The 57,671-nt window shown below is 41.6% G+C and carries 44 protein-coding genes and 1 tRNA gene; 30 read left to right on the top strand and 15 right to left on the bottom strand.

Translation table 11 applies throughout. The annotated features are described in order from the left end of the window. Positions 1–19: 19 nt before the first annotated feature. Positions 20–604 (bottom strand): porin family protein, encoded by a 585-nt coding sequence (locus tag WKT12_RS03915; RefSeq protein WP_340318846.1) that lies wholly within the window; start codon positions 602–604, stop codon positions 20–22. Positions 605–913: 309 nt separating this feature from the next. On the opposite strand from WKT12_RS03915, the gene WKT12_RS03910 reads away from it, so the two are divergent. Beyond that, on the top strand, positions 914–1,342 hold the full coding sequence (locus WKT12_RS03910) for an Hsp20/alpha crystallin family protein (RefSeq protein ID WP_021969917.1): 429 nt from the start codon (positions 914–916) through the stop codon (positions 1,340–1,342). 66 nt (positions 1,343–1,408) lie between these two features. Beyond that, positions 1,409–2,176, top strand: coding sequence for an arginase family protein (locus WKT12_RS03905; RefSeq protein WP_340318845.1), 768 nt, complete (start codon positions 1,409–1,411; stop codon positions 2,174–2,176). Positions 2,177–2,180: 4 nt separating this feature from the next. On the opposite strand, the gene WKT12_RS03900 is transcribed toward WKT12_RS03905, so the two are convergent. Continuing rightward, entirely contained in the window at positions 2,181–4,901 is a 2,721-nt protein-coding gene (locus tag WKT12_RS03900; RefSeq protein WP_340318844.1) for a TonB-dependent receptor plug domain-containing protein, read from the bottom strand. Between the two features lie 190 nt (positions 4,902–5,091). Here WKT12_RS03900 and WKT12_RS03895 point away from each other — a divergent pair, with 190 nt between their 5' ends. From WKT12_RS03895 to WKT12_RS03870, 6 genes are all read left to right on the top strand, one after another. Beyond that, on the top strand, positions 5,092–5,667 hold the full coding sequence (locus WKT12_RS03895) for an RNA polymerase sigma factor (protein WP_340318843.1): 576 nt from the start codon (positions 5,092–5,094) through the stop codon (positions 5,665–5,667). Positions 5,668–5,747: 80 nt separating this feature from the next. Next, a complete protein-coding gene (locus tag WKT12_RS03890; RefSeq protein ID WP_340318842.1) occupies positions 5,748–6,740 on the top strand; it encodes a FecR family protein in 993 nt (330 codons plus the stop codon). A 158-nt stretch (positions 6,741–6,898) separates the two neighbouring features. Next, positions 6,899–10,234 carry a TonB-dependent receptor gene (locus WKT12_RS03885; RefSeq protein ID WP_445323116.1) on the top strand — a complete coding sequence of 1,112 codons (3,336 nt, stop codon included), beginning with the start codon at positions 6,899–6,901 and terminating at the stop codon, positions 10,232–10,234. A 17-nt stretch (positions 10,235–10,251) separates the two neighbouring features. Beyond that, entirely contained in the window at positions 10,252–11,874 is a 1,623-nt protein-coding gene (locus tag WKT12_RS03880) for a RagB/SusD family nutrient uptake outer membrane protein (RefSeq protein ID WP_340318840.1), read from the top strand. Between the two features lie 30 nt (positions 11,875–11,904). Further along, on the top strand, positions 11,905–13,002 hold the full coding sequence (locus tag WKT12_RS03875; RefSeq protein WP_340318839.1) for an endo-beta-N-acetylglucosaminidase family protein: 1,098 nt from the start codon (positions 11,905–11,907) through the stop codon (positions 13,000–13,002). Between the two features lie 24 nt (positions 13,003–13,026). Further along, complete coding sequence (locus WKT12_RS03870) at positions 13,027–14,190, top strand: DUF1735 and LamG domain-containing protein (RefSeq protein WP_340318838.1); 1,164 nt, start codon at positions 13,027–13,029, stop codon at positions 14,188–14,190. 382 nt (positions 14,191–14,572) lie between these two features. Here the strand turns inward: WKT12_RS03870 and WKT12_RS03865 are convergent. After that, positions 14,573–14,646 (bottom strand) — tRNA-Ile (locus WKT12_RS03865). A 158-nt stretch (positions 14,647–14,804) separates the two neighbouring features. On the opposite strand from WKT12_RS03865, the gene WKT12_RS03860 reads away from it, so the two are divergent. Genes WKT12_RS03860 through WKT12_RS03850 form a run of 3 tightly spaced genes read left to right on the top strand, consistent with a single transcriptional unit; the run spans position 14,805 to position 19,021 of the window. Beyond that, complete coding sequence (locus WKT12_RS03860) at positions 14,805–17,432, top strand: calcium-translocating P-type ATPase, PMCA-type (protein ID WP_340318837.1); 2,628 nt, start codon at positions 14,805–14,807, stop codon at positions 17,430–17,432. Positions 17,433–17,459: 27 nt separating this feature from the next. Next, positions 17,460–18,074, top strand: coding sequence for an HAD family hydrolase (locus tag WKT12_RS03855; protein ID WP_340318836.1), 615 nt, complete (start codon positions 17,460–17,462; stop codon positions 18,072–18,074). Between the two features lie 8 nt (positions 18,075–18,082). Continuing rightward, positions 18,083–19,021 carry a bifunctional riboflavin kinase/FAD synthetase gene (locus WKT12_RS03850; RefSeq protein WP_340318835.1) on the top strand — a complete coding sequence of 313 codons (939 nt, stop codon included), beginning with the start codon at positions 18,083–18,085 and terminating at the stop codon, positions 19,019–19,021. Between the two features lie 69 nt (positions 19,022–19,090). On the opposite strand, the gene WKT12_RS03845 is transcribed toward WKT12_RS03850, so the two are convergent. Beyond that, a complete protein-coding gene (locus WKT12_RS03845) occupies positions 19,091–21,199 on the bottom strand; it encodes a glycoside hydrolase family 97 protein (RefSeq protein ID WP_340318834.1) in 2,109 nt (702 codons plus the stop codon). Between the two features lie 282 nt (positions 21,200–21,481). Here WKT12_RS03845 and WKT12_RS03840 point away from each other — a divergent pair, with 282 nt between their 5' ends. The 6 genes from WKT12_RS03840 (at position 21,482) to WKT12_RS03815 (ending at position 25,882) form a co-directional block, all read left to right on the top strand. Then, on the top strand, positions 21,482–21,922 hold the full coding sequence (locus tag WKT12_RS03840; protein ID WP_340318832.1) for a DUF3836 domain-containing protein: 441 nt from the start codon (positions 21,482–21,484) through the stop codon (positions 21,920–21,922). 16 nt (positions 21,923–21,938) lie between these two features. Then, positions 21,939–22,754 carry a CPBP family intramembrane glutamic endopeptidase gene (locus WKT12_RS03835; protein WP_340318831.1) on the top strand — a complete coding sequence of 272 codons (816 nt, stop codon included), beginning with the start codon at positions 21,939–21,941 and terminating at the stop codon, positions 22,752–22,754. Positions 22,755–22,763: 9 nt separating this feature from the next. Then, positions 22,764–23,402, top strand: coding sequence for a DUF2975 domain-containing protein (locus WKT12_RS03830; RefSeq protein WP_340318830.1), 639 nt, complete (start codon positions 22,764–22,766; stop codon positions 23,400–23,402). Positions 23,403–23,415: 13 nt separating this feature from the next. Then, positions 23,416–23,649, top strand: a complete 234-nt coding sequence (locus WKT12_RS03825; RefSeq protein ID WP_294597762.1) for a hypothetical protein — start codon at positions 23,416–23,418, stop codon at positions 23,647–23,649. A gap of 5 nt (positions 23,650–23,654) precedes the next feature. After that, positions 23,655–23,864, top strand: a complete 210-nt coding sequence (locus WKT12_RS03820; protein WP_340318829.1) for a helix-turn-helix domain-containing protein — start codon at positions 23,655–23,657, stop codon at positions 23,862–23,864. A gap of 107 nt (positions 23,865–23,971) precedes the next feature. Continuing rightward, entirely contained in the window at positions 23,972–25,882 is a 1,911-nt protein-coding gene (locus tag WKT12_RS03815) for a DEAD/DEAH box helicase (RefSeq protein ID WP_340318828.1), read from the top strand. A 293-nt stretch (positions 25,883–26,175) separates the two neighbouring features. On the opposite strand, the gene WKT12_RS03810 is transcribed toward WKT12_RS03815, so the two are convergent. Both WKT12_RS03810 and WKT12_RS03805 read right to left on the bottom strand, forming a co-directional pair. Next, positions 26,176–26,886, bottom strand: a complete 711-nt coding sequence (locus tag WKT12_RS03810) for a LytR/AlgR family response regulator transcription factor (protein WP_340318827.1) — start codon at positions 26,884–26,886, stop codon at positions 26,176–26,178. Between the two features lie 19 nt (positions 26,887–26,905). After that, positions 26,906–27,919, bottom strand: coding sequence for a sensor histidine kinase (locus WKT12_RS03805; RefSeq protein ID WP_340318826.1), 1,014 nt, complete (start codon positions 27,917–27,919; stop codon positions 26,906–26,908). A gap of 200 nt (positions 27,920–28,119) precedes the next feature. Here WKT12_RS03805 and WKT12_RS03800 point away from each other — a divergent pair, with 200 nt between their 5' ends. The 3 genes from WKT12_RS03800 to WKT12_RS03790 are packed head-to-tail and all read left to right on the top strand — an operon-like array spanning position 28,120 to position 33,772. Further along, on the top strand, positions 28,120–29,235 hold the full coding sequence (locus tag WKT12_RS03800; RefSeq protein ID WP_340318825.1) for an efflux RND transporter periplasmic adaptor subunit: 1,116 nt from the start codon (positions 28,120–28,122) through the stop codon (positions 29,233–29,235). Positions 29,236–29,244: 9 nt separating this feature from the next. Then, positions 29,245–32,388 (top strand): efflux RND transporter permease subunit, encoded by a 3,144-nt coding sequence (locus tag WKT12_RS03795; RefSeq protein ID WP_340318824.1) that lies wholly within the window; start codon positions 29,245–29,247, stop codon positions 32,386–32,388. Between the two features lie 13 nt (positions 32,389–32,401). Then, entirely contained in the window at positions 32,402–33,772 is a 1,371-nt protein-coding gene (locus WKT12_RS03790) for an efflux transporter outer membrane subunit (protein ID WP_418587253.1), read from the top strand. Positions 33,773–33,878: 106 nt separating this feature from the next. Here the strand turns inward: WKT12_RS03790 and WKT12_RS03785 are convergent, their stop codons facing one another. Genes WKT12_RS03785 through ruvB form a run of 3 tightly spaced genes read right to left on the bottom strand, consistent with a single transcriptional unit; the run spans position 33,879 to position 37,821 of the window. Further along, positions 33,879–35,231 (bottom strand): TIGR00341 family protein, encoded by a 1,353-nt coding sequence (locus WKT12_RS03785; protein WP_340318823.1) that lies wholly within the window; start codon positions 35,229–35,231, stop codon positions 33,879–33,881. 19 nt (positions 35,232–35,250) lie between these two features. After that, positions 35,251–36,741, bottom strand: a complete 1,491-nt coding sequence (locus WKT12_RS03780) for an oligosaccharide flippase family protein (RefSeq protein ID WP_340318822.1) — start codon at positions 36,739–36,741, stop codon at positions 35,251–35,253. Between the two features lie 51 nt (positions 36,742–36,792). Then, on the bottom strand, positions 36,793–37,821 hold the full coding sequence (gene ruvB, locus WKT12_RS03775; RefSeq protein ID WP_340318821.1) for a Holliday junction branch migration DNA helicase RuvB: 1,029 nt from the start codon (positions 37,819–37,821) through the stop codon (positions 36,793–36,795). A gap of 91 nt (positions 37,822–37,912) precedes the next feature. On the opposite strand from ruvB, the gene WKT12_RS03770 reads away from it, so the two are divergent. Then, a complete protein-coding gene (locus WKT12_RS03770) occupies positions 37,913–38,779 on the top strand; it encodes a 4Fe-4S binding protein (protein ID WP_340318820.1) in 867 nt (288 codons plus the stop codon). Positions 38,780–38,788: 9 nt separating this feature from the next. Further along, a complete protein-coding gene (mnmA, locus tag WKT12_RS03765; protein WP_340318899.1) occupies positions 38,789–39,916 on the top strand; it encodes a tRNA 2-thiouridine(34) synthase MnmA in 1,128 nt (375 codons plus the stop codon). A gap of 177 nt (positions 39,917–40,093) precedes the next feature. Here mnmA and WKT12_RS03760 read toward each other — a convergent pair whose 3' ends face one another. Genes WKT12_RS03760 through WKT12_RS03750 form a run of 3 tightly spaced genes read right to left on the bottom strand, consistent with a single transcriptional unit; the run spans position 40,094 to position 42,189 of the window. Further along, positions 40,094–41,014 (bottom strand): carbohydrate kinase family protein, encoded by a 921-nt coding sequence (locus tag WKT12_RS03760; RefSeq protein WP_340318819.1) that lies wholly within the window; start codon positions 41,012–41,014, stop codon positions 40,094–40,096. 15 nt (positions 41,015–41,029) lie between these two features. After that, positions 41,030–41,632, bottom strand: a complete 603-nt coding sequence (locus WKT12_RS03755; RefSeq protein ID WP_340318818.1) for an SIS domain-containing protein — start codon at positions 41,630–41,632, stop codon at positions 41,030–41,032. A gap of 20 nt (positions 41,633–41,652) precedes the next feature. Then, complete coding sequence (locus WKT12_RS03750) at positions 41,653–42,189, bottom strand: LOG family protein (protein WP_340318817.1); 537 nt, start codon at positions 42,187–42,189, stop codon at positions 41,653–41,655. Between the two features lie 209 nt (positions 42,190–42,398). Between WKT12_RS03750 and WKT12_RS03745 the strand changes: the two genes are divergently transcribed. From WKT12_RS03745 to WKT12_RS03715, 7 genes are all read left to right on the top strand, one after another. Next, positions 42,399–43,622: a M16 family metallopeptidase gene (locus tag WKT12_RS03745; protein ID WP_340318816.1), complete on the top strand. Its 1,224-nt coding sequence runs from the start codon at positions 42,399–42,401 to the stop codon at positions 43,620–43,622. 158 nt (positions 43,623–43,780) lie between these two features. Then, positions 43,781–44,887, top strand: coding sequence for a helix-turn-helix domain-containing protein (locus WKT12_RS03740; protein ID WP_340318815.1), 1,107 nt, complete (start codon positions 43,781–43,783; stop codon positions 44,885–44,887). Positions 44,888–45,037: 150 nt separating this feature from the next. Then, positions 45,038–48,079 (top strand): PL29 family lyase N-terminal domain-containing protein, encoded by a 3,042-nt coding sequence (locus WKT12_RS03735; protein ID WP_340318814.1) that lies wholly within the window; start codon positions 45,038–45,040, stop codon positions 48,077–48,079. 79 nt (positions 48,080–48,158) lie between these two features. After that, positions 48,159–48,629 (top strand): hypothetical protein, encoded by a 471-nt coding sequence (locus tag WKT12_RS03730; RefSeq protein ID WP_340318813.1) that lies wholly within the window; start codon positions 48,159–48,161, stop codon positions 48,627–48,629. A gap of 84 nt (positions 48,630–48,713) precedes the next feature. Further along, a complete protein-coding gene (locus WKT12_RS03725) occupies positions 48,714–49,805 on the top strand; it encodes an OmpA family protein (protein WP_340318812.1) in 1,092 nt (363 codons plus the stop codon). A gap of 238 nt (positions 49,806–50,043) precedes the next feature. Continuing rightward, on the top strand, positions 50,044–51,837 hold the full coding sequence (gene argS / locus WKT12_RS03720) for an arginine--tRNA ligase (RefSeq protein ID WP_340318811.1): 1,794 nt from the start codon (positions 50,044–50,046) through the stop codon (positions 51,835–51,837). 126 nt (positions 51,838–51,963) lie between these two features. Further along, positions 51,964–52,593 (top strand): ribonuclease H family protein, encoded by a 630-nt coding sequence (locus tag WKT12_RS03715; protein WP_340318810.1) that lies wholly within the window; start codon positions 51,964–51,966, stop codon positions 52,591–52,593. A 46-nt stretch (positions 52,594–52,639) separates the two neighbouring features. Here the strand turns inward: WKT12_RS03715 and WKT12_RS03710 are convergent, their stop codons facing one another. The 3 genes from WKT12_RS03710 to WKT12_RS03700 are packed head-to-tail and all read right to left on the bottom strand — an operon-like array spanning position 52,640 to position 56,587. Then, the gene (locus tag WKT12_RS03710; protein ID WP_340318809.1) at positions 52,640–54,202 is read right to left on the bottom strand and encodes a hypothetical protein; all 1,563 of its coding nucleotides are present in this window, start codon (positions 54,200–54,202) and stop codon (positions 52,640–52,642) included. Positions 54,203–54,212: 10 nt separating this feature from the next. After that, positions 54,213–55,250: an HlyD family secretion protein gene (locus WKT12_RS03705; RefSeq protein ID WP_021970696.1), complete on the bottom strand. Its 1,038-nt coding sequence runs from the start codon at positions 55,248–55,250 to the stop codon at positions 54,213–54,215. 29 nt (positions 55,251–55,279) lie between these two features. Continuing rightward, positions 55,280–56,587, bottom strand: coding sequence for a TolC family protein (locus WKT12_RS03700; RefSeq protein ID WP_021970695.1), 1,308 nt, complete (start codon positions 56,585–56,587; stop codon positions 55,280–55,282). A 198-nt stretch (positions 56,588–56,785) separates the two neighbouring features. On the opposite strand from WKT12_RS03700, the gene WKT12_RS03695 reads away from it, so the two are divergent. After that, positions 56,786–57,589, top strand: a complete 804-nt coding sequence (locus tag WKT12_RS03695) for an AraC family transcriptional regulator (protein WP_340318808.1) — start codon at positions 56,786–56,788, stop codon at positions 57,587–57,589. Positions 57,590–57,671 lie beyond the last annotated feature (82 nt).

Genomic DNA, 57,671 nt, shown 5'->3' with positions numbered 1-57,671 from the left:
AATAAACACCTCTCTATCATCAGAACATATATGCCAGTGAAATCTGCCAAGTGTTACGTTTCATCTCGATACTCATCGTATCATCAATCGACTTAGCCATCTTACTTAGTCCAAAGTTATAGTTTACTCCTGCCTGCAGATGTCCCAATAATTTAAGACCAACTCCAACGTTGAACGAAGTATTGCAGGACTTCATATCAAAACTCTCGGTAAAATGTCCGCTTCCTACATTAAAGCCAAACTGAGGCCCTGCTGCAACATAGGCTCCTAATGTGCTTCCCAGCCCAAGTGTCCATTTTAAGTTTACAGGAACTTCAATTGTTTTAAGTGTCTGATCGACTTCTTCTCCTCCACTTACAGCCTTAGCACCTGACTGATTATATAAGGCAGCAACGTCTACGCCTAATCCTACAACTGGAATGGTAAACTCAGCCATCGGACCAATAAAGAATCCTGTACGATTATCACTTTTTACAATATCTTTCGAGAAAGTCAATTTCGAAATGTTTAGTCCCCCTTTCAGTCCAAACTGTAATTGGGCTTGTGCAGGCACTGCCATAAACAAACAGGCCAAAATCATTAAGGTTGATAAAATCTTCTTCATAAATACACAATATTAAATGTTTACAAAAACAAAAATAAGGAATAAATAATAAGAATGCAAACATCCGTATGAAAAGATAGAAATGACAATCTGTCTATTTTCAGGTCGTATTGACATAGCTCAATGTTTATCAAAGTTTAAATTACTCTGGCGTTCGTTCAACGAAAGTTAACGACATCGACCATTATGTCAGTTGAAACAATTGGCACAGACTTTGCAAGTATATGGGTGAATCGCGAAAGCGAAAGGAGAAGCGGTTCAAGATAACAAGATTGAAAATAAAAAACTAAAATATAGGAGATTACAACTATGATGCCGACTAGAAGAAATTATAATCAGAATTGGTTACCAAGTATTTTTAATGATTTCTTTGATAACGATTGGATGGAAAGAGCTAATGCTACTGCCCCTGCAATCAATGTAATCGAAAACGAAAACAATTACAAGATAGAAGTTGCAGCTCCGGGCATGACAAAAGACGATTTCAATATTCATCTTACCGAAGATAATCAGTTGGTTATTTCGATGGAGAAGAAAAACGAGGTAAAAGATGAGAAAAAGAAATATTTGCGTCGTGAATTTTCTTACTCTAAATTCGAACAATGCATGATTTTACCTGAAGATGTTGATAAGGAAAAAATCAGCGCATCAGTCGATAACGGTGTCCTTAACATAGAGTTGCCTAAGATGACACAAGAAGAAAAGAAACAGGCCAACAAAGTGATTGAAATTAAATAAACAATTCTAACTGCAAAATCCCCGCTCCGGTCCATTCCGGGGTGGGGATTTTTTTTATTTATAGCCATGAACAAGCCCATTATTATCATGAATTTTACAGGAGTATACGATTATGAACCTTTCTCCCGTAATAGAAAATTTACATGGATAGACTGTACGCACTTGCAAGGTGTAGAATGTTACTGTGATAAAGAGGGAGCACTCGCTCTTAAAAAAGCTATAGAGAACTATCCGGCAGAAGGGATTCACTTTATCGACTCCGGTAATTATCATTACCTGACAAAGTTCTGGACGGATAAAATACAACAACCTTTCTCATTAATTGTATTCGATCATCATCCGGACATGCAACCTCCTTTGTTCGAAGAAATGATTTCGTGCGGAAGCTGGGTAGAGGATATTATTAAAACCAATTCTTATTTAAAAAAGGTGGTTATCATCGGAGCTTCTGAACAGTTAATAAACAGTGTTGCTCCCCAATATCAGACACGAGTTGAATTCTATAGCGAACAAAGTCTTCAACAGGAATCGACGTGGAAAAGATTCTCCGCCGAAGTAATCAATACTCCGGTATACATTTCAGTAGACAAAGACGTACTCAACCCTCAGGCGGCTATTACAAACTGGGATCAGGGGTCTTTTACACTGAATGAACTGGAACATTTGCTTTCTATTATTCTGAAACATGAACAGACAATAGGCATAGATATCTGCGGCGAATGTCCTGCCACGCTCAATATCTTTGAAGAAGAAAAAGAAGCGCAGCTGGACAGTACAGCCAACAAAGAGTTGCTCAAACTTTTTCTAAGTTTTCAATCTCACACTTTTCAATAAACATTTAGAAAGTAAGCCGTATGGAAAAGCCCATATTGCGCAAGCTGGGTAAACGGAAGTAATCAATTCCCCGCATATCATTTTCCATGCTTGCAGAACTCATCGGATCGAAAGGAGCTTTATTGTATAACATAACCAAATTTCGCCCGACAAAAGATAGTTTTATATTTTGCATCCAGTTTACCCAACGGTACATCGGAATTGTATAACCCAATGACAATTCTGCCAAACGAATATTGGTCATATCGTACATGTAAAGTTCACCAATACCCGACAACCCCGAAGTTGCTGAATAGTATTGAGGTGCAGAGATTTTCTTTCCTTCTATCCAAACTCCTCCCTTGTCACGTGCATCTGCTGTAGACTTTGAAACGCCGTACTGGTCAAGCATAGATTGTGTCATTGATAACCCTTCACCTCCGAAACTTCCCTGCAGTACGAATCCTAGTTCCAATCCTTTCCAGTTAAAATCATTCGTCCACCCTATTATATAGTCAGGAGAAGAATTTCCTGCGTATGCATATTCACTACTACGTTTCGGCAAACCAGTTTGAGTATTAAATATCACATTGCCTGCTGCATCTTTCTGAAAGGTACTGACATAAATATCACCGATTGAACCTCCGGGCACCAGCCTTTCTTCTGCAAGCTGACCATATGAAGCAAGCTTTAAATAGTCAATATCAACAAGGTCGCCTGTTACAGGATTTACGATTTCAACAAAATCCTTAATTTCATTTTTATTTAAAGTATAAGTAAGGTTGGAATTCCATAAAACAGAACCTAAGGACTGATTCAGACCTAATGATATTTCCAACCCTTTATTCTGTATCTTTGTTTTTCCTAAATAAGTTTCCACTGGTATCTCGTTATCCGTAGAAGTCGTATACATGGTAAAGGATAGATTCAACTTATTATTAAACAGTCCCAGATCAACCCCTGCTTCATACGACTTTGTCTTGTCACTGAAGAAACTCCCTTGCACCAATGCCGTCATATCTCTGTTATCGTTAGGCAAACAATACTGATGGGAATTACCACTCTCTGCATAAGCCAGACGCAACTTCAAGAAGGACAATACATCCGAATGCGAAATGATGGAAGTAGGAATAAATGAGAGTCCTGCCGATGGATAAAAGACATCATCGTAACTTTCTCTTGTCCCTTCCTTCCATAAATACTGCCATTCTTTGCGTCCTCCCATATTTATATAAAGGAAATCTTTGTAACCTATTTGCAAAGACGCAAACAACACATCACTACGGTCGTGTAAATCGGCATCCCAATCTCTTCTTTTCGTACCATCCAAATTGTCAAGAGAAAATATATTTGGTTGTACCAAACTGCCCCCATGCAAACTGTATTCGTATTTTCGATCGCGGAATGCCATTCCCAGCAAAGCATCAAAAGAAAAGTCACCTGCCGTTTTTTGAAGATGAAAAGCAAAATCAGCATAAACCTGACTTAAATCAGCATTTATCTTTCCATATTCACCCAAAGAAGAATAGCCGTACTGAGTCAGTAAATAACTAGTCGAAGCGTATAATTCTTGAGTTTGTACCTGTTTGTCTTTATCATAGTTGACATGTGCTGTAACATCCAACCAGTCAGTTAATGCATACCGGAATCCCAGTCCTGCTCGTATGCGATCTTTAGTATTCACAAACAAATTACGTTTTTCCGTCCAATACGGATTCTGCCAGTTAGCATAAGGCCAATACTGAACTACATAGCCTTTATCCGGATCATACCGCTCGAAACAACTATATTCATCTTTCTCACGTAAGATTTCCGGCAGCAGATAAACCGGTACAATTGGATTGAAGTAATCACCTTGTGCCAGCATATTACGTTCTTTAGTACGGATATACATCAAGCTGGCATCAATATTCAGCTTTCCATCCAGCAAGTTTGTCGTATTACGGAACGTCAGATTATAATGATTACTACTATTGTTATCAAGCAATCCGACTGCATTTTGAGTCATCGCAGAAAAATAACTTTGATTTACTTCCGTACCACCCGATACCGTTACAGCATTGTTTATGGTATGCCCCGTACGATAAAAGTCGGAAGGATTCCAATCGAATGAAGTTCTCGTGTCCGATTTCCAACTTTCATAGACATGTTGAAACTCCGGCATTACAAAAGGTTTGGCAAAAGTTGTTGTATTCGATACCGTAATTGAAGGTTTACGTGCTTTCTGTCCTTTTTTTGTCGTGATTAGAATTACTCCGTTGGCAGCATCACTACCATAAAGAACAGACGCCTCCGTCCCCGACAAGACAGACAGACTTTCTATATCTTCCGCATTAAATGAAGTAATGGCATCTGCCGACAACCCATACCCTTTATAAATAGAATAAAATTCTTCAGCAGAAAGCTGGGGAAACGGAATTCCATCAATCACAAAAAGCACATTATTATTACCTCGTAAACTTCTTGCTCCTCTCATTTCAATCTTCACTCCTCCCCCGGTTCCAACAGAACTTGGTTGAATAGTTGCCCCTGCTATTCGACCGACTAACGAATTAAGGAAGTTTGCATCTTTTACCTTTGTAAACGTTGCCCCATCCAACTCTTGCAATAGTCCTGACCTTACCGAGATTTTTGTATCCGATGTGACTTTTATCGTATCGGCTATTTCTACTCCTTCAGCCCATGCATTGGCTACAGAAGCAATCAGAAGCCCCCCTAAAAGCCCTATAAAACTGTATTTCTTCATAATAATATTAGGTAACCTTTAATATTATCAAAGATACAAAAACTTTTATGCCAAATAGAATTAACGCTAAAAAAGATTTATTCAAACCAGATAGGTCTTCTATTTTATATTGGTTAAGAAAAAAATATTAAATTTGCATATTTATAATGTAAGGTAGTCCATTTTTTCGTTTACCTGATAAGGAAAAAATATGATAGAAGAAAGAGCATTATTATTATTGGTAAAAGCTGGTTCTGAAAAAGCCTATTACACCCTTTACAAAATGTGGGTTTCAAGATTATACAGATTCGTATATCAATATTTAAAATCAGAAGATGCTACTGATGATATAGTGCAGGAAACATTTTGCCGTATATGGACTAATCGTGAAAAATTAGACCCCGATTCATCTTTTAAAGCATATCTATTTACTATTGCCTATCATTTTCTCATAAAAGAATTGCGCCGACAATTAAATAACGCCTCAATGGAGGAATATGTAGAGTACAATGAAAATGCCAGAATCTCTGAAGAAGATGCCGAAAAAGATATTGATTTTGACCAATTCTGCAAAGCACTACAAAGAGCAAAAGCTAATCTTTCTCCACGTCAACGTGAAATCTTTGAATTGAACAAAGAATATAATCTCTCTGTTGCTGAAATAGCAGAACATCTATCTATAAAAGAACAAGTTGTACGTAATCAACTATCAATAGCACTAAAAATAATCAGAACTGAACTCCAACAATATTCGTTTATACTCTTACTCTTTTTGTATAAATTTTAATATTATGTTTTCTAACATATAATTTTATATGTTATATTTTCCTTGTCTGCGGATATTACACATAAACAAGGAAATATTATATGGACACAAATATAGAAAACGAGATAAAAAACTTACTAAATAGATTTCGATCCGAAGCCATTCCATCGGAAGATTTTAAGAAACTGAAATCGGGGATAAATCAATTATCCGATTCTGATTTAAAAAATTCATTCGAGGAAGAATGGGAAATATTCGATGATTACAAGCCATTACCACAAGACAAAATACAAGCCTTATACCAAAAGCTGGACAAGAAAGCACATATTTCACCTATAATAAAGGTAAAAAAATACTGGCTACAAATTGCAGCCTCTATACTTTTAATAATGGCATGCGGACTTACTACTTTATATTATATACAAAATAAAGATATGAAAGAACTTGCCGAGCAAAATATTGTAATAAACTCGGGAGAATATGGTAATTCACTGGTTACATTACCCGATGGAAGTTTAGTACATCTGAATGCGAAATCATCCCTTACATACAGACAAGATTTTGGTCATAAAGACCGTAAGGTCAGCTTGTCGGGAGAAGGATATTTTGAAGTTAAAAAGAATACAGAAAAACATTTTATAGTAGCTACTGATGTAATGGATATAACTGTTACTGGTACCAAATTTAATGTCTACGCATACGAAAATAAAGATTTTGTAGAAATGGCACTTGTTGAAGGAAGTGTTAATGTTACGACAAAAGGCTCTACACATAATACATTAAGTGTTAAACCTAATCAAAAAGTAACATACAATAAACTAACAGGACAACTTAGCCTTGAGGAAACTTCAAACAAGGTAGAAACAGCCTGGCTAACCAAAGAACTCTCTTTCCGTCATGAAAAGATGAAAGACGTTTTCCGATGCCTGGAACGTAAATTTGGAGTTGTATTTGAGATAAGCAATCAGAATATATTGCAAGATGCATATACAGGGACATTCAATGATGAGAACATAGAAAGTATACTAAGAATATTGAAAATGCATTACGGATTTGAATATTCCATTAACGAAGAAATTATAACTATAGAATAAAGTACAATATTAACCTTAAAAACAATGAAGAACAAATGAAAACATGAAAGAATCCCCGGACAATCGGCACATCATCCGGGGAAATGGCTCAGTCCAGAAGTAACACTATGTTGGCGCATAGTTAAACCGAACTTAAAACCTAAATTTATTACGTACTTATGAAAATCAAACAACAATTCATTGATTTGCACAAAGATAGTAAAAAGCACAGTAAAATCTGCCTTTTATGTGCATCTTTGTGTATGTTTACATTTACTGGTGGTTATGCACAGACTGGTAAAGTCAGCCTTGACCTGAATAATGCATCGGTAAAAGAATTATTTAGTGCTATCGAAAAACAAACTTCCTATCGTTTTTCATATCGTGACGTGGAAGTAAATGGAAAAACAGGTATCTCCGTTTCAGTAAAAAATGAAGAGCTGAAAAGTGTATTAACAAACGAACTTAAAAAACAAAATCTATCTTATAAAGTTTCAGGTAATAAAATCATTATTACTCCTATAAAAAAGAAATCCGACAAAAAGCAACAAAGCAATATCTCAGGTAAGGTTGTCGATGCTAATGGTGAACCTATTATTGGTGCAACAATCAAAGAAGAAGGTACCAGTAATGGTGCTATCACCGACCTTGATGGTAACTATTCTCTTACCGTATCAAGTTCAGATGCCGTATTGCAGTTTTCTTATGTAGGTTATAAATCCGTAGAATTTCTCGCAGACAAAGGTGTCATCAATGTCACAATGAGAGAAGATACAGAACGTTTGGACGAGGTTGTTGTAACAGCGTTAGGTATCAAACGTGCGGAAAAAGCACTGTCATATAATGTCCAGCAAGTAAAGTCTGAAGAACTTGTAAGAGTTAAAGATGCAAACTTCGTCAATTCACTGAACGGTAAGATAGCTGGTGTCAGCATCAATAAGAGTGCCAGTGGCGTCGGTGGTGCAACCCGTGTCGTAATGCGTGGTGCAAAATCCATCGAAGGTGACAACAACGCACTCTATGTAGTAGACGGTATTCCTTTGTTCAATACCAATATGGGAAATACTGATAGTGGTATTATGGGAGAAGGTAAAGCCGGTACTGAAGGTATTGCCGATTTCAATCCTGAAGATATTGAAAGCATCTCCGTCCTGAGTGGTCCGTCGGCTGCTGCATTGTACGGTAGTAGCGCAGCAAATGGTGTTATTCTTATCACTACTAAAAAAGGTAAGGAAGGGAAACTGCAACTTTCATTCTCTTCTTCTACAGAATTCAGCAAAGCATACATGACTCCTGAATTTCAAAACACTTATGGAAACAAAAAGGATATGTATGAAAGTTGGGGAGAAAAATTAGCGACTCCATCTGATTATGATCCTAAAAAAGACTTTTTTAATACAGGAACCAACTTTATCAATTCTGTAACATTGACTACTGGTACGAAACAGAATCAAACATTTGCTTCTATTTCATCTACCAACTCTGACGGTATTGTGCCCAATAACTCATATAACCGTTTGAACTTTACCATCCGCAATACGTCTACATTTCTGAATGATAAATTACAACTTGATTTAGGAGCATCGTATGTGAAACAAGATGATAAGAATATGGTTTCACAAGGTCAATACTGGAACCCAGTTATGGCAGCATACCTGTTTCCGCGGGGAGAAAACTTTGAAGAAATCAAGACATTCGAACGTTTCGATGACAGCCGCAAAATACCTGTTCAGTACTGGCCAATTGCAGAATCAACTTACGCTTCTCAAAACCCATATTGGACAGCGTTCCGTAATGTTTCAACCAACAATAAGAGCCGTTACATGTTCAATGTAGGATTAACTTATAAAATAACCGACTGGATCAATGTTGCTGCTCGTTACAGAATGGATGATACTTACGTAAAATTCGAACGTAAAATCTATGCATCTTCCGATCAGGTTTTTGCTGAAGGAACCAAAGGACATTATGAATATAGCAACTATAATGATCGTCAGGAGTATGCAGACTTCATGGTAAATATCAACAAACAGATCAAAGACTTCAACATTTCTGCCAACCTTGGATGGAGTTATTCCAACTACTGGGCAATAGAAAGAGGTTATAAAGGAACGTTATTGAAAGTACCTAACAAATTCGCAGTTTCCAATATTGATCCATCTAATGGCCGTACATCAGAAAAAGGTGGTGACAGCCGCATTCGTAATCATGCAGTATTCGGCAATGTTGAATTAGGATGGAAAAGTATGCTTTACTTAACTTTAACGGGACGTAATGACTGGAACTCACGTCTGGTAAATACCAATGAAGAATCATTCTTCTATCCGTCAATTGGTTTGTCTGGCATCATTTCTGAAATGGTACAATTACCTGAATTTATTTCTTATCTGAAAGTACGCGGTTCTTATACTGAAGTTGGTGCTCCGGTTTCACGTTCAGGATTAACTCCTGGCACTGTTACAACCCCAATCGTTGGAGGTATCCCATCACCGACATATATCTATCCGTTTACAGACTTTAAAGCAGAACGTACCAAATCATACGAAGTAGGAGTCAGCTTACGCTTGTGGAACAAATTCAGCGCTGAAGTTACTTATTATAAATCGAATACCTACAACCAGACTTTCTTGGGAGATTTGCCCGAATTTACAGGTTACCAAAAGATTTATCTGCAAGCTGGTAACGTAGAAAACAGAGGTTGGGAAGCATCTTTCGGTTATAATGATAAGTTCAAAAACGGTCTGGCCGTTTCTTCTACCTTTACATTCTCTAAGAATATAAATGAAATTAAAGAAATGGTAAAAGACTATCATACAGATTTGATGGAAACTCCTATCAATATCCCGGAAGTATTAAAAGACAACGGTCGTGTTATCTTGAAAGAAGGTGGAAGCATTCATGATATCTATGCAAATACATTCTTCAAAAAAGATAGTCAGGGATATGTAGAAGTTAAAAGCGACGGTACATTTGGACTGGAAAGAGGTGAACCTGTATATCTTGGAAAGACTTCTCCTGACTTTAATATGGGATGGAACAATGCCTTGTCATACAAAGGATTCGGATTTAGTTTCTTAATCAACGGACGATTTGGTGGAGTCGTTACTTCATCTACAGAAGCTATTCTTGACCGCTTTGGCGTATCTAAACGTTCAGCAGAAGCTCGTGACGCAGGAGGTGCATTATTGCCAGGACAAGGTAGAGTAGATGCTAAAACTTATTATCAGATGATTGGTACTGGAAACTATGAAACTTCCGGATACTATTTGTATAGTGCAACCAACATTCGTTTACAGGAAATGACATTCAGCTATACCATGCCGAATAAATGGTTTGCAAATGTATTGAAAGACGTAACCGTTTCTTTCATCGCTAATAACCCATGGATGTTATATTGCAAAGCTCCATTTGACCCAGAATTGACGCCATCAACCAGTACTTACGGACAAGGTAATGATTACTTCATGCAACCAAGTGTACGCAGCTTTGGTTTTGGCATTAAATTTAAACTATAAAAACAATTCTTCTAATTATGAAAAAGATAAACCAATATAAATTTATAGCAGGTGTATTTGCCGTATCACTGCTGGCATCATGCAATTACGAGGAAATTAACACCAATCCGTTCGAACTGACTGATGAAGAAGGTATCATGGACGGAGTTGCTGTAGGTGGTCTGATTACGACTATCGAACGTACAGTCTTTCCAGTTGGTACACAAGCCGACGATACAGATATAATCAACCAATATCAAACAGATTATCATTTGTCAGCAGACTGCTGGAGCGGCTTCTTCGGACAGAACAACACATGGGGAGGTGGAAACAGCAATGTAACTTATTATTTGAACGACAGTTGGATTTCTGGTACTTATAAACGTGCATATACCAATGCACTCGATCCGTGGAAAAAGCTGAAGGCGGCAGCCGAAAAAAATAATACTCCGGAAGTTTTTGCCTTAGCACAAATCTTAAAGATTTCAGCATGGCACAAAGCACTGGAATGTTTTGGTCCAATGCCTTACTCACATGCAGCCGATGCAACAATGAATATTCCATTCGATTCTGAAAAGGATATCTATACAGCCATTTTCAAAGATTTGACAGATGCCATCGCAATTCTGACAGAAAAAGCCGAAAATGGTGTAGAAGTAATGAAAGAATACGACGTTGTATATGCAGGAAACTCTACCAAATGGGTGAAATATGCCAATTCTCTATTACTCCGTTTGGCAATGCGTGTCCGCTATGCTGACGCAGCATTGTCAAAACAATACGTTTCACAGGCATTAAGTCATTCCATTGGTGTCATGACTGCCAAAGACGATGAAGCACAAATGAGTACAGGAGCTGGATATACTTTCCGAAACAATATTTACTGGCTCTCCGAACAGTACGATGAATCACGTATGGGTTCATCTATGTTCTCTTACTTAATGGGATACGAAGACCCACGATTAAGTGCCTATTTCTTACCTGTAGACTCAAAGAGCACAAAAGGACAAGAAGCCTTCGATGGTAAATTATATCAAGCAGTTCCCGCAGGTCACTTATATGGAAAGAATGATGAATATAAGATGTTCTCTAAACCTAATATACAAGCTTCCACTCCTACTTACTGGATGCGTGCTTCTGAGGTCTACTTCTTGCGAGCTGAAGCAGCTTTAGTGTGGGGAGGTGAATTTGGAAATGCCGAAGATTTATATAAACAAGGCATTGAGATGTCTTTCCAGGAAAATGGCGTAAGCTCATCAGTAGATACCTATATGAACTCTGGCAAAACTCCGATAAAACATGAAGTTACGGGAAATTACTCTTGCAGTTTTGCAGCTCCTTGTACAACAACTGCAAAATTTGAAGGAAGCACTGAGCAGAAACTGGAAAAAATCATGATTCAGAAATGGATTGCTCTCTTCCCTAACGGACAAGAAGCTTGGACAGAATGGAGAAGAACCGGATATCCCAAACTGAACCCTGTCATGGCAAACAGAGGAAGCAGCCAAGGAGTAACAACCGAAGGAGGTATACGTCGTATGGTATATCCAATCAGCTTCTATCAAACAGCAGATGGACAGGTTATTTACAACGATGCTGTGAAGATGCTGAGCAATGGACAAGATTTACCTAGCACTCATTTATGGTGGGATTGCAAATAAAAACCGAAACTATAGTTAATACAATAAGACATGAAAACACTTAAAAAATTATTATACATCATACCTCTATTAGGAGCGATGATGACTTCTTGTACCGATGTTGAAAATATAGAAGTAGAACACATCGGCGGATACAACACATTAGGTGATAGTGAATATTACGCTAATCTGCGGGCCTATAAAGAAACCGCCAAAAACTACGGTCGTCCGGTCGCTTTCGGCTGGTTCTCAAACTGGGCTCCGTCAGGCGTCATGAGAAAAGGTTACTTATCTTCCGTCCCCGACAGTATGGATATCATTTCCATGTGGAGTGGCGCTCCGGGAAGATATGAGATTACCGAAGCTCAGAAACGAGACAAGGAGTTCGTACAGAAAGTTAAAGGAATCAAACTGCTGGAAGTAAGTTTGCTGTCATATTTAGGAAAAGGGAGAACTCCCGATTACATCTATGATGATATTGAAAAACAAGCTGAAGAAGAAGAATGGTCCGAATCAGAACTCAATGCAGCCAAGAAATATGCACGCTGGGACTTTTGGGGATTCAAGTCGCACAACTTCAGCAATACAGATGAACTGAACCAAGCTATAGCAAACTACGCCAAAGCACTTTGCGACTCGTTGTTCGTAAGCGACTGGGATGGTTTTGATATTGACTGGGAACCAGGAAGTGGTTTTAATGATTCAGACGGTACTCTGAATAACACAACTATTCTGGTGTTGGTAAAAGAAATGGGAAAATACATCGGTCCCAAAAGTGATCCGGAAGGTAAAGGTCACAAACTACTCTGTATCGATGGTCTTCTCAACTATTTTCCAGAAGAAATGGAAGAATATGTAGATTACTGGATTACTCAATCATACGGTAGTTCCTCACCACATTATTACAGTCCCGGCAACATTCCGGAAAAACTGATTATAACTGAAAACTTTGAATCCTATGCAACCTCTGGTGGCGCATTATTACGACAAGCAGCCTGGATGCCGGCAGAAGGATACAAGGGTGGAGTCGGTGCCTACCGTTTCGACAATGACTATGACAATACCCCTGATTATAAATGGATGCGTCAGGCAATCCAAATCAACCAACAGGTATTCAATGAATGGAAAGCCAATCAGGGAAAAGAATAATATGAATCATGAAATTCTAAAGATATGAAACAACTATTGAAATATTTGGCATTTTGCGCTATAGCTGTCTTGCTGAACAGCTGTAACGACAGTGAAAGCGATTTGCTGGAAGCAAAAGTTTACTTCGAAAGCAAAGAACACACAATAGAAGCTCTGAATGAACAACCTATCACATACGAATTGCAGTCCAGAGTTTCTTCAGCATGTTCTTCCCCTGTAGAAGTATGTTATGAAATTGCAGGACAAAATGCAGTAAATGAATACAATCAGAAATATGGTACCAATTATGAAACATTCAATACAGCCAATGTCAAATTAAGTAGTAATACTACTAGCATACCTGGCGGAAGCATTTATTCAGATAAGGTTTCCATAGAGTTTTCTAATTTAGAGAACATTGAAGAAGGTAAATCTTATCTGCTGCCAGTGCATATTCAGTCGGCTTCACTACCAGCTATTGCCGGAAGTGACATCCTTTATTTTATCATCACCAAACCCGTGCAGATTAAGAAAGTCGCTCAGTTCCAGAGTAACTATATCCGGATTCCATTGGCAAGCGGTACAATGTTCACATCTGTTACTTACGAGGCTCTGATTTATATTAACCAGCTCGGTAGCAATAACACCATCATGGGTAATGAAGGTATCTTGATTCTCCGAATCGGTGATACTGCTCTACCAGGAGGTCATAACGACTGGATTCAGATTGCGGGAAGCAAACAATTCCACTCTACTCAAGCATTCGAGAAAGGAAAATGGTATCACGTAGCCTTTACATACGATCAACCGTCAGGAAAGACTGCTATTTACATTAATGGTAGTAAAGCCGCCGAATCTACATGGGATACTCCAAGCTTCGATCTGGCATCAACAGGTAGTGGAGGATTCTTTATCGGTAAGGTTGCAAACTTCATGTGGGGCGAACGTCCGTTCTATGGCTACATGAGTGAAGTCAGACTTTGGACCGTGGCACGTACAGAAAACCAAATCAAGCAAAACATGCTGAGTGTCGATCCAAACTCAGATGGTCTGGCAGCTTACTATAAACTCAATGGAACCGACCAGTTCGAATCCGAAGGCAAGAGTTATGTAAAAGACGCCTCTCCTAAAGGAATGGATGGTTTGGCTAATGGAGGTTCAAGCCAATTAATTATCAAAGAGCTGGAAAATCCTATAGCTATAAAATAAAAATGACTCTTTTTGCCCTTCACGCCCTTCACAGCCATTAAAGAAGGCAACAGGTGTTGAGGGGTAAAAAGAAAAAGACTTGCTTTTATTAAAATATTTATCAAGAGTTTTTTGAAAATTTGTACAAAAGCTCCGAAACTTTCGTACAAAAGTTTCGAGAATTTGTACAAAAAGATCCGTCTGTGTCTGCAGAGATTGCACATACAGACGGCTTCTTTTTTCATCATTAATCTGAGATTAACCCGTTCATTGATTAAAATTCAAGCATATTGCTTCATCTCGAAACTCAAAATAAAGTAGAAATTCAGGAAAAGAAGTTTTAATAGGGTATAATATAAAGAAAGAGGTTGTAAACTAAATGTTTACAACCTCTTTCCCTTCGTGGACCAGCCAGGGCTTGAACCTGGGACCTCCAGATTATGAGTCTGTTGCTCTAACCAACTGAGCTACAAGTCCAATTTAAGAGTTTCCCTTAAATCCGTGTGCAAAAGTAATAGATTAGCCTGAAACTTGCAACATTTACGAGGATTTTTTTATAAAAAAAACTAATCTGTACAGGTATATCAATATATATTGTATTTTTGTGCTACTTAATCATTTAATAACTAGGCATTATGTCACAAAGCACAAATGAACCTCATCTGACTGGATTGACCGACCAAGAAGTCATTGTAAGTCGTGAGAAAAATGGAATCAACTTATTGACTCCTCCCAAACGTCCTTCCATTTGGAAATTATATCTGGAAAAATTTCAAGATCCTGTAATCCGCGTACTATTGGTAGCAGCGGTATTCTCCCTCATTATTTCAATCATTGAAAGTGAATATGCTGAAACAATCGGTATTTTCTTTGCAATCTTCCTTGCAACAGGAATCGGATTTTATTTTGAATATGATGCCAATAAAAAATTCGATTTGCTGAATGCAGTAGGTGAAGAAACACCTGTAACCGTTATCCGTAACGGAAAAATCAAGGAAATACCTCGTAAAGACATCGTAGTAGGTGATATCGTCGTACTAAATACTGGAGAAGAAGTTCCTGCCGACGGTACATTGGCAGAAGCCGTTTCACTGCAAGTCAACGAATCGACTCTTACCGGTGAATTAATGGTAAATAAAACTACCGATGAAGCGCATTTCGATGACGAGGCAACCTATCCGTCGAACGCCGTCATGCGAGGAACCACTATTACCGACGGACATGGTATTATGCGTGTAGAACGCGTGGGTGACGCTACAGAAATCGGTAAGGTTGCACGGCAATCTACCGAACAAAGTCAGGAACAGACGCCGCTGAATATCCAGCTTACCAAACTGGCAAACCTGATTGGTAAAGCAGGTTTCACTATTGCAGCACTGACTTTTATCGTTTTTACCACTAAAGATTTATACCAGTATCTTACTGTAACAGAAGTAACCGACTGGCATCAGTGGCTGGAGATAGCACGTATCGTATTGAAATACTTCATGATGGCCGTCACCTTAATTGTTGTAGCAGTACCTGAAGGATTGCCGATGAGTGTAACCCTCAGCCTTGCTCTGAACATGCGACGTATGCTGAAAACCAACAATCTGGTTAGAAAGATGCATGCTTGCGAAACAATGGGTGCCATCACAGTTATCTGTACCGATAAAACAGGAACACTTACTCAGAACCTGATGCAGGTATACGAAGCTCAGGTAGATGAAAGCCAACCTGACCTAGTAGCAGAAGGTATAGCAGCTAACTCAACTGCATTCCTTGAAGAAAAGGCTGAAGGTGAAAAACCATCGGGCGTAGGAAATCCTACCGAAATAGCTCTTTTGCTTTGGTTGAACGGTAAAGGACAGAATTACATGAAACTGCGTGAAGAGGCTAAAGTGGTCAACCAACTGACTTTCTCTACCGAACGTAAATACATGGCTACGCTGGTCGACTCACCGATTCAGAAAAAACGGATACTCTATATCAAGGGAGCTCCCGAAATTGTCATGAGTAAATGTAATCTGGATAAAGCACAAATTAACAAATACAACGAACAATTGCTTGCCTACCAGAATAAAGCTATGCGTACACTGGGTATAGCCTACAAAGTTGTCCCGGAAAACGCTTCCGACGACTGCGCTGAGTTGGTTGGTGAAGGAGGTATGACTTTCTTAGGCATCTTTGCCATCAGCGACCCGATTCGTCCAGATGTACCCGATGCCGTAAAGAAATGTCAGTCGGCAGGTATCGGAGTCAAGATTGTAACAGGTGATACTCCGGGAACAGCAACGGAAATTGCACGACAGATTGGGCTTTGGACTCCTCAAGATACAGAACGTAATCGTATTACCGGCGTAGAGTTTGCGGCATTAAGCGATGAAGAAGCCCTCGACCGTGTACTCGACCTGAAAGTAATGAGTCGTGCCCGTCCGATGGATAAACAGCGTCTGGTACAATTATTACAGCAAAAAGGAGCCGTCGTAGCCGTTACCGGTGATGGAACAAACGACGCACCTGCCCTGAACCACGCACAAGTTGGCTTGTCGATGGGTACCGGAACCTCTGTAGCCAAAGAGGCAAGCGATATTACCTTGTTGGATGATTCATTCAATAGCATTGCAACTGCTGTCATGTGGGGACGTTCATTGTATAAAAACATACAGCGCTTTATCGTATTCCAGCTTACCATTAATGTAGTAGCCTTACTGAGTGTCCTGCTGGGTGCCTTCTTCGGAACAGAGTTACCACTTACCGTTACACAGATGCTTTGGGTGAACCTGATCATGGATACTTTTGCAGCAATGGCTCTTGCCTCGATTGCACCAAGCATGGATGTGATGAACGAAAAACCACGCCGCCGCACCGATTTCATCATTACTCCAGCCATGCGTAACAATATTTTCGGAGTAGGTTTGGGATTCCTTGCGATCCTGATGGGATTGCTGGTTTACTTCAAGAATCTTCCAGAAGGGATGGATACACATCATCTTACTGTATTCTTCACCATATTCGTGATGCTTCAGTTCTGGAACCTGTTCAATGCAAGTGTTTTCGGTACGAACCATTCATTCTTTAAAGATGCAGGACACGCATTAGGCATGCTGGGCGTTGCACTGATTATTCTTGTCGGACAGATTCTGATTGTAAGTTTTGGTGGGAAGGTTTTCCGTACCGAACCTCTTCCCCTGAATGAATGGTTGTATATCATAGGAGGAACCTCATTCGTTCTATGGATTGGAGAAATATGGAGAGGCATCAAACGTTTAAGCCACAAATAAATCGATGCGACAAACATTGGTTATAAAATGAATGAACAAATAAAAAATATCATCTTCGACTGGGGAGGCGTACTGATAGACCTGAATCTGGAAGGGTGTATCAGCGCCTTCGAACAGGCGGGAGCAGTCAACGTGCGTGATCTGCTGACAGGTACTAACGAACTGGGATTCTTCCGTGATTATGAATGTGGTAAAATAAACACGCCTGAATTTCGTGAAGCCATACGTAAACATATCGACAAACCGCTTACAGATGAGGATATAGACCGTATGTGGAATATGGAGTTGCTTACTATTCCTGAAGAAAAGCTCCAGTTGCTCACCGAGTTGAGTAAGCACTATCGCCTATTCCTATTAAGCAATACGAACGAACTTCACTGGGAATATGGTTACAAGAATGCATTCTGCCGTAACGGAAAAGACTATACAATGTACTTTGAGCGTATTTTCCTGTCGTATCGCATGCACCTGTCAAAACCCGATCCTGCTATTTTCCAAAGGGTTTTACAAGAAGCCAGCCTTCAACCAGCAGAAACATTGTTCATAGACGACGCAGAAACGAATTGTCTGGCAGCAGCTTCAACGGGCATGCAGGCTGCTCACTACATACCGGGAGCAAATCTCGGTGATTTATTTAAATAAATTTCTACATGAAGATTATAACAGACGAGATTAAGCAAATACTTTCACCTTGCGTGGCAACTATCGGTTGCTTCGACGGACTACACCGTGGCCATCGTTTCCTTATCGAACAGGTTTGTAAAGAAGCCCACCAAAGGAACTTCCATAGTGCGCTCATAACCTTTCCCGTACACCCACGTCAAGTCATGCAAAGTAGTTATCGTCCTCAATGGCTTACTTGTCTGCCGCAAAAAACATATCTTATACAACAAACGGAAGCCGATTATTGTATCATGCTTCCATTTACTCAAGAGCTGTCCCTACTCTCAGCACGCGAATTTATGCAACTGCTCAGAGAACGCTTTAATGTTCGTGTACTGGTTATCGGCTACGATCACCGATTCGGGCATAACCGTAGCGAAGGCTTCAATGATTATTGTCAGTATGGAAAAGAGTTAGACATGGAAGTCGTTCGTGCACAGGCATTAGTAGAAGACGGAGTATCCATCAGCTCGTCTGTCATACGCAAGGCTTTAAAAGAAGGTGATATACAACATGCCAATCATTATCTGGGCTATCGCTATTATCTGGACGGCACCGTTGTAGACGGATATAAGGTAGGGCGTAAGTTAGGCTTTCCAACCGCCAATCTCCTCCCCTCTTGTCCTGACAAGCTCATTCCCAAAGAAGGCGTATATGCTGTATATGCGTATATTGACGAAGTACGTTATGCCGGCATGCTAAATATCGGACATCGTCCAACCGTTGACAATGGTTCTGATTTAAGCATCGAAGTACATATTCTCAACTTCTCAGGAAATATTTACCGTCATCACATGCGGATAGAATTTATTGATTTTATCCGTGAAGAACAAAAATTTGATAGTCTGGAACATCTGATCACTCAATTAAACACAGACCGTGAAACAGTATCCCGACTGTTATCTTCTGCTAAGGAATTATTGTAATAAAATAGAAAAATCCCCGACATCTTTTATTCAAAGAAATCGGGGATTACAAAAAACTATGATAACAGATTACAATTCCTTAATGCTGATAGCTACACCACCACTCGGAGCAAGACGCTGTTTCAACTTTGTTTTGCTTGTTACTTTCTTTGTAGAAATCACATATTCTTTTGGGTTTGTACGCCAGTCGGCAGTTTTTCCATCAGCATAAATAGTTGCCTGATATTTCTTCCCTGCCGGAAGAAAACTCAAGTCAATAACAGCTTCCCGACTATTCTCGTCGGTAATTCCACCCACATACCATTCGTTCTTTCCTTTTGCCTTACGGGCGATAGTAATATAATCACCCGGCTCAGCTTCCAAAATATATGTATTGTCCCAGTCAACCGCCACATCTTTAATAAACTGAAATGCATCCGGATATTTTTCATAATTCTGATATAAGTCAGCTGCCATCTGAAGCGGACTGTACATCGTTACGTAAAGTGCAAGCTGTTTCACCAAAGTAGTACCTAATTTTGCCTTGTTTGAGCCATAAACAGAAAGGTCACCTTCGAAGATTCCCGGAGTATAATCCATCGGACCACCCATCAGACGGGTAAACGGCAAGATTGTCTGATGATCGGGACGAATGCCATTGAACGATTCAAACTCCGTACCACGTGCTGATTCCTGAGCAATCCAGTTAGGATATGTACGATACATACCTGTAGGACGCACGGCTTCATGCGAATCAACCATAATATGATACTTCGCAGCCGTTTCAGCTACCCGATTGTAATGGTTCACCATCCATTGTCCATCGTGATGTTCGCTACGTGGGATGATGGGGCCCACATAACCCGTCTTTACAGCATCGTAGCCATTCTCTTTCATAAAGCGGAACGCATCATGCATCTGACGTTCATAGTCGGCTACCGAAGAAGTTGTTTCATGGTGCATAATAATTTTTACTCCTTTCGATGCTGCATAACGTTGCAGTTCTTTCACATCAAAGTCCGGATAAGCTTTAGTGAAACTATATATAAACTCCTTGGCATAAGCGTAATTGTCTTCCCAACCTTCATTCCATCCTTCCACCAGCACGGCATCAAAACCATTTTTCGCTGCAAAGTCGATATACTCTTTTACATGGGCTGTATTGGCACCATGATGACCATTCGGTTTCAGTTGTGTATAATCAGTCTTACCGATTACGATATCTTGCGTATCAGTATAAGCCCAAGTAGATCCTCCACCTGTAAAATATTCCCACCATACACCCACGTATTTGGTCGGCTTAATCCAGGAAGTATCTTCCAGCTTACAAGGTTCATTCAGATTTACTATCAAGTTCGAGGCTAAGATATCACGTGCATCGTCACTTACGATTATTGTACGCCACGGACTGGTACTGCCGGTTTGAATGTATCCTTTTGTACCATTTTTATCAGGAGTAAGATGCGAACTCATCAAAAAGGTCTTCGCATCCAGATTCAGATGCATGGCAGGATAATTAACCAAAGCAGCCTCATGGATGTTGATATAAAGTCCGTCGTCCGACTTCAGCATCAACGGAGTCTGTACGGCAAGGTTTGGTGAAGGAGATTTACAAGCCAAAGCCTCATCGCGCGCCTTGTCTATCAGTTGAGGAACTTCCGACAGTTTGGAAGTCGTTATTTGAAATTCATTGGTATCATAGTCGGCCGGAATCCAGAATGCCTTATGATCACCTGCCAGTTGAAACTCCGTCACCTCTTCATTGATGGTAAAATGACGTAATTCCTTCTGAACCGGAAATTCATAACGGAATCCCAATCCATCATCGAACAAACGAAAACGGATATTCAGTAACCATCCTGTACCTTCTTGTTCCAAGGCTACAAACAATTCCTTATGATTATCTCGAATAACACTATTCTGTCCCCATACAGGATTCCAGCTCGTATCGGAGGCATCTTCCTTCGTTTCTACAATACGAAAGTTCTTACTGAAATCGAACGACGGACGTATCTGGAAGCCCATTCTGCTTTCCCGAATCACATCCTTTCCTTTATATTTCAACGAATAAACAGGAACTTTGTCAGCCGACAAGTGAAAGTCCATAACCAAATTTCCGTTAGGTGAAGTCAGTGTCTGGGCAAAAGAAAAACCTACAACGAACAGACTCATCATTACAGAGAGAATAAGTTTCTTCATAATACCTTTATTGATTAACAAAATAAATACTTTTGTAAATATAACAATTATCCGCTAATATACACTTAGCGTAATCCCGAAAACTTCTTTTATATATTCTAAAAGGCTTTCCTAAAGAGCTCCTTAACATGAAGCAGAAAAAATTTATTGTTTTTCGATAAATATTTTCCGATTTCCTTTTGCATTATAAAAATAACGCCTATATTTGTATATCGAAAAACGATAAATATTTATCGAAATAGAGCACAAATAAAACAATAACACTTCAAACACAATGCAATTATGGTAAAAACATTACTAAAAAGAACAGCTATGGCAAGCCTGTTTATCCTGATGACACTAACAGTCACAAAGGCAAACACAAAAGAAACTTTTATTTATGGAGAAACAGACAATGGTATGATTGTTTCTACCCTGAACGAAGACGGCAAAACACTTACGCCAAAATGGAAATACGAGTACCAGTACGACGAACAAGGACAACTGAGCGAGAAGAAAGCATATCGCTGGAATTTATATCAACAGGCATGGATACCAGCTTATCTGCTCACTATTACGTCGAGCGACTCGATATGTATCATGGATTATGCTGAATGGGACAAACTTTTTTGTAACTTTGAGCGTAATCGTCAACAAAGTGTTTATTATACAGACTATACGAATTCTTTATTGACTTATTGCAGTCGTTCGTTTATCTGCGACACAAGTGAAAACAACAAGTAACTAAAATTCAACCATTATGGGACGCACCATCAAATTATTGTTGTATTATTTTGCCTACCAACTGGCATTCATGGGAGTTTTCCTGTGCGGATATATGATCTTTCATCATACCACAGAATTACCTCAACCCACCGACTCTACTTACATAACCCTCATTCTGCTGGCACAGGTTCTATCTACAACCGCTATAGGTATTCACCTGATAGCGGGAAAATATGTACCACTCGATCGAAAGACCTGGGCCTATTACAACTCCGGAAAGGTCCTGATTGCCGCTATCCTATTAATCGTAGGTATGGGATTGTGGAGCAATTACCTGAACGAACTGGCCGACTTGCCCAATAACATGCAGGAAACTTTCGCCATGATGATGCAACATCCGCTGGGAGTCATGGCAATCACCATCATGGCTCCTGTTGTAGAAGAGCTATTGTTCCGGGGAGCCATTCAGGGACATCTGCTGCACAAATGGAAAAAACCGTTCTGGGCCATCGTTGTATCGTCACTGATATTCGGCCTCGTACATGGCAACTGGGTACAAGCTCCTTTCGCTTTTGTGGTAGGACTGGCCTTAGGCTGGATTTATTATCATACAGGTAGCTTGCTCCCCGGCATATTGATGCACTTTGTCAACAATAGTACTGCCGTTGTCAGCTTTTGGCTTTCCGATGATCCGAATGCCACAATGGTTTCCACCTACGGCCCCGAAGGAGCAGTACTCATGGCGGTTGCGGGAGCGATACTTACTTTCGTATGCATCAAGTACATCCAGAAACTGCTTCCACAGCCTGCGACATGGAAAGAAGAACAACCCACAAGTACAATCGAATAATCCCAATTTATGAAACATCTCAGCATATTAGGTATATTGGCCATTTTCGCCTTAGCTCTGAATCTCTATTTTGCTATAGGCAGTAATTTTAAAGATTTCAAACAAGGATTTGAAGACGGACAAAAGACTTCTACTTACAACACACAAGCAAATTCACATGTATTTAGGGCAGAAGTAAGAGTTATTCCTATCTCCAGTCCAAGTGATAGTCTGAATTTGCAACTACCCGGTGAAACTGTAAAAGCGTCCTATCAGGTTTCAGAAATTACTTGTCTGATCAAAGAAACTCCGACCATGCTAATCACCACAATATTTACAGCTTTGGGAGTCATCGTATTATCTGTTTATGGTGTCTACTGCCTGATACGTGTACTTATACGTATCACCCGACAAGATATTTTTTCCCGCCGCAACATCTGGTGGCTTCGCTGGATAGCTTACGGCCAGTTAGCAGTCACTTCCCTCTCGTTTTTATTAAACTGGAGCATCGAGCAGGCAGTCCTTGCACAAGTATCCCTGCCGGGTTATCAGGTAACAGGTGTCACCCCCATACCCCTTCAATGGGATTCAGTCATCCTGATCGTGTTACTTACAGAGATTTTTGCCACAGCCGTAAAGATTAAGGAAGAAAACGACCTAACCATTTAACCACATATCGCCTATGAAACCGAAAAGCAATTATTCACGCCCGATGGCAGCCATTTACATTATTATAAGTTTTCTTGCCACACTCATCGTATTAGAATTGATTTGCTTCCTCACCTTTTATCCACTTTTGGAGAACAGGTTTCTGCGTATATTTGCAAGCTTAATATGGCTTTATGCCGGAGCTTTTGCCTATTATAAAATAACCCACCGTTATACCAAATGGTGGAAAAGACTAAACAACAAATAAACAGTATGCCGATTATAGTAAACCTTGATGTGATGATGGCGAAACGAAAGATTTCACTGGGAGAACTTGCCGAAAGAATCGACCTTACCCCCGCCAATCTTTCCATCCTGAAAACAGGAAAAGCCAAAGCTGTCCGATTTTCCACCCTGGAGGCAATCTGCAAAGAACTCGATTGCCAGCCGGGAGATATATTAGAATACAGGCCGGAAGAGTAAAGCTCTTCCGGTAAAAGGCTGTGAAGTAGTAAAGAATAAACAACTCTTATAGCCGATAATCCATTAATTGTCCGTATCTTTGCAGCCGAATTAGATATTTGAAATAAATGAAGACATTTGAAGAACTCGGCGTTTCCGCAGAAATACGCCAGGCAATCGAGGAAATGGGTTACGAAAATCCCATGCCTGTACAAGAAGAAGTTATACCGTATCTGTTAGGAAACCGCAACGACGTAGTGGCTCTGGCACAAACTGGAACCGGAAAAACAGCCGCATTTGGTCTGCCGCTGATACAAAAAATTGACGTAAAACATCGCATACCACAAGCACTGGTACTTTGTCCTACTCGAGAGCTCTGCTTACAGATAGCAGGCGACTTGACAGATTATTCTAAATACATCACAGATTTAAAGATTCTCCCCGTATATGGAGGCTCTTCTATTGAAAGCCAGATACGAAGTCTGAAGCAAGGAGTACATATTATCGTAGCTACTCCGGGACGTCTGATAGACTTAATGGAACGCAAGGTTGCACATCTGGAAACGATACGCGACGTCGTGATGGATGAAGCCGATGAAATGCTGAACATGGGATTTACTGACAGCATCAACGCTATTCTGGAACAGGTTCCGGAAGACCGCAACACATTGATGTTCTCGGCAACTATGAGTCCCGAAATAGCCCGCATCGCTAAGACCTACCTCCACAATGCCAAGGAAATTACTATCGGAACCAAAAACGAAGGAAGCAAGAACGTACATCATATCGCCTACATCGTACATGCGAAGGATAAATATCTGGCATTAAAACGAGTAGTAGACTTCTACCCACAGGTTTATGGTATCATTTTCTGCCGCACCCGTAAAGAAACTCAGGAGATAGCCGACAAGCTGATTCAGGACGGATACAATGCCGATTCCTTGCATGGCGAACTGAGTCAGGCACAGCGTGATCTGGTGATGCAGAAATTCCGCCAGCGTCATCTCCAACTGCTGGTTGCTACCGACGTGGCAGCACGTGGACTGGACGTAAACGATCTGACTCATGTCATCAACTATGGTCTTCCTGATGATACGGAAAGTTATACCCACCGAAGCGGTCGTACCGGACGTGCCGGAAAAACTGGTATTTCCATTGCCATCATCAACCTGAGAGAAAAAGGCAAGATGCGTGAAATAGAACGTATCATCAACAAGAAATTTACCATCAGCACACTGCCCAGCGGAAAGGAAATCTGCGAACAGCAGCTTATCAAAGTAATCGATGACATCGAAAAGGTAAAAGTCAACGAAGACGAAATCGAAGCATTCCTGCCGGGTATTTACCGTAAGCTGGAATGGCTGAGCAAGGAAGACCTTATCAAACGGGTAGTATCGATGGAGTTCAACCGATTCCTGGAATATTATAAAAATGCTCCGGAAATAGAACAGCCTAAAGCAAACGAAAAGAACAGCGAACCCAAAGAACGGAAAGACCGCGGAAGCGACCGCGAAAAAGTGGCACGCAAAGCCGAAAAAGGCTATGCCCGCCTGTTCCTGAATTTAGGAAAGACCGACGGATTCTATGCAAATCAGATTATCGAGCTGATCAACCGGAATCTGAAAAAGGAACATATACAGATAGGCCGTATTGACCTGATGCAGAATTTCTCCTTCTTCGAAGTAGCCGAAAGTCAGGCTCCGATGGTTATCAAAGCCCTGAATAAGGTAACATTGAATAAAGGACGTAAGGTAATCGTAGAAATGGCCGGAGAAAATACGGGCAAAAGCGACAAGAGCGGGAAAAAACGTGGCAAGGAAAACGTGAAGGAAGAAAAATCGACCAAGAGAAAAGAAACAAAGGCCGATAAGAAAAAGGATAAGCCGAGCCGTGAAGAGCGAGGCTATACGGCAGCACGTGGTCCTAAAAAGAAAGACGACTGGAAACAGTTCTTCCAGAACGACAATCGTCCCCTGCGCGGTCAAGAACCCGATTTTGCAGAAGAAGGTTGGGCCAAACGGAGCAAACGTAAAAAATAATATCCGTTATTGATTTACTCTTTTTATATTATATCCAGAGGTTGCATTGCCGGGTGAAAAAGACTTTTCAATGCTACTTCTGGATATATTTTATAAAGATATATCCGGCTTCACCATCAGACATAAGCACAATCACACGTAAACTACAAGCTGTTTTCCAAAGAACAAACAGAAGTTTCATTCTTTTTTTGTACAAAAAATAAAATCTTTTGTACAAATTTTCAGAAAAGATGCAGACGTTTTTTCCAGCATCCCGCCAGAAAGCCCAAAGGCCATCGGGTAATCATAAAAACTTACCGGGGTGCAATCGTACCATTCAGCTGTTGAATAACCCGTGCAGCATAACATTCTCCTATTGGAAGAGAATCGTCCCGTCCCTTTAACCTTACTTGACTGCGGGTAAACTGCTCTATCTTATTCACAGCTACTATATAAGAGCGGTGTATTCTCAAGAAAGCTCTGTCGGGCAACAAGTCGGTTATTGATTTCAGATTGGTACGAGTAAGTACATGCCCGCCCGAGGAACGAACAATCTTTACATAGTTGCCCAATGCCTCAACGTAAAGTATCTCGTCGAGAGGTATACTTACATTGGTATATTCCTGTTTTACAATCAGGCAGTCCGAGGTAGCAAGACGACGCGCCTCGATGCGCCGTAAGGCTTTCTCTACAGCTGTATCAAAACGTTCATAGGCAAATGGCTTATGCAAGAAATCGACAGCATCCAGATTAAACCCCTCCAGAGCATATTGTGCATGAGCCGTGGTAAAAATAAAGCAACACTCACGAGGTAATGTATCGGCTATTTCCAGCCCGCTGATGCTGTTCATCTGAATATCCAGAAACACCAGATCGGGTTTACAGCGGACTATTTCTTCCAGCCCTACACGCGGCTCGCTGAAAGTTGTCAGTTCGATCCCCCCTTTCCGGCGGCAGAATTGTTCGATAACCAACAAAGCCATCGGTTCGTCGTCTATCGCTATACATTTTAAATTCCTGTTCATTGCAACACTCCTCCTAAAATTAGCCATTCATTCTTATTTCCAAGCGCACCCGGTAAACTCCTTCCGTCTCACCTGCCTGCAATTCATATCGACCGGGATAGAGCAATTCCAGACGTTTGCGGCAATTGGCAATGCCTATGCCCGGCCGTTCGTCCTCACGACGGCGCATGACAAGATTTTCTGTTTCCAATAACAACTGTCCGGTATTTACCCGAATGAAAATGCGGATGGTACAATCCTGATCGGACGAGGTACCATATTTAAAAGCATTTTCAACAAATGTGATAAGTATCATGGGCGGAATGAGTAGCTGACTGTTCTCATCTTCTATCGTCAAATCGACCCGTGTATGATAATTCAGGCGCAGTTTCTGCAAATCGACATACTGGCGGATATAATCCAGTTCGCGGTCGGCAGAAGTAAATTCAGCTCCACTCTGTGCATACATATAGCGCAAGATATTGGAAAATTTGACAAAAGCCGATTCAGTCTTGTCCGATCCGGAAAGTACCAGCGCATACAGTGTGTTCAGTGTATTGAATAAAAAATGCGGATTAATCTGTGCCTTATAAAGCGCCAGTTCGGCCTTGTTTTTCTCGGCTTCCACTTCCTGACGTGAAAGTATCTGCCGGAAAAGTTCGAATGTCAGTTCAATGGCCAGCGAGAACCCGGTTACTACCAGAAAGAAAAACCAGATAGTCTGTGTACGCATGTGCAATCTCACTTCGGCCGGCCTGCTGGTATCACTTACCATCTCGGCCGGAAGCGGAAAATAAGTCAGCAGTTCTGTCACTCCCACGAAGCACAGCATCAGCAAGGTTATCGACAGATATTTCCGCTGCATAAAGAGTTTAGGCAGACATACCCAGCGGTAAACAAAATACAAGACATAGACATATACTATCAAAGTTATGAGAAACGCAGTGTTATGTACAATCCATCGATCTACCGGCAGCAACATAATGGCAAGCGGTATAATGACCAGACAGAATAGCAAGTCAATGTATAGGGCTATGCGACGATTATTTTTCATAGGAATAAACTTTTCTGAAAACAAAGATACTACATTTTCACGACCAACAGCCTTTCCTGCAAGACACGTTCGTCACCACATCCGCCCTATTCATCACCACATGTTCTGTTTTTCATCGTGTTCTATGTAAGTTTGTATGTGCAGCGTACGCAAATCGTTGCCTCAAGACAAAAAATAACCAATAAACATTTTATACTGATATGAATATTAAGACAAGCATTTATTTCATGCTATGCTGCTTGCCGCTGCTTGTGGCCTGTGGCAACAATAAGCAGGAGATGCCCGGCGAAAAGTACAAAACACTGGCTGTTGCCTTAAGCAATCAGACCTTACAATCCGATTATCCGGCTACACTTCGCGGACGTCAGGCTGTCGAAGTGCGTCCTCAAGTCAGCGGTACCATCACAGATATACGTATTAACGAGGGAGATGCCGTACGCCGCGGACAAGTATTGTTTATCATCGACCAGGTTCCATATCGGGCAGCACTGGAAACAGCGTTGGCAAATGTGAAAAGTGCCGAGGCACAGCTACAGACTGCACGCCTGACCGCAAACAGTAAAGAAGAGCTGTATAAAGAAAAGGTTGTATCCGACTTTGACCGCCAGACAGCCCGTAATGAATTACTTGCAGCCGAAGCAGCACTGGCTCAGGCAAAAGCTGAAGAAACAAATGCCCGGAATAATCTTTCGTATACGGAAGTAAAGAGTCCGGTAGACGGAGTGGCAAGCATGATTCCTTATCGTGTGGGAGCGCTGGTAAGCAGCAGTATCACCGAACCGCTCGTCACCGTATCGGACGATGCAGAAATTTATGCGTATTTCTCCATGGCTGAAAACCAGATGCTCAACCTTATTCAGGAATATGGCTCGCTGGAAGACGCCTGCCGCAAAATGCCTGCTGTAACCTTGACTATGAGCAACGGCAATGCATACAAGGAAGCTGGTCACATTAACGCAATCAGCGGTACTGTAGATGAAGGTACGGGAGGAGTTACGCTTCGTGCAGCCTTCCCCAATCAGGGACATCTGTTGAGAAACGGAGGAAGCGGTATTGTTTCCATACCCACAGTACATAAAAATTGTATCGTCATTCCACAATCGGCTACTTACGAATTGCAGAATCGCATCTTCACATGGAAGGTGGTAGACGGAAAGACTCAGTCCACTCCTATTTCCGTGTATAAATACAACGACGGACAAACATATATTGTTCTTTCCGGTCTGAAAGAAGGCGATGTAATCATTGCAGAAGGTGCCGGATTAATGCGTGAGGGTACCGCCATCAACACAGAGCATGTTTCAACAGATAAATAACCGAATGCCATGAAGATAAGAACATTCATCGACCGCCCTATACTTGCGGGAGTCATCTCCGTGCTTATTCTGATACTGGGCTTTATCGGCTTATCACAGCTGCCTATTGAGCAGTTTCCGGAGATAGCACCTCCTACAGTCAGTGTTTCAGCCACTTATACAGGTGCAAATGCCGAAACTGTTTTGAAAAGTGTGGTAGTACCACTGGAAGAAGCGCTTAACGGTGTAGAAAACATGATGTATATGACTTCTACATCTTCCAACAATGGTTCGGCTAAAATAACGGTCTATTTCCGACAAGGTACCGATCCTGATATGGCTACCGTCAACGTGCAGAACCGTATCGCCACGGCCGAGGGATTACTACCCGCCGAGGTTACCAAAAGTGGTATTACTGTACGTAAACGACAAACCAGTAACATCAAGCAGTTGGCCGTATACAGTCCGGATGATTCCTTTGATGAAGCATTCCTGACCAACTACATGAAAATCAACATCGAGCCCCGACTTTCACGTATTGCCGGAGTAGGTGAAGTCAATGTATTTGGTTACGAATACTCTATGCGTATCTGGCTCGATCCGAACAAGATGCAAAAATATTCACTCGTACCTTCGGATATCACAACGGTACTTGATGAACAAAACGTAGAAGCAGCAACCGGAACTTTAGGAGCCGAATCGAAAAATACTTTTCAGTACGTCCTGAAATACCGAGGCCGCTACGAAAACGAAACAGACTATGAAAATATGGTCATCAAGTCCTTGCCCGACGGCGAAGTGCTCCGTCTAAAAGATGTAGCAACCATCGAACTGGGAACACGCGCTTACGATTATATTGGAGAAGTAAGCGGTCATCCGGGATGTAACATTATGATAGCGCAGACTTCCGGCTCGAATGCCAATGAGATTATCGAAGAGATAGACCGTACCATAGACGAAATCTCCAAGACACTGCCCAAAGGCATCAAGATTGTCGACCTGATGAGTACCAAAGACTTCCTCGATGCTTCTATTAAAAGCGTTATCAAGACACTGATTGAAGCCATTATCCTTGTGGTACTGGTAGTGTATGTATTTTTGCAGAGCTTGCGCTCTACACTTATTCCTGCCTTGTCCATCATCGTTTCACTGGTGGGTACCTTTGCCTTTCTTTCAATTGTCGGGTTCAGCCTCAACATGCTGACCCTGTTTGCGCTGGTGTTGGTAATCGGTACTGTGGTCGATGATGCCATAGTCGTGGTAGAGGCCGTGCAGGCAAAGTTCGACGAAGGATATAAGTCGTCTTATCTGGCTACTATCGATGCCATGGACGGCATTACCTCTGCACTGGTCACTACTACTTTTGTGTTTATGGCTGTATTTATTCCTGTAAGTTTCATTGGTGGAACAACCGGTACATTCTATACCCAGTTCGGTCTGACCATGGCAGCAGCCGTAGCCATTTCATTGCTTAACGCATTGACACTGAGTCCAGCATTGTGTGCCCTCATCATGACACCTCATCAGACTGCTGAAGACGGAGGCAAGCTGAGTTTTTCTTCTCGTTTCCACATTGCTTTCGATACAGCCTTTCACCGTCTGGTAACAAAATATAAAACAGGGGTCGTTTTCATGCTCAAACGCAAATGGCTGGCAGGATCATTGCTTGTCGTGGCATGCGGCGGTTTTGCATTGCTGATGATGACTACCAAAACCGGTCTTGTTCCGAATGAAGATATGGGTACAGTATTTATCGATGTACGTACTTCTCCGGGAAGTAGCGTGCAAGAAACACGTAAGGTAATGGAGCAAGTAGACAGTTGCCTGCGTACCATTCCGCAAGTTGAATTGTACTCTAATACTACCGGAAACTCTATGTTGAGTGGACAAGGAGCCTGCAATGGTATGTTTACTATCCGACTGAAAGACTGGAGCGAACGCCCCGACAAGGAAGACGCCATTGACGCTGTCATGGAAGAAATCAGTCGCCGTACGGCTTTTATCTCCAGTGCCGACATCATGCCTTTCACTCGTCCGATGATTCCGGGTTATGGTGTGAACAGTGGATTCGAAGTATATATACAGGACCAGAAAGGTGGAACAACAGAAGATTTGCTGAAATATACCCGCCTGTTCCTTGACGAATTAAACAAACGCCCTGAAATAGGACGTGCCACCACTTCATTCGACACGAAATTTCCACAATATCTTGTCGAAGTAGACGCAGCTCGCTGCAAACGCAATGGTGTATCACCTGCTGATGTATTAAGTACGTTGGCAGGATATATCGGCGGTAACTATGCTTCCAACATGAACCGTTTCTCGAAACTGTATCGTGTTATGGTACAAGCTCCGCCCGAATTCCGTCTCGACAAAGAATCGCTTAACAGCATCTTTGTCCGGAACGATTCTGGAAACATGAGTCCTATCAGCCAGTATCTGAAACTGACGCGAGTATATGGTTCGGAAATGCTGACACGTTTCAATCTGTTCTCTGCAATTCAAGTAAACGGTGCAGCCGCAACAGGATATAGTTCCGGTCAGGCTATCAAGGCCATACAGGAAGTTGCCGCACAGACACTGCCTACCGGATACGGATTTGAATTCGGCGGTATGTCGCGTGAGGAATCCAATACGGGTAATACTACGACACTGGTCTTCGTCATCTGTGTAGTTTTCATTTACCTGATTCTATGTGCGCTCTACGAAAGTCTGTTCGTACCCTTGGCCGTTATTCTTTCAGTACCTTTCGGACTGGCGGGAAGTTTCCTCTTTGCCAAGATGTTCGGACTGGAAAACAACATTTACCTGCAAACCGGATTGATTATGCTGATCGGCCTGCTTTCTAAAACAGCCATTCTGCTTACCGAGTATGCATCAGAACGTCGTCGCCACGGCATGACAATCATGCAAGCAGCCGTATCTGCCGCTCAGATCCGTTTACGACCGATTCTGATGACCTCTCTCACCATGATTTTCGGTATGTTACCGCTGATGTTCTCAACAGGAGTTGGTGCCAACGGAAACATTTCCATCGGTGTAGGTACTGTAGGCGGTATGCTCATCGGAACCATCGCTTTGCTTTTCATTGTTCCACCCTTGTTTATGGTATTCCAATTCTTACAGGAAAAGCTGATGCCCGAACGACAGTTACCGAATGTAGAAAAGAAATAAATGTAAATGAATTATGCATACGATAAGAAATACAATCATCATCATACTCACTTCCACGCTGAGCAGTTGTCACATTTACCGGGCCTATCAACGTCCTGAGTCTGTCACTGTATCCGACAGCCTTTACCGTCAGCCTGTCGCTTCAGCAGATACTGCATCGCTGGCATCCCTCTCGTGGAAGGAGCTTTTTACAGATCCATTACTTCAACAGCTTATCGAAACGGGGCTTGCCAATAATACCGACTTAAATATTGCACGCCTCAAGGTAAAGGAAGCTGAAGCATTGCTTATGACGTCACGGTTATCTTACCTACCTTCTATATCGCTGACTCCACAAGGTACACTTTCCAGTATAGAAGGCAGTAAACCTTCGAAGACCTACGACCTGGCAGTGTCCGCCGATTGGGAGATAGATCTTTTCGGAAAACTGCTTAATGCTAAACGTGGCGCACAGGCAGCCCTCGAACAGAGTGAAGCGTATCGTCAGGCTGTACAAACTCAGCTTGTGGCAACCATTGCCAACAGCTACTATACGCTCCTGATGCTCGACAGGCAACTGGCTATCACTTGCAGCACAGCCGATACATGGACAGAAAGTGTCCGCACAATGAAAGCATTGAAACGCGCCGGCCAAGCTACGGAAATGGCCGTAGCACAAACTGAAGCCAGCAAGCTGTCGGTCGATGCATCTGTAGTTTCTCTGAAACGTCAAATTAACGAAATGGAAAATTCCCTTTCTACCCTGCTGGGACTGTCACCACAAGAAATAATGCGTTCGACGCTGGAAGATCAAGAGTTTCCCGATTCGCTTTCGACAGGTGTCCCCTTGCAACTGTTAAGCCGCCGTCCGGATGTACGTCAATGCGAAGCTCAACTTGCCACAGCTTATTATGCAACGAACTCAGCCCGTTCTGCATTCTATCCCAGCATAACGTTAAGTGGCTCGGCAGGATGGACAAATGCTGCCGGTGCAGCTATCAGCAATCCCGGACAATGGCTGCTTTCGGCAGTCGGTTCTTTAGTACAGCCAATTTTCAATCGTGGCAAAAATATTGCCAACCTGAAAATAGCTAAGGCACAACAGGAAGAAGCTTTACTTACTTTCCAGCAAAGTTTGCTCGATGCCGGAGCAGAGGTCAATAATGCACTGGTACAATGGCAAAGTGCCCGAGAACGTATCACGCTCGACGAACGGCAGACAATATCACTCCGTTCAGCTCTTCGTAGCTCGGAACTGCTCATGCAACACAGTTCACAAAACTACCTGGAGGTACTTACAGCTCGCCAGTCCTTACTTCAAGCCGAGCTAAACGTTGCATCCGACCGGTTTGATGAAATTCAGGGAGTCATCAATTTATATCATGCCCTGGGAGGAGGATACTAAAAATAAAAGAAGACAACTTTCTTATTTTCTAATACAACTCAAAAGCCCGCCATTGACAAGTGTGTCAAGGGTGGGCTTATTTATATATTCCTTAATCTGTACAAAGTTATTCTACAACCAGACGGAGTTTACTTGTCCCGGTACGTGCCCGTAGCCACTCCAACATTTTCTCTTGCTCCTGCTTGGAAAGTTGTTTTTTACAATCTACAAATGCAAAAGTTAAAGTATCCATTCGAGTACTGTCTACATTCAATAGCAGACTTTTCGAAACAGAAATAGTTTTAATGGTAGGGAACAAAACCTTTATCTCCTGTTTCATCGTTTCATTCATCAGATTAGAGCCAGTAAAGTCTGGTAAAATCCGGTTCAAAGAATCAAGCGCTGCCTGTTGCGAGGCAAGTCGCTTTTCACTATTCTTATAGAAATCTTCCATGACCATCGACTTGATATTACCGATATCCATAGAACCGGTTCCATTGGCACCCTGGAAAATTACCAGTTTGGTATTATTCAATTTATAGTCAGCAAGTTTATGACGTGCTGCTTGTAGCTGATCTTCCGATATTTCTTTTCCTATCAGCACAACTTTTATCTCTTGTTTATCGAAGGATATTTCCCGACTGAGAACTTGCGAATCCGGGAACTGTAGTTCGGATGATATAAAACTATTGGCCGAAGACTGATAAATCGTTTCACGCACAATGTTATAAGTCAGATAAACAGCCGGACACATGGTAACAATAGCTATACCAATGATGTATTTACGTACCAGTTTTTCCCGTACCTTATCAACAAACTGCTTACGTTGGAAATGCATTACCCGTACTCCTATATAAGTAGCCAGACTGATAAATACGGAATTAATAAAATAAAGATAAAAAGCTCCCAGAAAATATAGCAGATTACCGGTAGCCAGACCAAATCCTGCTGTACAAAGAGGCGGCATCAATGCTGTAGCGATAGCCACACCGGGAATTACATTACCTTTTTCTTTTGTAGCCAATGCTACGATACCTGCCAGACCACCCACTAAGGCAATAAACACATCATAAATAGTAGGTGATGTACGAGCCAGCAACTCCGACTGTACTTCATCAAGCGGAGTAAAGGCAAAATAGACAGTAGCAGTAATGACACTGAACAAAGTAGCAACCAGATAACTCTTTAAGGAACGCTTCATCAATTCAAAGTCATTTAACCCGACAGCAAGTCCTACTCCCATTATCGGTCCCATTAGCGGAGATATCAACATCGCGCCAATAATAACAGCCGTAGAATTTACATTCAGTCCCAGAGAAGCTATAAAAGTTGCAAAGATAAGAACCCAAAGGTTAGTTCCTTTAAACTCTACTCCATTGCGAATAGATTCTACAGTCACCTGTTCATCTTCTTTACTTCTATTTAAATCAAGATATTCATTAAAGAATTTCTTAATGATAAATTTCTTATCTCGTTCCATATTATTAAAAGAAAGGTTACTATTTAATAAAACGATTCACAAAAGGAATACTTTTCAAAGGTAAATCTTTTTTCAAAATATAAGCTACGAAAACTATTAATAATAACGTACGGAAGGCAAGTCTCAATACGACATGCTGAATAGTTACGACCTGCGACAGTATGAACAAGACAGCTGCCAAAATGAGATAGACCGCCATTTCCTTTAATGGATAATGAACTGGATACTTCTTTTGCCCGATAAAATAAGACAATACTGTAATTACACCATATCCGGCAACCGACGCCCATGCAGATGCAACATATCCATAAGTTGGAACAAGCCAAATGTTCAAGGCCAGTATCACAGCACAACCTATCATCGAGAAATAAGCTCCCCATTGAGTTTCGTCGGTCAGCTTATACCAGAAAGACAAGTTAAAGTAAATACCCTTGAATATCTCTGCTCCCATCACAATAGCAACCACACTTAATCCTTCCCAATAGTCACGGGCAACCATATAACGCAAAATATCCATGTAGCACATTACAGCCAAAAAGGCCAGCAGTGAAAAGATAAAGAAATACTTCATGGCTGCCGAATACATCTTACGATTATCGCCTTCTTTATTCTTTCCAAAGACAAACGGCTCGTACGCATAGCGAAAAGCCTGGGTAAACATGGCCATAATCATGGCAACCTTACTCGTTGCACTATAGATACCTAATTGTACCAATCCCTCCTGACGATCATCAAACAAAAAAGGATAAATCATCTTATCGATTGTCTGATTCAAGATGCCGACAAGACCAAATATCAAGATAGGAAAAGAATATGAAATCATTTGCTTCATGAGCGGACGGTCTATACGATAAGAAAAGCCGCGCAACTCAGGAATAAAGAAAAACATCTGTACCACCGACATTATCAAATTGGCTACAAAGATATATCCCACCAAATATTCCGGACGGTAGAACCAGGAAACCAGCTGATGTGCATGTACATCCAGCCACGGACATAACAACAGAAAGAAAAGATTCAGGCAGATGTTACCCACAATATTGAACAACTTAATTGCAGCAAACTTGACAGGACGTTTTTTATAACGCAGATAAGCAAACGGAATACACTGGAAAGAATCAAGTGCCACAACCAGAACCATCATCGCAATATAGTCGGGATGATCGGGATATTCCAGCAAAGCTGAAATAGGATGCAAGAACACCATACAAAGAATCACAAAAAGCAATGACAATCCTCCGACGAATATCAAAGAATTGGCATATACCTTTTCCGGTTGTTCACCCGATTTATTGGCAAAACGGAAAAAGCCCGTTTCCATACCAAACGTCAGAAGCACCAGAATCAGTGCCGTATACGCATACACATTCGATACCACTCCATATCCTCCTGTCGATGCAGGTATCACTGCCGTATAAAGCGGTACAAGCAAATAGTTAAGAAAACGTCCTACAATACTACTTAATCCATAAATAGCTGTATCTTTTGCTAACGATTTCAGTCCAGCCATAGTCTGTAAAAAAAATAAAAGTGTGTGCCGCTGTTATGGCACACACCATAATTATTCATCAAAAAGTGTTTTAACGTTATTATATATGCTTCGTCCAAGATGTTTGTAAGCCAGCTCTGTAACCTCTCGTCCACGTGGAGTACGTTTCAGAAAACCTTCTTTGATTAGGAACGGTTCATATACTTCTTCCAACGTGCCGGGGTCCTCACCCAACGCTGTAGCAATTGTTGTCAGTCCTACCGGACCACCTTTGAACTTATCAATAATGGTACAAAGTATTTTATTATCTATCTCATCGAGTCCATAACGATCGATATTCAATGCTTCGAGTGCATACCGGGCAATCTCTACATCAATACGTCCGGAACCTTTCACTTGAGCGAAATCACGGACACGACGCAACAAAGCATTGGCAATACGTGGCGTACCACGACTGCGCGAAGCAATCTCTCCCGCCGCATCTGCATCACAAGGAATACCCAAAATGCCTGCCGAACGTAATATAATGCGCGACAAAACAGTATCATCATAATATTCCAGATGAAGATTGATGCCGAAACGTGCACGAAGCGGAGCTGTCAGTAGTCCACTTCGGGTAGTAGCTCCCACCAGTGTAAAAGGATTTAAGTCAAGCTGAATGCTGCGTGCCGACGGACCTTTATCTATCATGATATCAATCCGGTAATCTTCCATCGCCGAATACAAGTACTCTTCCACTACCGGACTTAAGCGATGTATTTCATCAATAAACAACACATCGTTTGGTTCCAGACTGGTCAGCACTCCGGCAAGGTCGCCCGGTTTGTCGAGAACAGGTCCCGAAGTCACTTTAAAGCCGACTCCCAGTTCATTGGCAATAATATTACTCAGCGTTGTTTTTCCCAATCCCGGAGGTCCGTGCAGCAAGACATGATCCAGTGCCTCAGCACGGAGTCGTGCTGCCTTGACAAAGATACGCAGATTGTCGACCACCTTGTCCTGACCACTGAAGTCGCCAAACTGCAACGGACGAAGGGCATTTTCAAAATCCCTTTCCTTTCCTGTCGGCTTATAATCACGTATATCAAATTGTTCTTCCATAATGATGCAAAAGTACAAATAAATCATGTGAAGAACGATATAAAAAACTTTATCTTTGCAGGAATAACAATTAACTTTTTACCTCAAGCCTATGAACGAATATACAACCAATCATCTTGTTTTCTTTTCGCCCACTCACACATCAGCCAAAATAGCACGTGCCATCGGCGAAGGTATCGGTATGGGAAGAAGAATCGAAACAGATCTGACTCTCGATGAAAGTGATTCTCCTATTGAAATAAACAATTCACTGACAGTTATAGCTGCACCAGTATATGGTGGTCGTGTATCACCGACAGCCTTGCAACGCATCAAGCGGCTGAAAGGAAATAACTCTCCTGCCATCCTCGTAGTAGTATATGGTAACCGCGACTACGAAGATGCTTTGCTGGAACTGCGTGACACCGCTGTTTCATTAGGATTTACTCCTTTGGCAGCAGGTGCTTTTATAGGTGAACACAGTTACAGTACAGCCGAAATGCCGATCGCAGCCGGTCGTCCGGATGACAAAGACTTGCAGATTGCCCGAAAATTCGGGAAAGACAGTCTGGAAAAACTGGAGAAAGCTCTTGCCAATACAGAAGAACTAAAAGATATAGCTCCTTCTCTGCAAGCCGGATGTCCCCTAAAGGCAATGAGTCAAAAACTCTCTATCCTCATCAGTTCCTTCTTTATAAAAGGAACATCTCCCTACAAAGTAATCCAAGCCTCCAAACCGTCTGCTCCGGTATGTAATGAACTTTGTTTTGTCTGCGGTGAATGTGTAGATGTTTGTCCTACCCATGCCATCCGTATCAGCGACGACGGCTCACACATTGAGACAGACGTTACCCGATGCATCCGTTGTTGCGCCTGCGTAAAGGCATGTCCGAACAACGCACGAATCTATGACAATCCGTTCACCACAATCCTGCACGAAAAGTTCAGTGCACGCCGCGAACCGGAACTGTTCCTATAATTTTTTATAATCATGAATAAAGAAAAGCGAATACTGGTAGGCATGAGTGGAGGAATAGACAGCTCTGCCACCTGCATCATGCTACAAGAACAAGGTTACGAAGTTGTAGGTGTAACCATGAGAACATGGGATATCCCCTCTCACTTTTCTACTCCCCATCAGGAACAACCTGATGAAATACTGGAAGCACAGGCACTGGCCAAGCGACTGGGTATAGAGCATCACGTAGCCGATGTCCGTGAAGAGTTCCGCAACGTAATCGTCCGGTACTTTATCGACGAATACATGAAGGGACGTACACCGAATCCCTGTGTCATGTGCAATCCGCTGTTCAAGGAACGTATCCTGTGCGAATGGGCCGACCGAACCGGATGTGCGCAGATTGCAACCGGCCATTACTGCCGTCTGGAAGACCGGAACGGACACCGTTATATTGTTACCGGCGACGATGCAACAAAAGACCAGTCCTACTTTCTCTGGAAACTGCCGCAGGAAATATTAAAGCGGATGGTATTCCCGTTGGGAGGCATGACCAAGGCTGAGGTACGAGATTATCTTGCCGGCAAAGGTTTCGAAGCCAAAGCGCGCGGAGGCGAAAGCATGGAAATCTGCTTTATCGACAAAGACTATCGGGAATTTCTGAGAGAACATTGTCCGGACATCGACCAACGAATAGGACCGGGATGGTTTGTCGACAGTAAAGGATTAAAACTCGGACAACATAAAGGATTTGCCTACTACACTATCGGACAACGCAAAGGACTGGAAATTGCTCTGGGACGTCCGGCATACGTCCTTAAAATAAATCCGGCAAAAAACACCGTCATGCTGGGTGACGCAGAACAACTGAAAGCCGGATACATGCTGGTAGAAGATATTAACGTAATAGACATGAAAGAATTGCTGGAATGCACGAACCTTTCCGTACGCATCCGATACCGCAGCCGTCCCATTCCCTGCCGCATCGTACAGCTCGACGACTCACACCTGCTGGTAAAATTCGAAGCAGAAGCCTCGGCCATAACCCCGGGACAATCGGCTGTATTCTACGATGGCGGAAGAGTTTTAGGAGGAGGATTCATTGCCTTTCAGCAGGCTATCAAGAAGCTTGCAGCCGAAAATGAAGAAAAGTTCTAACTTCTGTACCCTTTATCAGCTTCTCTACCGGCAACTACCATACCGCGTCCACCGCCGGCAAGGTACAACATTTCATTACGGATAAAGAGCACAGAATACAAAGCCCGTAACGATACAAAAGAAACGTCAGGAGATTTCGACAAAAACCTCCCGACGTTTTTTATCCATATTCCAGCCTCAACGATACGAATCGGCAAATTCTTTCGACACAGAATTGTTCACACTCTTGCACACATCCGCACTGAAATCCATTCCACAACGGATAATGGCATCCCAGTCCTCTTCACCCAACTCCGCCAGATCATCCCGACGGACACGGTACTTCAGCAATCCGTATACAACTCCTGCATTAAAATTATCACCGGCCCCTATCGTACTGACAGCTTTCAGAGGAGTAACCGGATAATCCTTGCATACATTTTTTGTACGCAGACGCACATCACCATCAGCATCCGTACAGATAAAGTTCGGACAATAGAAAGCTACATGATTCTGATAAACCTTGTCTGCATCCGGCTGGCGGAACATATTCTGAAAATCCTCCGTCGAACCTCTCAGAATATCTGTATACTCAAAATTTTCTATAATGGTAGGCATCAGCTTTATCGCCTCATTGACATGGGTACTGCGGAAATTCACATCATAATAAACAATGGCTCCCGCGTCACGCGCCTTGTCGAGCAACTCCTTTACCTTGTCGCGCAATACAGGCGTAACGGCAAAATACGATCCTATCATGATAATATCATCCCGCGAAACGTCGGGCATATTCACATCCAGCCTCTGCCGCGGATAATCCTTATAGAAAATATATTCAGCATCGTTGCGCTCATTAAGAAAAGCCAGTGACACAGGCGATTTCCCTTCCGGAAACACATTTACGTTCGCCGTATCTACTCCATTATCACGCATATTTGCCAGAATCATTTCTCCCACACGGTCATTCCCCGTTTCACTGATGAAGGTGACATTCTGCCCCATCCTTCCCAGCGAAATCATGGCATTATAGACCGATCCCCCCGGAACCGCAGCCTGCGGCTGTCCGTCACGGAACAGGATGTCAAGAATCGTTTCTCCAATACCGATAACCTTTCTCATAAGCCACCCTTTACATTATTTACTCAGCGCACGGGAACGTTCACCCAGATAGCCCCCATGATGACGTTTGCTATATTCTTCTATGGTAAATCCGGTCTGCTTCATAGTTTCCACCACCAGTATATCGCCGATAACCGTCATTACGGTAGTAGAAGTAGTAGGAGTCATGCCCAGCGGACACACCTCGTCCGGGTGTCCGGTAGCCAGACAAATATCGGCAGCCTCAGCAAGCGGACTGACAGGATTTCCGGTAATGACAATCTTTTTCAACGACGGATTCAGGCGATGAGCCAGATCGGTCAACTCCACTATCTCACGTGTCTTTCCAGAATTGGAAATCAGAAGCAGCAAATCGTTTTCCTGCAAAATACCCAGGTCGCCATGCTGCGCCTCACTCGGATGAAGAAATACGGCAGGGATGCCCGTAGAACAAAAAGTCGTGGCAATATTCATAGCAATCTGTCCTGCTTTGCCCATTCCGCTGGTTACCAGTTTACCCTTTTTGCGATGTACTTGCTCTACAATCAGTGCAACCGCTTTCTCGTATGCATCTGTTACGGGAATGTTCAATACAGCTTGCGCTTCGCGCTGCAACAGTTCGTGAATAGATGAAATCATATTAAGATGTATTTAGTAAATTAAGAATTCAATAATTGCTTCAGTTCGTCGAAAGTATTTGCTACAGCAAAGTAATTCTTCAGAGGACGATGTGCGAAATGCTGCGTTTCCAGTCCTCCGAGAAAATCGATAATTCCGTTCCAGAAACCGTTCACATTATAGAATATCACTTTCTTTTCATGATACCCTATAGTGGCCGAAGCCATAACATGAAAAATTTCATCCAATGTTCCCACGCCTCCGGGCAATGCAACAGCTACGTCGGCTTCCTGCAACATAATATCTTTCCGGTCGCTCAGATTGACAGCCCGAAACGTTACATCAAGCAGATCGCTTACCATCCCCCTCTCCTCAAGTTTAGTAGGAACTACGCCCATAATCATGGCACCATGCTCTTTTGCAGCGCGGGCAACGGCATCCATCAGTCCGGTATTCGAGCCGCCATAAATCAGCCACTTGCCGGTCTGCCCCAGCCAGGCTCCCACCTCCGCTGCTTTTTCAGCATAAACCGCATCAATGCGATCGGATGCAGAACAGAATATCGCAATTTTATTCATAATACTTTACGTTAAGCCACACTGCCTGTTTACACAGATACATGCAAAAATCTTATAGTTCAGCCTATACACAACTAAAAAATTTACCAGACAACTGATGCAACCGGCAGTGAGAGAATCAATATTCTTGCAAATATCCGTATTTTTTCAGTTACGACAATAAGTATTATTGTATTTTTGTATCGAAAATCGACTCAAAGAAAAAACTCATGCCATACAATACCTTTATTCTGCCCAACGGGTTACGCATTATACATACTCCAAGTACTACCAATGTTACTTATTGCGGATTCGCCGTCGATGCCGGTACACGCGACGAATATCCCGACGAGCAAGGTATGGCACATTTTGTGGAACACCTTATATTTAAAGGAACACGCAAGCGGCGTGCATGGCATATCCTGAACCGTATGGAAAATGTAGGAGGCGATTTGAATGCATATACTAATAAGGAGGAAACCGTCATATACAGCGCCTTCCTGAAAGAGCATTTTGCCCGTGCGGTAGAACTACTGACCGACATCGTATTCAGCAGTACCTTTCCCCAACAGGAAATAGCCAAAGAGGTAGAAGTCATAATCGATGAAATCCAAAGCTACGAAGACAGTCCGGCAGAACTAATATTCGACGACTTCGAAGAACTGATCTTTCCTGACCATCCCTTAGGACGCAACATTTTGGGGGAACCGGAACAATTGCGCCGTTTCGGCAGCCAGGATGCCCTCCGTTTTGTAGGGAGATACTATAAACCTACCAATATGGTCTTCTTTGTACAAGGCGACATAGATTTCAAGCGCATTGTACGAATCGTAGAAAAGGCGACAGCAGGAATTCCATTCTCAGAAGTAGAAGGCTACCAGCGGCAAGCTCCTCTGCCCTATCAGCCCCGACAACTCGTTTCACATAAAGATACCCATCAGGCACACGTCATGATTGGCGGACGAGGATATAACGCATACGATGAAAGACGCACAGGCCTTTACCTGCTCAACAACATATTGGGAGGTCCCGGCATGAACAGCCGGCTGAACGTATCGTTACGCGAGAAACGAGGACTGGTATATACGGTAGAATCGAACCTGACAGCTTATACAGACACCGGAACATTCTGTATCTATTTTGGCTGCGACCAGGAAGATGCCGACTATTGTACGGAGCTTGTACATAAGGAACTGAAAAAGTTATGCGACCATGCTCTGACCTCCACCCAACTACATGCTGCCAAAAAACAAATCATCGGACAAATCGGAGTGGCAAGCGACAATTTTGAAAACAATGCCCTCGATATGGCAAAATGCTTTCTCCACTACAAACGCTATGAAGAAAAAGAAGAAATATTTCAACGAATCGAAGCGCTTACTTCTTCTCAGTTGCTGCAAATCTCAAATGAAATGTTTTCCGAGAACTACCTGTCTACCTTAACATATAAATGAAATATCACAGCCCTATTTTTGTCGATTCATCAAAATAGTACATAATTTTAGACAAATCAAGAAATTTGACAAATAAAAATTTTTGCCATCCATACATATTTCATAAATTGGCCTCGTAATCAAAGTTAATAGATTCTATCTATTTATAAAGAATATTTATGGAGGACAATATTTCTGTACTTGAAATCACATCTGGAATATGCTGTATACTTACCGCTATATTCTTACATTATTCTGCCATTCCTAAGAATAACAATAAGAAAAATTACCAGAAAGGCTACATCTTGGTAGAAATAGCCTCTTTGATATTAGGGGTATCTGCCTTAACCTTTGCCTTGATGGGAGGCTACTTAAATATATATGGTAAAAGTTATTTCATCCAGCTCATCCTGCCGGTAGAAACGTTACTGGTATTTTGGATATTTGTATACCCACTTTATGAAAGGGAGAAGTTAAAAAATTTCCTCAGGCATCAGGTATTCTACACCTCTTTATTATGCACAGCCAACGTTATTTATATTTTTATGGCTGAAGGCAAACCTGGTGAATGGTTTTACTACATACTATTATCATGCTATATAATACAATTTATCTTTTATACAATCATTTACCTGCATATCGCCAAAATTTGGCTAAGAGGGAAAAGCATAGAAGCCGCAAACTTGAAGAAGTATCCCCTTCGGACATGGGCAGCAGCTTTTACAATAGGCGTAATGGGAATCATAGCCGAAATATACCCTAATTATATTTATTTACAAATATTCACCCTATGCTATACAGTATTCTTTATATCATTAGGCATCCAATATCACAACTATAGTGTAATAGCTCCCAGCGAGCCATCAGCCAGTAAAGAGTCAAGCTCTCCTACTATATCCGAGCCGCATCATCCAGAAGAGAAAAGGCACAGCCAGAACAACGACGTCATAAAAGAGAAGATAGCACTATGGAAAGAGAGTAAAGGATATTTAAAACTGGGCATCACGATTCAAGACCTAAGCCGTGAAATAGGTGTAAATCGTACATATTTGTCAAATTACATCAATGAAACCTATCAGACAAATTTCAACGGATGGGTTAACGACCTCCGCATAGAAGAAGCCAAGCAAAAAATTATACAATCACCCGACATAAATCTGAGCGACCTTGCCGAAATGGTAGGATTTGCCGACCAGGCGCATTTCAGCAAGCAATTCAAACTAAAAGAGGGCATTCCGCCTTCAGTTTGGAAGAAAGACCACCGCCCCCAAAAAGAAAAAAGTTAATTTTTACCTTTTTGTCAAAAAATACACAATTATATACAATTAGACAAGGAAGAGATTGGTTTTTAGGGATAGATTTGCACAATCAAATAAAAAGCGATAAAGAATAATAAAAGAACATTATCAATTATCATTCATTAATTAATTAAAAGTATGAAGAAAAAATTCTATGGAGCCCTTATGCTGGGAAGTGCACTTCTCGCGGGGGGAATGGTATCTTGTTCTGATTACGATGACGACATTGATAGCTTGAACAATCGTGTTGCAGCTGTTGAACAGACAGTAAAAGACCTTCAAGACAAAATCAATGCAGGAGCAGTAATCACAAAGGTCGAACCTACAGAAAATGGGGTTAAAGTAACATTGAGCAACAATGAAACTTTTGAGTTGCAAAATGGAGCTCCAGGTGCAGCTACAACTGTAGAAATCGGTAGCAATGGCAATTGGTTTATTAACGGAGTAGACACTGGCAAACCATCTAGAGGTGAAAAGGGCGATAAGGGAGATCAAGGTGACCCCGGACAAGCAGGAACATCAGCAACAGGCAAATACTACAAACCTGGAGAGAACGGATACTGGATTGAAGTAACTGTTGATGCAGAAGGTAAAGAAACAGAAAATGAAACAAGCACCAGCTGGATGCCAGAGGGTACAATGACAGCAGTATGGGATTCTGAAAATGGTAAATTGTTGGTAAGTAACGTTAAAGGCTATAATGGAATTCTAACCATTACTTTATCAACTGAATTAAAATCATTGGTTTTCCAACCTGAATTCTACTATCAAGGAATTGAAGCAATGGAAGCCAAGACTTTTAATTACACAGAAAAGAGTGTACAAAAAGTTAACGCAGATGATGACTTCTCAACAGATGCTCCCGTAGCAGGCAACGGTGTGGCAATGACTCCTGGATTAGTTGCTAAATACCACATGAATCCATCTTCTGCAAATTGGAAAGATATTAAATCTTTGAGCTATGTCAGTGATGATAAAAATTATACAAGAGCTAACGATGTTGTTAAAGCCAATGTATTCGATTGGGAAGGTGAAGAAGGTATTTTAACCGTACATTCTCAATTGACTGATGGTACTATCAAAGATATCAACAATGATCAAAAGGTTACTGTATTAGCATTGCAAGCTAACTATTCTGCAGGCGAAAAAGATACAATCATCACTTCTGATTATGCAGCCGTAAAAGCTACTAATTATAGAGATATGGTTTTAGCTCATGTAACAAACGGCGTATGTAATCATTTATATACCAGCGCACAAGAAGCTATTGGAAATGGTGCTAGTTATATTGTTGTATGGAATGATGAAGGATTAGATGTTGCAGAATTAATTCAGACTCATTATATAGATAACACAAATGCTCATGTCGCATGGGATAAAAATGCTACTGAGAAAACAGTTAATGACTATGGATTCAAATATAGCTATGAACTTGTAGGTTATCATGTAGGAGATAATAAAACATCAGAAAGTGCTCATGCTGTTATGAAAGGTTCTCTTCTGAAGCCATGTATGCCTGTAGACGGTAAACAGCCAACATGGGATGCAGCTCAGCAAAACAAAGCAGAAAAGGGTCGTGAGCCATTGGTACGTGTTATTTTGACAGATACTGTAAGCAATAAAATTGCTGCTGTAGGATATGTCAAATTCAGAATTGTTGAAAAAGAAACTCCTGCACAAAGTGAGGTTATCTTGACTCCGTCATTCGGATTTACCGATGGATATACTGTAGATTGTACAGAAACGGAAAAGACATTGAAGATTGAATGGCATGACTTCGAAGAAGATATTCTTGCACAACTTGAAAAGCAAGGAATTTCTAAAGAAGACTTCCACACTAACTTCAAGTTGAATGGTGGCAACGATGACGCAACTCAGTATGATGGTAAGCTTGCTACATCAATGCCTACTTCTAAGAAAGGTACTGTAAAACAAACCATTACAGATTATAACGATGAAGAAACTGAGATTATCACTTGGACTCTGAAGAACAATGAAGCTTATCAGTTATTCAAGAATAATGCATCTATTTCTGTAAACGTTCGTTATAGCAAAGAAGTTAGTACGGGTATTTATCAGTACGTTTATGTTACTTTGACATGGACACCTAATCCACGTAACGTACAGCCAGCTGGTACTTTAGAAAACTCTGATAAGATTAAGAATTATTGGTATGCATATAATTCAGCAACTCCAGGTAGCGGATACAGTGATATCCACGCAAATGTTGAAACTGTAGGCGAAACAAATGCTGATGATGATTTCAAATCAGATATTTTGAATACATTCGATGGCAATGATGTAACTGTTTCAGGTGTCAATGCAGTATATACAGCATTCCAAGATGCTAACTTAACCAAAACATTTACATTTGTTGATCCACAAAGTACAGATATGACTCCTGTAAAAGGTAATTCAGGTACTATGTACGATATTACAGTTGGTGATAATGGAACAACATTATATGCAAACGTAGTTAACAATCCTCTTGTAAAACAGGCTGTAGTTAAGATCAATGGTTCTATTTTGGAATATCAAGGCAAAGATAATGAAACTCTATATTCGTTTGCTAGAGATATTTTGAATGCAGCAGATCATGCACAATTCGTGGCTAACAATGAAGGCAAGAAAACATTTACAGCACAAATTCAGATTAATGCTGAAAACTGTAGTTATGTTCCATTTGAACTTGAAAACAATGAATTCTTTGCTAAGTTCTTACGTCCGATTACTATCAGTGACCCACATGAAACAAACTTTGTGGACGCTACAACAGGTGGTGCTAAAGCTGATTTGAAATTGACATTTGTAGACTGGCGTGATCATAACTTTGATAACACATCTGTTACTAAAGGTCAGAACTATTATAAATACTATGATGTTGAATCAATCGCACAGAATGGTGATATTATGACTGACTTAAACGGAACAACAGGTGTATTTGACAGAAAGTTAAGTGATGTAACAGGAAATGTTAAATTCACATTTACAGCTCCAACAAAATCTGAAATCCAAAATGGTAATGGTATCGTAAATCACTACTTCGGAACATTAAACTATGAAAATAATGGTACAACTGTAGGTGATTTCCAGATTAAAGTTCCATTTGATGTTACATACGATTGGGGTACAATCCGTGTATATGTAGTATGTAAGATTTCTCAGACTGAAGCTAACTAAGCATAAAGCCTAGAATTCTATAAATAATTAAAGTAAGGGGCTCAAAGCCCCTTACTTTTTATATTCAAAAGACAAAAAAATGAAAAGATTAAATATCATTGCAATAGCAATTTGCCTATTAAGTTTTTTCTCATGTCAATCAACTGATAAGAATCAGCAAAAAGATTCAGATACAACCGAACTAAACAATTTTGTAAGTGGGCTCGTAAAAGAAGATACAACAGCAGTCGAAAAGTTGGTAAATACTTATATGACTTATGCTCAAAACAAACAATACGCTGAAGCCGCTGCAATGCTCTTTAAACCAGATACAGCAGATATATGGAATGAACCTATACCTTTAGATAATGATGAAATGGAGAGTGTAAAGGCTGTACTTAAACGTTTCCCTGTCCAAAGTTATAAAATCACAGAAATGAAATTTAGAACAGCGGTAGATAACGAGATAAGATGTTCGTTCGTCATGAATGAATCATCAAACGTAACAAGCAGTTGGACATTCAGAGCTATGAATTATTTAGGGGGTTGGAGACTCTGCTTAATGAAATGATCCTTATATTATAGCGATAATATAAATCTCTCATAAACTATATTATATTTATGCCAATGATTTAACATTTTAAATATTTACACTATGCATTGGAATAACCTTTTAACAGCATTTGTAATTGGACTTATACCAATTTCCGCTTACTCACAAGCGACACAATCTACAACAGAAGGAAAGACAGAGTTTGTTCCTCACTGGTTCATGCAAGTACAAGCCGGTGCCGCACACACACGTGGTGAAGCTAAATTCGGAGATTTAATCTCGCCAGCTGGTGCTATCTACGGCGGCTACCAGTTTACACCGCTTTGGGGACTGCGTGCTGGAATAAGTGGTTGGCAGGCTAAAGGAGGATGGGCTGCCGGCAATCAACATTACAAGTACAATTACTTGCAGGGTAACGTAGATGCGACACTGGATTTAAGTAATCTGTTCTGCCACTATAATCCTGACCGTTTCTTCAATGCTTATATGTTTGTGGGAGTAGGTCTGAACGGAGCTTTCAACAATGACGAAGCTGTAGCATTGGCTAACAAAGGCTATGACTTACGTTACCTGTGGACAGATAACAAAATAAGTCCGGTAGGAAGAGCTGGTCTAGGCACTAATCTGCGACTGACTTCGAACTTGTTCTTTAACATCGAAGTGAACGCAAATGTGTTGTCGGATAAATTCAACTCAAAGAAGGCAGGAAATGCGGACTGGCAGTTTAATGCACTTGCCGGATTTACCATTAAATTCGGAAAGACTTCCCGTAAGACAGAACCTGTATATTATGAACCGACTCCACAACCGGCTCCTGTTGTAAAAGAAGAGCCGAAGCCTGTACAACAGCCTGCTCCGGTAAAACAAGAAAAAATCAACCTGACAGAAAATGTCTTCTTCACTATCAACTCGTCAAAGATTCGGACAGCAGAAGAACAGAAGATTGAAAAACTGGCAGAATTCATGAAGAATCATGCGGACTGCAAAGTTACGATCTGCGGATATGCCGACAAGCAGACCGGTAATGCAAATATTAACATGAACCTTTCTAAGAAACGTGCTGAAGCCGTTGCTGCCCAACTGAAAGAAAAAGGCATCGACAGCCAGCGTATCACTGTTGATTACAAAGGTGACACTGTACAGCCATTTAGCACGGCCGAAGAAAACCGTGTGACAATCTGTATAGCAGAATAACAGAACCCTTTAATTCTTCATAACACGAAAAGGAGTGTCGCTCTCTCTTCCCCCTGAGAGGTGTTGACACTCCTTTATTTTTTTCATATAGCCCCGCTTTTTACACGTAAAGAATACTTCAACCCGGGGAGAGCAACCTTATTTACACGGCAACAGAACATACGCGATTGTTTTTCCCGGAAAAATTAGTACCTTTGCCCGAGAAAGTATCTAATAACAAACGCACTAAGCTATACACATGAAAATAGAAGATAAACTGACTGCCTCCGTCATCAACGGGGTAAAAGAATTGTACGGTGCAGAAGTTCCTGCTAAAATGGTACAATTGCAGAAAACCAAAAAAGAGTTTGAAGGTCATCTTACGCTCGTGGTTTTCCCTTTTCTGAAAATGTCGAAGAAAGGTCCGGAACAGACTGCTCAGGAAATCGGTGAATATCTGAAACAGAATGAACCGGCTATCGCAAGCTATAATGTAATCAAAGGATTCTTGAACCTGACTATTGCATCGGATGTATGGGTGGAACTGTTGAACCGTATTCACGCTGATGCACAATGGGGAATACAGAAAGCTGCCGACAATGCACCGCTGGTAATGATTGAATATTCTTCTCCCAATACAAATAAACCGCTCCATCTGGGCCATGTCCGCAATAACCTGCTGGGTAATGCACTTGCCAATATCATGGCTGCCAACGGCAATAAGGTTGTGAAGACTAATATCGTAAACGACCGAGGCATTCATATCTGCAAATCAATGTTGGCTTGGTTGAAATATGGTAATGGCGAAACGCCTGAATCATCGGGCAAGAAGGGTGATCACTTGATTGGTGATTATTACGTGGCTTTCGACAAGCATTATAAAGCTGAAGTAGCCGAACTGATGGAAAAAGGGTTGAGCAAGGAGGAAGCCGAGGCTCAGTCACCTTTGATGCAAGAAGCTCGCGAAATGCTTCGTAAATGGGAAGCAAATGATCCTGAAATCCGTGCGTTGTGGAAGAAAATGAACGACTGGGTTTATGCGGGATTCGATGAAACATATAAAATGATGGGCGTCAGCTTCGACAAGATATACTACGAATCAGAAACTTATCTGGAAGGAAAGAAAAAGGTTCTGGAAGGGCTCGAAAAAGGTCTTTTCTACCGCAAGGAAGATGGTTCTGTATGGGCTGATCTGACTCCGGAAGGACTGGATCATAAATTGTTGCTGCGTGGCGACGGTACTTCTGTATATATGACTCAGGATATCGGTACTGCCAAACTCCGTTTCCAGGATTTTCCTATCAACAAAATGATTTATGTAGTAGGAAACGAACAGAATTATCACTTCCAGGTACTTTCTATTCTGCTCGACAAGCTGGGATTCGAATGGGGCAAGGATCTGGTTCACTTCTCTTACGGTATGGTAGAATTGCCTGAAGGTAAGATGAAGAGCCGTGAAGGTACGGTTGTTGATGCCGACGACCTGATGGAGGCTATGATAGAAACAGCTAAGGAAACCAGCAGTGAACTGGGCAAACTGGACGGACTGACTCAGGAAGAGGCAAACAACATCGCACGTATTGTCGGTCTGGGTGCTTTGAAGTACTTCATCCTGAAAGTGGATGCACGCAAGAACATGACGTTCAACCCGAAAGAATCTATCGACTTCAACGGTAATACAGGACCGTTTATCCAGTATACTTACGCTCGTATCCAGTCTATCTTGCGTAAAGCTGCAGAAGCTGGTATCACCATCCCTGCTGTAATTCCAACAGGTGTGGAACTGAGTACCAAAGAAGAAGGATTGATTCAGATGCTTGCCGATTTTACAAACGTAGTACGTCAGGCCGGCAGTGATTATAATCCGTCTATTCTTGCAAACTATGCATACGAACTGGTAAAGGAATATAATCAGTTCTACCACGATTTCAGCATTCTGCGTGAAGAAAATGAGGCACTGAAGGTATTCCGTCTTGCCTTGAGCCAGAATGTGGGAAAAGTAGTTAAGCTGGCAATGGGACTGCTCGGTATTGAGGTTCCAGAACGTATGTAATCAAAATACAAAATAAATATAGTATTTCATAATTCACCACGGATTATACAGGCTTTGCACGCTATGTGTAAGAATCTGCGTAATCTGTGGTGAATTGGTTTATAACGTATCCTTTATTGACAAGTTATGGCAAAGCAGCAGAAATTTTATGTAGTATGGAAAGGTGTGGAACCAGGAATATATTCTTCGTGGACCGACTGCCAGCTGCAAATCAAGAATTACAAGGGGGCTATATATAAGTCTTTCTCTACCCGTGAAGAAGCAGAGCATGCCTTTGCCACGCCGGCACATCATTTTCTGAAAGGAAGTCATTCGCAAACAAAAGAAACATCTGAGAAGAAGATTCCCGAGAACTTCGATCTTAATTGCCTCGCCGTAGATGCGGCTTGTAGTGGAAATCCTGGACCAATGGAATATAGAGGCGTGTATTTGCTGACCGGACAGGAAATATTTCATTTCGGACCGATGTATGGGACAAATAATATCGGAGAGTTTCTTGCTATCGTACACGGACTGGCTTTGATGAAACAAAAGGGAATCAATATGCCTATCTATTCCGATAGCCGCAATGCCCTGAACTGGGTAAAACAGAAAAAATGTAAAACGAAACTGGAACGTACGGAGAAAACGGAAGCATTATTCCAGCTCATAGAACGGGCAGAAAAGTGGCTGAATGAAAATCAGTATACCACTCCTCTGCGTAAATGGGAAACTGATGTGTGGGGAGAAGTTCCGGCTGATTTCGGCAGAAAATAACTTTCTGCCTGCCTAATACACTTCACCAACCGCACAAACAAGTCTGTTAGCGCCCCAGATAACGGGCATATCGGGGATAGTTTCTCCGCAACAGTCTCAAAAATTTTCTCCAGAACTTCTGACTAAGCAAGAAGAACAAAAAGATAGTTCCGACAATACACACTGCGCCAAACAACTCTTTCAGGCTCGTCAAAAGGGTCTGACGGGTTACTTCGGCATAAAGTTGCTGGATAGATACATCGGGCATCCATTCTTTTACCAAATCCATTTTACGGCTTAACAAGCCGATATTATCCTGCTGCATATATTTGAGCCAGCGGTTCAGGATAGCTGTGCCTAAGGGCGTGGCAATACTGGTACGAATAAAGCTCAACACGCATAGTCCCTGAAAGAAATGCTTGAATGGAACTGTCTTGGCTACATAAATAGTCAGTGAAATATAAAGTATCCCATGCCCTAACCCTTTCAAGAAATTAGGTATGTAAAAACTCTCTATATTCAGATTGGGATCAATCAGAAAATACATGTAATACTGATAGACTACTATTAATATAAAGCCAACGGTTATCAGCAGTTTATATCCTTTCCGCAGAACAACCTGACGGTAAAAAACGACTCCCGCACCAGCCAATATGCCGATAAACACACACCAGTTGATGGATACAGCATTCAATGTATCGTACTTCAGGATGGAGCTCATAAACATTTCCTGCAAAACGGATGAGGTCGTAAGAAACAGACACAGCATCAGGAAAAGAAAAAGAATGGTCGGGAAATGACGGTACTTGAATACGTGAGGGTCTATATAAGGATGACGAAGGGTAGTCATGCGGTTGATATTTATCAGTATCGACACCACTGCCAGCACAATACAAGCGCGAATCAGTGAACTGTCCAGCCAGTCGTAATATTCGCCGTAGATACAGACAAACACGATGGAAAACAATACAACTCCCCACAGAACACCTCCTAACCAGTCTATACCGTATAAAGGCAATTTTTTTCCGGGACGGAAAGGACGAGTCAGAAAGTATACGAAAAACCATACCACAGCCAGCAGACCAATGACCAGCCAGTGCATGTACTGCCAGTTCGCCCAGTCGCTGATGTGCGTAGCTACAAGCCCGGAAAGCTGGATACTTTCAAGAACGATAATATAAATAACCGGATAGAAAACAGAAAAATTTCCCGAAGGGGTTACACTCAAACGAATATTCGAGAAGCACTCAAAGGTACCCCACATACGGAAAAATCCTGAGATAAAACACGTCACGACCAGTACAAATATGTTTTCGGCATGCATTGTCACCAGATTACAACAGATAAGTACCGGGCATACTGTCAAAAAGATACGGCGGGTAGTAAAACGAAACTTCAGACGAAACAGGATAGGAAAAATAAGCGTCATCCCAATAAAGGAAGCATATCCTGCCATCATAACATCTTCCTTAAGACACCCCAGTGCACTTGACATCTGCACTGAAGTGGGAAGAAACACTCCCCCGTTGAACTGAAAGACCAATGCAAAAAACATGGAAAGAAATACACACAACGAGGTTGGAAGGTATTCTTTAAAATACAAAATTCTTGGGCGCTGTTCTGCTGCCATATTATTCTCCTTACTGTAGTTTTACGTAACACTCTACGTTCATACCTGCACGCAGACGGTTCAGGTTCTCTTTGCTGTTATTTTCGGTAAATTCTATACGGACCGGTATTCGCTGCTCTACCTTTACAAAGTTTCCGGCCGAATTATCCTGAGGTATCAACGAATAAAAAGAGCCGGTAGCATCTGAAATGGAAACAATGCGTCCTTCGTACGTAACTCCCGGAATGGCATCTACATTCATTTCTACCCGCTGTCCTTGCTTCATATCGGTAGTCTGCGTTTCCTTATAATTGGCTATTACCCATTTTTCTGTACCGTCTACCAGGGTAACCAATGTTTGTCCCGACTGGACCAGTTCGCCCTCGTGAATATTCTTACGACCGGTTACGCCATCGGCTGTAGCACATATTACGGTATACGACAGATTCAGCTTGGCAAGATTTAAAGCAGCCTCGGCCAACTTAATATCCGATTCATTTTGCTCCAGACGCTGGGTCTGCTCCTGCTTAACAAGCTCAGACGATTCTTTCTGACGTACCAACTGTTCGTATTTGGCCTTGGTAGCAGCATAATCAGTCTTTACACGGTCAAACTGCTGGGGAGTCACAGCCTCTTCCTTCATCAGTTCGGCATAACGCTTGTAATCGGTTTCTGCATTCTGAAGGCGGACACGCTGTTCTTCGATAGCAGCCTCGGTAACGTAAATATTACTTTGCGTTGTATTGATGGTAGTATGCATGGCACTTTTTCCTGCCAGTGCATTCTGATAATCAGCCTCAGCCTGAGCGACCTTCAACAGATATTCTGTATTTTCTATCACAACCAGAGTGTCCCCCTTCTTTACAGACTGGTATTCTTCGAAATAGATTTTCTTAATGAAACCTTGTACGCGGGTATTGATCGGACTTAAATGCTGTTTGACTTGCGCATTATCTGTATATTCCACATCGCCCAGATGAATAAACTTGCCACCTACCCAGCTGATTCCTCCCGCCAATACCAATGCAATAAAAAAATTCGGGATAGCTCTTTTCTTATTTTTTATCATAATGTCTTCTTTATTTATTATTAGCCTTATCAGAGATTTCCAGTCAGTTTTTTCAATAAGTAATACTGGTATAAAATACCTATCTGGTAGTTTGCCAGCTGCAATTCCATATCCAATTGCGTATTGCTGGCATCCAGCATGTCGGTTATCAGCGCCAGTCCGTTCACATATCGCTGACGTACGATATTAAAGTTTTCATGTGCCAACTGCACACTCTTTTTCTGCGTACGCAAACGGATGTATGCCTCGTTCAGATTAACGTAGGCTGCATGGATATCGTTTTCGGCTTCTTCTTCCGCCAGTCTGCGCGCCTGTTCCATCTTGCGGGTAGATATCTGTGCCTGCTTCAGCTTTTTCTTGCTTTTGAATAAGGCATCGATATTATACGAAATACCTACACCGGCATACCAGTAAGTAAAATTATTGTTCAATGGAGGTACTTCTACCAGGATAGGACCGCTAAAATCGTTTGCTGCAACCAGACTGATCTTCGGTCTTCGCTCGGCACGTATCAGTTCCAGCTTATTCTTTTCCTGACTGATTTTCACATCTGCCAGCTTGAGAGAAGGTGTGTGAGGGATTTCCTGCAACCAGTCGGCTTCTTCCCGGTGTTCGACATTGATTTTGAACAATTCGGTTGTATCGGGGAGAATCAGTACACCAGGCTCCAGACCGATAGCCGTTGCCAACTTATGACTCAGCACATCAATCTTGTCCTTAACGGAAGTCAATGAAAGTTCCAGGCTTTGAAGCTGAAGCTCGTAACGAGTAATATCGCTTTTCAATGCTGTTCCCTGACGATAAGATGCTCTCATATCCTTTACCAGCAAACGAGTTTGTGAAATATTACTTTCATACACACGTTTCTGATTGTTCAACTGGAAAAGATCCAGGTAATATCCTGCCAGAAGGAAACGGATGTCCTGACGATTACCTGCATATTCCAGTTCTGCCTGCCGTTGCTGCAACTTGCTCCGCTCGATCCCTTTCGTTATCGCTCCTCCGGCATAAACTACCTGACTTGCCTTTACGACAAAAGAATTGCCGAAATGAGGCATATCAGCATGTACAGCATCGGAAAAATCTCTGTCGGTCATCACTCCATCGCCGATGTACTTAAAATCCATCTGCGCCTGAATAGACGGCAAGCGATCGTTGCAAGCTACTTTTACTGCCTGTTCCGCTTCAGATACTGCCAAATCGTACAACCGAATGCTCTTGTTGTGCTGATCGGCCAGTTGAAACATTTCATCGACTGTCAATAAACGAGTCTGGGCTGACACACTCCCCAATAAACCTAAAAAAACAACACTAACTAATAATACCTTTTTTATCATATACTTGTTTAGCCTTTATGCAACTGATGCCAGATTAATAAATTCTCATTCCTGCATCTGGTCCACGACAAGAGAAACACTATTCTCTTAATCCTAAAAACTTACCTATATTTTTTGTCATGCAAAATTAAGCTTTTATTTTTGCTCCGAATTTGCACATTACGCAACAATATTACCAATATACGCCAAAAGTAAACCATGAATACAGAACAGCAGGAATACATCTCGTTGATCAAACGTTCCACACAAGATGATATTCTCATCAAAAGAACCGGATGGGAAGAAATCAACCTGCTGGAGCACGCCCATAAAAAATTCCAGATTATCTACACTTTATCTGGCACGCTGCATGTGGAAACTGAAGGCGCCAACTATTTCGTTCCCGAAAAACACATTGCATGGATTCCAGAAAACGCCAGCCATAAGCTATCCAGCAACAGCCGACAAGTTTCACTCATCATCTTCTACATAAGTTTGAATGTGACACCCGACGACTGCAAAAGCCGTTTTTCAATATACAGTACCAATACCATTATCGCAGAGAACCTGAAGTTTATTGCCTCAAAAGGAAAACTGATTACTCGTAGCGAACAGAGTGATCTATATAATTTTACACTAAGCTTCTTCAGCCTGCTTCCACAAATGACTCCCGGAGCAGATGTATTGCTGAAAACGCTTGTCATACCCAACGACTCCCGGCTTCATCCTATACTGGACTACATCATGGATCACATGCATGAAGAATTGAATATGGAACAGATTGCTTCACAATATAACCTGTCAGTACGTAACTTGAGCAGGCTGTTTCATACATCGGGCATCCACTTCAGCAGCTATGTAAACCACCTTCGCATTACACGTGCCATCGAACTGCTGACTGACGGAGAATACACAGTACAGGAAATTGCCTATAAAGTAGGTTTCAATACACCCAATAATTTCAACAGGGTATTCAAACAAATCACAGGAAAGTCGCCCAAAGCATATATCACAGGGGTCTGAAAAAACAAATATAGTGAAAAGCCGGGGTACAAATCTGAAGAAGGCTTAGTCGGCAAGCCAAAAATATGTATCTTTGCAACTT

The organism is Phocaeicola sp. HCN-6420, from assembly GCF_037890145.1.
Lineage (GTDB): Bacteria > Bacteroidota > Bacteroidia > Bacteroidales > Bacteroidaceae > Phocaeicola.
The sequence above is the reverse complement of the archived record's forward strand: the minus strand, read 5'-3'. Positions and strand labels throughout refer to the sequence as shown.

What these genes read in the sequence shown, in the direction of transcription:
- WKT12_RS03800 (WP_340318825.1), top strand. Translation starts at nt 28,120, where the DNA reads ATGAATATTAAGACAAGCATTTATTTCATGCTATGCTGCTTGCCGCTG.
- WKT12_RS03860 (WP_340318837.1), top strand. Translation starts at nt 14,805, where the DNA reads ATGTCACAAAGCACAAATGAACCTCATCTGACTGGATTGACCGACCAA.
- WKT12_RS03730 (WP_340318813.1), top strand. Translation starts at nt 48,159, where the DNA reads ATGAAAAGATTAAATATCATTGCAATAGCAATTTGCCTATTAAGTTTT.
- WKT12_RS03710 (WP_340318809.1), bottom strand. Translation starts at nt 54,202, where the DNA reads ATGGCAGCAGAACAGCGCCCAAGAATTTTGTATTTTAAAGAATACCTT.
- WKT12_RS03770 (WP_340318820.1), top strand. Translation starts at nt 37,913, where the DNA reads ATGAACGAATATACAACCAATCATCTTGTTTTCTTTTCGCCCACTCAC.
- WKT12_RS03910 (WP_021969917.1), top strand. Translation starts at nt 914, where the DNA reads ATGATGCCGACTAGAAGAAATTATAATCAGAATTGGTTACCAAGTATT.
- WKT12_RS03870 (WP_340318838.1), top strand. Translation starts at nt 13,027, where the DNA reads ATGAAACAACTATTGAAATATTTGGCATTTTGCGCTATAGCTGTCTTG.
- argS (WP_340318811.1), top strand. Translation starts at nt 50,044, where the DNA reads ATGAAAATAGAAGATAAACTGACTGCCTCCGTCATCAACGGGGTAAAA.
- WKT12_RS03825 (WP_294597762.1), top strand. Translation starts at nt 23,416, where the DNA reads ATGAAACCGAAAAGCAATTATTCACGCCCGATGGCAGCCATTTACATT.
- WKT12_RS03790 (WP_418587253.1), top strand. Translation starts at nt 32,402, where the DNA reads ATGCATACGATAAGAAATACAATCATCATCATACTCACTTCCACGCTG.
- WKT12_RS03795 (WP_340318824.1), top strand. Translation starts at nt 29,245, where the DNA reads ATGAAGATAAGAACATTCATCGACCGCCCTATACTTGCGGGAGTCATC.
- WKT12_RS03915 (WP_340318846.1), bottom strand. Translation starts at nt 604, where the DNA reads ATGAAGAAGATTTTATCAACCTTAATGATTTTGGCCTGTTTGTTTATG.
- WKT12_RS03840 (WP_340318832.1), top strand. Translation starts at nt 21,482, where the DNA reads ATGGTAAAAACATTACTAAAAAGAACAGCTATGGCAAGCCTGTTTATC.
- WKT12_RS03725 (WP_340318812.1), top strand. Translation starts at nt 48,714, where the DNA reads ATGCATTGGAATAACCTTTTAACAGCATTTGTAATTGGACTTATACCA.
- WKT12_RS03745 (WP_340318816.1), top strand. Translation starts at nt 42,399, where the DNA reads ATGCCATACAATACCTTTATTCTGCCCAACGGGTTACGCATTATACAT.
- WKT12_RS03835 (WP_340318831.1), top strand. Translation starts at nt 21,939, where the DNA reads ATGGGACGCACCATCAAATTATTGTTGTATTATTTTGCCTACCAACTG.
- WKT12_RS03850 (WP_340318835.1), top strand. Translation starts at nt 18,083, where the DNA reads ATGAAGATTATAACAGACGAGATTAAGCAAATACTTTCACCTTGCGTG.
- WKT12_RS03905 (WP_340318845.1), top strand. Translation starts at nt 1,409, where the DNA reads ATGAACAAGCCCATTATTATCATGAATTTTACAGGAGTATACGATTAT.
- WKT12_RS03755 (WP_340318818.1), bottom strand. Translation starts at nt 41,632, where the DNA reads ATGATTTCATCTATTCACGAACTGTTGCAGCGCGAAGCGCAAGCTGTA.
- WKT12_RS03750 (WP_340318817.1), bottom strand. Translation starts at nt 42,189, where the DNA reads ATGAATAAAATTGCGATATTCTGTTCTGCATCCGATCGCATTGATGCG.
- WKT12_RS03735 (WP_340318814.1), top strand. Translation starts at nt 45,038, where the DNA reads ATGAAGAAAAAATTCTATGGAGCCCTTATGCTGGGAAGTGCACTTCTC.
- WKT12_RS03845 (WP_340318834.1), bottom strand. Translation starts at nt 21,199, where the DNA reads ATGAAGAAACTTATTCTCTCTGTAATGATGAGTCTGTTCGTTGTAGGT.
- WKT12_RS03900 (WP_340318844.1), bottom strand. Translation starts at nt 4,901, where the DNA reads ATGAAGAAATACAGTTTTATAGGGCTTTTAGGGGGGCTTCTGATTGCT.
- WKT12_RS03885 (WP_445323116.1), top strand. Translation starts at nt 6,899, where the DNA reads ATGAAAATCAAACAACAATTCATTGATTTGCACAAAGATAGTAAAAAG.
- WKT12_RS03810 (WP_340318827.1), bottom strand. Translation starts at nt 26,886, where the DNA reads ATGAACAGGAATTTAAAATGTATAGCGATAGACGACGAACCGATGGCT.
- WKT12_RS03780 (WP_340318822.1), bottom strand. Translation starts at nt 36,741, where the DNA reads ATGGCTGGACTGAAATCGTTAGCAAAAGATACAGCTATTTATGGATTA.
- WKT12_RS03785 (WP_340318823.1), bottom strand. Translation starts at nt 35,231, where the DNA reads ATGGAACGAGATAAGAAATTTATCATTAAGAAATTCTTTAATGAATAT.
- WKT12_RS03700 (WP_021970695.1), bottom strand. Translation starts at nt 56,587, where the DNA reads ATGATAAAAAAGGTATTATTAGTTAGTGTTGTTTTTTTAGGTTTATTG.
- WKT12_RS03815 (WP_340318828.1), top strand. Translation starts at nt 23,972, where the DNA reads ATGAAGACATTTGAAGAACTCGGCGTTTCCGCAGAAATACGCCAGGCA.
- WKT12_RS03820 (WP_340318829.1), top strand. Translation starts at nt 23,655, where the DNA reads ATGCCGATTATAGTAAACCTTGATGTGATGATGGCGAAACGAAAGATT.
- WKT12_RS03705 (WP_021970696.1), bottom strand. Translation starts at nt 55,250, where the DNA reads ATGATAAAAAATAAGAAAAGAGCTATCCCGAATTTTTTTATTGCATTG.
- WKT12_RS03695 (WP_340318808.1), top strand. Translation starts at nt 56,786, where the DNA reads ATGAATACAGAACAGCAGGAATACATCTCGTTGATCAAACGTTCCACA.
- WKT12_RS03715 (WP_340318810.1), top strand. Translation starts at nt 51,964, where the DNA reads ATGGCAAAGCAGCAGAAATTTTATGTAGTATGGAAAGGTGTGGAACCA.
- WKT12_RS03805 (WP_340318826.1), bottom strand. Translation starts at nt 27,919, where the DNA reads ATGAAAAATAATCGTCGCATAGCCCTATACATTGACTTGCTATTCTGT.
- ruvB (WP_340318821.1), bottom strand. Translation starts at nt 37,821, where the DNA reads ATGGAAGAACAATTTGATATACGTGATTATAAGCCGACAGGAAAGGAA.
- WKT12_RS03895 (WP_340318843.1), top strand. Translation starts at nt 5,092, where the DNA reads ATGATAGAAGAAAGAGCATTATTATTATTGGTAAAAGCTGGTTCTGAA.
- WKT12_RS03875 (WP_340318839.1), top strand. Translation starts at nt 11,905, where the DNA reads ATGAAAACACTTAAAAAATTATTATACATCATACCTCTATTAGGAGCG.
- WKT12_RS03890 (WP_340318842.1), top strand. Translation starts at nt 5,748, where the DNA reads ATGGACACAAATATAGAAAACGAGATAAAAAACTTACTAAATAGATTT.
- WKT12_RS03760 (WP_340318819.1), bottom strand. Translation starts at nt 41,014, where the DNA reads ATGAGAAAGGTTATCGGTATTGGAGAAACGATTCTTGACATCCTGTTC.
- WKT12_RS03830 (WP_340318830.1), top strand. Translation starts at nt 22,764, where the DNA reads ATGAAACATCTCAGCATATTAGGTATATTGGCCATTTTCGCCTTAGCT.
- WKT12_RS03855 (WP_340318836.1), top strand. Translation starts at nt 17,460, where the DNA reads ATGAATGAACAAATAAAAAATATCATCTTCGACTGGGGAGGCGTACTG.
- WKT12_RS03740 (WP_340318815.1), top strand. Translation starts at nt 43,781, where the DNA reads ATGGAGGACAATATTTCTGTACTTGAAATCACATCTGGAATATGCTGT.
- WKT12_RS03880 (WP_340318840.1), top strand. Translation starts at nt 10,252, where the DNA reads ATGAAAAAGATAAACCAATATAAATTTATAGCAGGTGTATTTGCCGTA.